The organism is Pseudoxanthomonas putridarboris, from assembly GCF_038321125.1.
Taxonomy (GTDB): Bacteria; Pseudomonadota; Gammaproteobacteria; order Xanthomonadales; family Xanthomonadaceae; genus Pseudoxanthomonas_A; species Pseudoxanthomonas_A putridarboris.
In genome coordinates this window covers 692,870-748,101 of the sequence record NZ_JBBWWT010000002.1, presented here as the reverse complement: position 1 = coordinate 748,101, position 55,232 = coordinate 692,870, and the positions used below count along the sequence as shown (strand labels likewise).

Here is a 55,232-nt window from a genome sequence, read left to right as displayed (position 1 = left end):
CCGCGACCAGCGAACTCTCCGTCGTCGGCGCCGTGATGGCGGTATCGGCCGCCGGGCTCTTGTCGCCACCCTTGAGGAACGCAGCCGTGGCCACACCGCCCACCAACAGCGCGCCAACGGCGACCAGAATCGTAGTGGTATTGCTCTTCATCGCTGCCTCCAAGTCGGGCCGTCCCCGATTCGTAACGATCATCATTGCACCACTACCAACCTGAACCAAGTACCTGCTCCGGTGGGTGGAAAACAACGGAAAATGAACGCTTCCACGAGGCCGTGGACATGCTAGCGTGACGGCCGTCAACACTGTCGAGCACGCCGTCATGCCGAACCCGATCCTGCTGCCGATCCTCAACTGGGCGCAGAAGCTGCGTTACCCCACCCTGTTCAAGATCACGGCCGCCCTGTTCCTGCTGAGCGTGGTCATCCCCGACCCGATTCCCTTCGTGGAAGAGATCCTGTTCGGCCTGGGCACCCTGCTGCTGGCCAACTGGAAGCGTCGCAAGACCGACGATACGGTGATCGAGCAGACCGATCCCCACCGGTGATGCGCGATGCTGGTCGACAGCCATTGCCACCTGGATGCCCCCGAACTGGATCATGACCGCGACGCGGTGATCGCGCGCGCGCGCGCGGCCGGCGTCGGCCGGCAGATCGTGCCGGCCGTGGACGCGGCAGGCTGGGCGAAACTGCGGGACGTGTGCGCGGTGGACGACGGGCTGTTCCCCGCCTACGGGCTGCATCCGATGTACCTGTCATCGCACCGGCCGCCGCACCTGGACGAACTGCGCGACTGGATCGTGCGCGAGCGGCCGGTGGCGGTGGGCGAATGCGGGCTGGATTACTTCGTCGAGGGACTGGATGCCGAACAGCAGCAGTTCTATTTCGACGGGCAACTGCGGCTGGCGCGCGAGTTCGACCTGCCGGTGATCGTGCACGCGCGCCGCGCGGTCGATGCGGTGATCGCCTCGTTCAAGCGCATCGGTGGGCTGCGTGGCGTGGTGCACAGCTTTTCCGGCAGCGCGGAGCAGGCGCGGCAGCTCTGGCAACTCGGTTTCATGATCGGGTTGGGCGGCCCGGTGACCTACGAACGTGCCAACCGGCTGCGTGGGCTGGTGGCGACGATGCCGCTGGACTGCCTGCTGCTGGAAACCGATGCGCCGGACCAGCCCGACAGCGGGATCCGCGGGCAACGCAACGAGCCGGCGCGGCTGGCCGTGGTGCGCGATGCCATCGCCGGACTGCGTGGCGAGCCGCCCGAAGCGATCGCCCAGGCCACCACCCGCAACGCCGAACGGTTGTTCGGCTTGCCGCCCCCGTAGGCGCGACCTTGGGCGCGATGCCCTCCGGCTGTCTGTGAGATCGCCCTGGGGCGCGATGCTTTTCAGCGTTCCATGAAGCAAGAGCATCGCGCCCCAGGGCGCTCCTACAAGATTACGATGCAGAGGATGCGGCGTCCTTCTTCGGCTTGGACAACAGTTCCAAGGCCTTGCCGACCATCGCGAACGCGAAGGCGCCGGTGATGTGCGTGGCCGCGCCCAGGCCGACGCCGCAGTCCAGTTTCAGCGCCGCATCCGCGCCCAGTTGCGGGCGCAGGCCGCAGACGCTGCCGTCGGCCTGCGGATACTTGACGTTCTCCAGCGAATACACCGCCTGTACGCCGAAATAGCGGTCGGGATTCTTGGGGAAGTTGAAATCGCTGCGCAACTTCTTGCGCACCAGCGCCAGCAATGCGTCGTGCTCGGTGCGGGACAGGTCGCGCAGGCGGATCTGGGTGGGATCGGTACGCCCGCCCGCCGAACCGGACACCACGATGGGCAGCTTGCGGCGGCGGCACCACGCGATCATCTCCACCTTGACGCGGAAGCTGTCGCACGCGTCCAGCACCAGGTCGAAGCCGCGGTCGAGCAGTTCGGCCATGTTGCCGCCGGTAAGGAACATCGGCACCGCGTCCACCTCGATCAACGGATTGATCGCGCGGCAACGCTCGGCCATGGCCTCGGCCTTGTTGCGGCCGTAGTGGCCCTCCAGCGCCGGCAACTGCCGGTTGGTGTTGGACACGCAGATGTCGTCGGCGTCGATCAGCGTCAGGTGGCCCACGCCCGAACGCGCCAGCGCCTCGACCACCCACGATCCCACGCCGCCCATGCCGACGATGGCGACACGGCTGTGCGCATGGCGCTCGACCGCGCCCCGCCCGTACAGGCGGTCGATGCCGGCGAAACGATCCCGGAGTTCTTTCTTCATCCGGCCATTGTAAACGTGGCGGAAACTGCGACGGCCGTCGTACCATCACACCGTACCATCGCGCCATCACCCCAGAAGGAGCCCGCCTCATGGCCAGCCAGCCCGCCAAGTCGTCCAACGCCTCACGCTATTTCTTCCTGTTCCTGATCGGCCTGGTGGTGGGCGCGATCTGCACGGTCATGGCTTTGCGCGCGCTGCAGGCACGCAAGGACCATTTCCCCGACAGCGTGATGCACGTGATGTCCAAGCATTCCGGGCTGCTGGCCGACAAGGTGAAGCAGAACCGCTGCGCCGCCACCGACACCGTGCCGCACGTGCGCGCACTGCGCACGATGGCCAACGACCTGGAACTGGCGTTCCCGAACCTGGCCGACGATCCGCGCTTCGGCACGCATGCCAGCCAGTTCCGCGCGCACCTCGACGCCACGCTGGGCGCGCCGCCCACCGACTGCACCGCCGCCGGTGCGGTGGTGAAGCAGGTCGGGGAAAGCTGCAAGGGCTGCCACCAGGATTTCCGCGGCTGAACTCGCGCTGACACCTCGGGCCGCGAAAGCGGCCCGATTGCCACGGCGTTCACGTGGACGGGGAGACGATGCGGCCATGCGATGTGAAGCATCGCACGCGGCCCGCATGCCGCGCCCGACAACTCAGGAGAACCGCATGAAGACCCGACTGATCGCTCTTGGCATCACCACCTGCGTCGCGTTGGCAGGCTGCGCCAGCACATCTCCTGGTTATGGCAGCGGCTACGGTGGCGGTTACAACAACCCCGCCCCGTCCAATCGCTATTGCGCCGACTGCGGCATCGTCGAACGCATCGACGTGGTGTCGGGCGGGACACCCTCGCGCACGGGCGCCGTGCTCGGTGGCATCGTGGGCGCCGTCGCCGGTCGCCAGATCTCCGACCGCACCGGTGGCAGCGAAGGCAACAAGAACGTCTCCACCGTCGCAGGCGCCGTTGCCGGCGCCGCGACCGGCAACGCGATCCAGAACCGCAACAACGGCGAGAGCTACAACCTCACCGTGCGCATGGACGATGGCCGTCGCGTGACCATCAACCAGAACGACCTGGGCGGCATCCGCGAGAACACCTACGTGCGCGTGCAGAACGGTCGCGTGGTGCTGCGCTGAGGCGCGTCGCGCCACAAGCCAGGAAATCGAAATCGCGGAGCCCGCTATCCGCGCATGCCGGCCCCGATGCCGGCCAAAGAAAAAGCCCGGTCGATGCCGGGCTTTTTCCTGTGGCGTCCGCGCGGTGGCGCGCGGGTCCGGCCTTCGGGTCAGAGCGCCTGCACGGCGTCCGCCTGCAGGCCCTTCTGGCCCTGCACGACGGTGAAGCTGACCTTCTGGCCTTCCTTCAGGCTCTTGAAGCCCTGGCTCTGGATGGCGCGGAAGTGCACGAACACGTCTTCGCCATTTTCGCGGCTGATAAAGCCGAAGCCCTTGGCATCGTTGAACCATTTCACGGTCCCGGTTTCACGATCAGACATCTACTTGCTCCTTGGAACGGGTGGTGGATACGCCTCTCGGCGGCTGGTTGCAAGGAGGACGCGAGGTACAAGCGATGTAGCGGATCATGGATCTACCCCATCAGGCCACGATTCACGGTGACCTTGGCAACGGCAGCGCCCGAACAGTAACGCGGCAATTGTGAAAATGCAAACGCTTCCCCGACCCCCTCGACGACGTCCCAACCCCTTGATTCCCTAGGAGAATTACGTGGACATCCACATGCTCTACTACGCCCTGGCCGTGCTGCTGATCCTGGTGGGCATCGCCGGCGTGATCCTGCCCGCCCTGCCCGGCCTGCCGCTGGTCTTCGCCGGCATGCTGCTGGCCGCCTGGGCGGGCGATTTCCAGCAGGTCGGCTGGGTCGCGCTGGTGGCGCTGGGATTGCTGACCCTGCTGTCGATCGCCGTGGACGTGTTCGCCACCGCGATCGGCGCGCAGCGGGTCGGGGCCAGCAAGAAAGCGCTGCTGGGCGCGGTGCTGGGCACGTTCGCGGGACTGTTCTTCATGCCCATCGGCCTGTTCGTGGGACCGTTCGCGGGGGCGCTGCTGGGCGAACTCTGGCATGGCCGCGAGCTGCGCCAGGCCGCCAAGGTGGGGCTGGCGACATGGCTGGGCATCGTGCTGGGCGTGGTGCTGAAACTGGGACTGGCGTTCGCGATGGTGGGCCTGTTCCTGTTCGCCTGGTTCCTCTGATCGCAAGTAAACGCGTGTATCTCGCTGCCTGCGGCAGAATGTCCCCCTGTACTTCTTGTGGATCGAGCTCCCTTCGCATGACGCATCGCACCCGACTGCTGCCGTTGGTAATCGGCATTACCTTGTCCATCGCCGCCCAGGCTCAGGAATACGTCCCGGCCGTGGCCACCCCGGAAGCCTGCCTGTCCATCGAAAGCGACGCCGTGCGCCTGGCCTGCTACGACGCCGCGCTGGGGCGAGACGCGCGCGATACCCGCAGGGCCGACGAGGAAGCACAGGCCGCCAAAGCCGCCAAGGCCGCCGAGGCGCAGGCGGCCGCCGAGGCGGAAAGAAACCCGGACGCGCCGCTGAGCGAGCGTGCCCGCCGGCGGCTGGGGGCCTGGTTCCGCGCGGACGATCCCGCCGACGCCGACCTGATCGCCAACGCCGGCCGCGGTTCGCTGCTGGACAGCCGTTGGGAACTGGCCAAGGACTCCAAGCTGGGCGTGTTCCAGATGCGCGGCTACAAGCCGGTCTACCTGCTGCCCGCGTTCTGGACCAGCAGCACCAACGAAACGCCCTTCTCTCCCAATCCCGACAACACGGTCACCGAGCCGCAGGACCTGCAGGACGTGGAGACCAAGTTCCAGTTCAGCTTCAAGACCAAGTTCGCCGAGAACCTGTTCGGCGACAACGGCGACCTGTGGGGCGCCTACACGCAGAGTTCGCGCTGGCAGGTCTTCAACAGCGAGGAATCGCGTCCGTTCCGCGAGACCAACTACGAACCGGAAGTGATGCTGGTCTTCCGCAACAACTACAGCCTCGGCGAATGGAAGGGCCGCATGGCCGGCGTCGGCCTCAACCACCAGTCCAACGGCCGTGGCGATCCGCTGTCGCGCAGCTGGAACCGGGTGATCGCCACCATCGGCCTGGACCGCGACAACTGGGCGCTGGTGCTGCGGCCGTGGTGGCGGGTGCCGGACGGCAACGACGACGACAACCCGGACATCGAGGATTACATCGGCCGCGGCGACGCCATGCTCACCTACACCCGCAACGGCCACATGCTGACCGTGCTGGGCCGGCACACGCTGCGCGGCGGCGACGATTCGCGCGGGGCGCTGCAGGTGGACTACGGCTTCCCGATCAACGGCACCTTCCGCGCGCACCTGCAGTTCTTCCACGGCTACGGCGAAAGCCTGATCGACTACAACCACAAGGCGACGTACCTCGGCCTGGGGATTTCGTTGCTGGATTGGTATTGAGGGAGGGTGGGTTCCTGGTTCCTGGTTCCTGGTTCCTGGTTCCTGGTTCCTGGTTCCTGGTTGTGGGTTGTGGGTTGTGGGTTGTGGGTTGTGGGTTGTGGGTTGTGGGTTGCGGGTTGCGGGTTGCGGGTTGCGGGTTGCGGGTTGCGGGTCGGCAAGGGCCTTGCAGCCTGCATTTAATGTGACAGCACGGTGCTCGCACCGATCCATCGCCTGCGGCTATGCTGCGGGCTGGCCCACCCACCCGTTCGCGCATGGCCCGTCAACGTCGCTCGTTCTTCGCCTACTCCGCCGCCCTGCTCGGGCTGCTCAGCCTGATGGCGGTGTTGTGCTTCCACTTTCCCGAGTTGCTGACCAGCAAGGAATTCCGCGCGGTCTACAACGAACAGTTCGCCCGCCACCTGTTGCTGGTGGGACTGGCCGCCGCGTTCGGCATGGGCACACTGGCCATCCTGCGCGACCGCAACAAGCGGGTGGCGCTGATCGGCGTGGGCAGCGCCACACTGGCGGTGCTGCTGGGCGGCACCAATGTGCAGTTCGACAGCATCGGCAAGACACCCTACTCGCTGGGGCTGGACTGGTTCGTGATTTCGCTGTTCTTCTCGGCGCTGGTGTTCGTGCCGCTGGAACACTACCTGGGCCAGCGCCGCATCTCGCCGCTGCGTTCGGGCTGGCGCACGGACGTGGCCTACTTCTTCATGAGCCACGTGCTGGTGCAGTTCATCCTGATCCTGGTGACCGCATCGACCTCGACCATCGCCGGGCTGGCCGCCTTCCCCGCCCTGAAGGATGCGATCCAGTCGCTGCCGGTGTGGGCGCAGTTCCTGATCGCCGTCTTCGTGGCCGATCTGGCGCAGGCGCTGCTGCACCGGGCGTACCACAACGTGCCGTGGCTGTGGCGCTTCCACGCCGTGCACCACTCCAGCCGCGAGATGGACTGGCTGGCCGGCTCGCGCATCCACTTCGTCGAGATCGTGCTGACCCGCAGCGCGGTGCTGCTGCCGCTGCTGATCCTGGGTTTCTCCGCGTCGGCGGTGAACGCGTACGTGATCCTGGTCGGCCTGCAAGCCGTATTGGCGCACGCCAACCTGGGCATCCGCTTCGGCTGGCTGGAATACCTGCTGGTGCTACCGCGCTACCACCATTGGCATCACGCGCGGCACAAGGAATATCTGGACGTCAATTACGCCATCCATCTGCCGCTGGTGGACATGCTGATGGGGACGTTCAAGCTGCCGAAGCGGCAGGAGGAATGGCCGGAGGAATACGGCGTGATGAAACTGGAGACGGTGCCGCGCGGCATCCTGCGCCAGCATCTGATGCCGTTCCAGGGCGGGAAAAAGTTCGACGATTACGTGAAGTGAAACCGGCTTCCTGTAGGAGCGACGTGAGTCGCGACCGCACGGCCGAACAGGCGGGGACGTCATTCCTCGCGATGCACATGGAGCGTGGTGGCGCGTGCTGTCACAGCCTCCTGCCATCGCCAATCCGCGGTCGCGACTCACGTCGCTCCTACAGTGACTCCGTTCGGATCAGGTCCAGTCGGTCAGGCCTTCGCGGGCGTAGACTTCCTTGAAGCTGGGCAACGCCTTCATGCGCTGCGCATGGGCATGCAACACCGGCCACGTATCGCTGGGGCGCGGCATGTTGCGCGACCAGCGCATCAGCATGGTCAGCAGGAAGTCCACGGCGGTGCGCTGCGCGCCCAGCAGGTAGGGACCGTGGCTTTCCAGGTGATCGGCCACGTACTGCCAGGCGTTCTCGATCTTCTGCCGAGCATGCCGCTGGCTGGCTTCGGTGTTCTCCGCGCCGGCGACCTCGTCGGCGTAGAACCACGCGCGGTAGGCCGGCATCAGCGTGTTGGCGCAGAACAGCATCCAGCGGTAGTACTGCGCCCGCTGCGTGGTGGCCACCGCCGGCGCCAGTTCGGCGCGCGGATGCAGGTCGGCCAGGTGCATCAGGATGGCGGCCGTCTCGGTGATCACCTGCCCGTCCATGACCAACGTGGGCACCACGCCGGCCGGATTGAGCTTCAGGTAATCGGCGGATTTCTGTTCGCGCCTGTCGAAGTCCAGTTCATGCAGTTCGTGCGGCACGCCCAGTTCGATCAGCAGCCAATGCACGACCAGGCTGGCGGTGCTGCGGGAATAGTAGAGCGTGGCGGGCATGCAGGACTCCTGGAATCGAAGCCCCTCTCCCACCGGGAGAGGGGTTGGGGTGAGGGGCGATGGAAGTCGGGATGAGTCGGGCATCTTGACTTCGTTCTCCCCTCATCCATCCTTCGGGCACCTTCTCCCGATGGGAGAATGGAGCAGCACTTACGCCACCACCACCGGGATCTTGCCGATGCGGGCCTGCCATTCCTTCGGGCCGGTCTGGTGCACCGAGGTGCCCTGCGAATCGACGGCGACGGTGACCGGCATGTCCTGCACGTCGAATTCGTAGATCGCCTCCATGCCCAGGTCGGCGAAGCCGACGACCCTGGCGGCCTTGATCGCCTTCGAGACGAGATAGGCCGCGCCGCCGACCGCCATCAGGTAGGCCGATTGGTGCTTCCTGATCGCCTCGATGGCCGCGGGGCCGCGCTCGGCCTTGCCGACCATGCCCAGCAGGCCGGTTTGCGCCAGCACCTGCTCGGTGAACTTGTCCATGCGGGTGGCGGTGGTCGGGCCGGCCGGGCCGACCACTTCGTCGCGCACCGGATCGACCGGGCCGACGTAGTAGATGAAGCGGCCCTTCAAATCGACGGGCAATGCCTCGCCCTTGTTGAGCATGTCCACCATGCGCTTGTGCGCGGCGTCGCGGCCGGTCAGAAGCTTGCCGTTGAGCAGCAGCACCTCGCCCGGTTTCCAGCCGGCGACATCCTCGCGGGTCAGCGTGTCGAGGTCGACGCGGCGGCCCTTGGAGGCGTCGTAGGTCAGCTGCGGCCAGTCCTCCAGCGACGGCGGGTCCAGCATCACCGGGCCGCTGCCGTCCAGGGTGAAGTGCGCGTGGCGGGTGGCGGCGCAGTTGGGGATCATCGCCACCGGCAGGTTGGCCGCGTGGGTGGGGTAATCCTTGACCTTGATGTCGAGCACCGTGGTCAGGCCGCCCAGGCCCTGCGCGCCGATGCCCAGCGCGTTGACCTTCTCGTACAGTTCCAGCCGCAGTTCCTCGGCGCGGTTGGACGGACCGCGCTGCTGCAGGTCGGTGATGTCGATGGGTTCCATCAACGACTCCTTGGCCAGCAGCATCGCCTTCTCGGCGGTGCCGCCGATGCCGATGCCCAGCATGCCCGGCGGGCACCAGCCGGCGCCCATGGTCGGCACGGTCTTCAGCACCCAGTCGACGATGGAGTCGGACGGGTTGAGCATGGCGAACTTGGACTTGGCCTCCGAGCCGCCGCCCTTGGCCGCGACGATCACGTCGACCTTGTCGCCCGGCACCACCTTGAAGTTGACCACGCCCGGCGTGTTGTCCTTCGTATTGGTGCGCTTGCCGGCCGGATCGGCCAGCACGCTGGCGCGCAGCTTGTTGTCCGGATGGTTGTAGGCGCGGCGCACGCCTTCGTGGACCATGTCCTCCACGCCCATGGTGGCGTCGTCCCAGCGCACGTCCATGCCGATCTCGAGGAACACGGTGACGATGCCGGTGTCCTGGCAGATCGGGCGGTGGCCCTCGGCGCACATGCGCGAATTGATCAGGATCTGGGCGATGGCGTCCTTGGCGGCCGGCGATTCCTCGCGCTCGTAGGCGGCGGCGAGGTTCCGGATGTAATCGACGGGATGGTAATAACTGATGTACTGCAGGGCGTCGGCGACGCTCTGGATGAGATCTTCCTGCTTGATCGTGCTCATAAAGGCGGGGTCACGGCTGGCTCGGGCGCTGGCGGGGGTTGCGCCGCCGATTTTACCCGAGCGGACGCGCACCGATTGCACGGAAGGCCGATCCCTGCCACTTTTCCTGTTGCCCGTTGGAGACCCCCATGCCCTCGAGTCCTCGCCTGCTGATGTGCCCTCCCCTGCATTTCGGGGTGGATTACGTGATCAATCCCTGGATGCAAGGCCGGATAGGCAGCGCCGTGCCGCTGCGCGCGCAGGCGCAGTGGGATGCGCTGCACGCGGCGTTGTCGGCGCTGGCCGACATCCAGACCGCGCGGCCCGGTCCCGGGCTGCCGGACATGCCGTTCGCCGCCAATGCCGGGCTGGTGCTGGAGGACACGTTCGTGGTCAGCCGCTTCCTGCATCCGCAGCGCCAGGGCGAGGCGCCGCTGTTCGCCGACTGGTTCCGCGAACGCGGCTGGAACGTGCGCGAACTGCCCGCCGGCATCGCCTTCGAGGGCGCCGGCGATGCGTTGCTGGACCGGGCGGCGCCGCGGCTGTGGCTCGGCCATGGCCATCGCAGCGATGCGGCGGCGGCCCCGGCGCTGGCCGACCTGCTCGACATCGAGACGATCCCGCTGCGGCTGACCGATCCGCGCTTCTACCACCTCGACACCTGCTTCTGTCCGTTGCAGGGTGGCGGCCTGCTGTACTACCCGCCGGCTTTCGACGAACCGGCGCAGGCGGCCATCGCCGCGCGGGTACCGGCCGGGCAGCGGATCGCCGTGGGCGAAGCGGACGCGCTGGACTTCGCCTGCAATGCCATCAGCATCGGCGACACCGTGGTGCTGAACCGTGCCAGCCCCGGCTTGCGGGACGCGCTGGCGCGGGCGGGCTTCAGCGTGGTGGAAATCGCACTGGACGAATTCCTGAAAGCCGGCGGCTCGGCCAAATGCCTGACCCTGCGGCTGGACGAACCGCGGCTGAGCGAAACGGTCGCCGGCTGATCGCGCGCCCGTGTCACGCCGGACCACCCTGCCCCGTCCTGGCCGCATGAACGAAGAAAACACCTTCGAAACCCACCGCCCGCGGCTGTTCGGGCTGTCCTACCGGCTGCTGGGCAGCCGCAGCGACGCCGAGGACGTGGTGCAGGACGCCTGGCTGCGCTGGCAGCAGGCCGACCACGCCAGCATCCGCGACCCGGAGGCCTGGCTGGTCACGGCCGCCACGCGGCTGGGCATCGACCGCCTGCGCGCCGCGCGCGTGCAGCGCGGGCGCTACGTCGGCCCGTGGTTGCCCGAACCGGCCGAGATCGACGAAGCACCCGGCCCCGACCACCACGCCGAGCGGGCCGAACAGGTGTCGCTGGCCTTCCTGGCCGTGCTGGAGCGGCTGGGACCGGAGGAACGCGCGGCCTACCTGCTGAAGGAAGCCTTCGATTACGAATATGCCCAGATCGCGCCGTTGCTGGGCCAGAGCGAGGCCAACTGCCGGCAGATGGTCCACCGCGCCCGCGAACGCGTGCAGGCGGCGCGACCGCGCTTCGAAGTGGAGCCCGAACGCCACCGCAAGCTGCTGGAGCGTTTCATGCACGCGGCCAGTCGCGGGGACCAGACCGCCATCACCGCGCTGCTGCGCGAGGATGCGCGGCTGGTGTCCGACGGCGGTGGCAAGGCGCTGGCGGTCATCCGCCCGCTGCTGGGGCGCGAGCGCATCGCGCGGCTGTTCTGGGCCGCGTACCGGCGGCGCGATCCGGCCATCGAGTGGCGCATGGGCATGGTCAACGGCGAACCGGCCATCCTGCGCTACCGCACTGGCAAGCTGGCGGCGGTGATGGTGGCTACCACCGATGGTGAGCGGATCGTCGAACTGTTGAACGTGGCGAATCCGGACAAACTGGGCGCGGGTGTCACGCCGGATCCCGGTCGCGCGTCCTGGTAGCGAAAGCGGCCACGGTGGCCGTTACGGAAGCGAAGCACCACCATGAAATTCCATCGCGTCAAATACCCCAAGTACGTTCCCGAAGCCTTCCGCGGCCTGCTCGCCGCCAGCCAGAGCCTTCACGACGGCAAGCTGGACAAGGCGTTGGTCGATCTGATCTTCCTGCGCGTCTCGCAGATCAACGGCTGCGCGTTCTGCCTGGACATGCACGCCACCGCGCTGCGCAAGGCCGGCATCGAACCGCGCAAGATCGACACCGTCGCCGGCTGGCGCGACAGCCGCTTCTTCGATGCCCGCGAAGGCGCCGCGCTGGCCTGGGCCGAGCAACTCACCGCCCTGCCCTCCGGCGCCCCGGCCGATGCGACCTATGAAGCCCTCAAGACGCACTTCGACGAACACGAGATCGCCGAACTGACCATGGCCGTCGCCACCATCAACGCCTGGAACCGTCTCGGCGTGGGCCTGCACCCGGTACTGCCGTAAGGTCGGCGCGGGAAGGCAGGCTCCGGCCGATGCGCCCAAGCGTGCGCATCGGCCGACGAGCCGTTGCCGCAACGCCATCGCCGCGGGGGTAGCATGTCGCCATCCGCGTCTTCGCCGAGCCCGCCATGGCCATCGCCGCCCCTCATCCGCTGGACCTGCCGCGCCAGCACCTGTTCTGGCTGTTGCACCTGGGTGGGTGGGGCGCCTATTTCAGCCAGGGCTACCTGGCCGCGATCGCCCACGGCAAGCCGTCCGGTTACTGGGTGGTGCCGCTGACCGCCGCCGTCACCGGCGCCACCGTCACCCTCGGCCTGCGGTTCCTGCTGCGGACCTTCTGGGGCCTGTCGCCGCGCCGCCTGCTGGCGGTGATGGTGCTGCCCATCCTGGCCAGCTCGGCCATCATGGACATGGTCACCCGCGAAGTGCTGGTCGAATTCTGCGAAACCTGCAAGCCGGCCAACCACATGGCCTTCGTGGCGTATTCGCTGGGCTACATCTACGTGGTGCTGGCCTGGGTGGGTATGTACTTGGGCATCAAGTACTACCGCCAGTTGCAGAACGAGACCCAGCGCGCGCTGGCCGCGCGCAGCATGGCCCACCAGGCGCAGCTGAAGATGCTGCGCTACCAGTTGAACCCGCACTTCCTGTTCAACACGCTCAACGCCATCTCCACCCTGATCCTGGACCGCGACAACGCCACCGCCAACCGCATGGTGCAGGGCCTGTCGGCGTTCCTGCGCCACTCGCTGGACAACGACCCGATGCAGCGCGTGACCCTGCGGCAGGAACTGGACGCGCTGACGCTGTACCTGGACATCGAGAAGATCCGCTTCGCCGAACGCCTGCGCATCGAGACCGGCATCGACGAGGACTGCTGGCGCGCGCTGCTGCCCAGCCTGCTGCTGCAGCCGCTGGTGGAGAACGCCATCAAGTACGCCGTGGCCAAGCAGGTGGCCGGCGGCCTGCTGCGGATCGAGGCCGAGCGCGAAGGCGCCCAGCTGATCCTGCGCGTGATCGACGACGGCCCGGGCTGCAACAGCCTGGAAGGCGACACGTTGCCGCCCGGCAAGGGCGTGGGCCTGCGCAATACGCGCGAGCGCCTCAACGTGCTGTACGGCGAGGCCGGCGGATTCTCGGTGCGCAACCGCGAGCGCGGCATCGAGGTGACGCTGCGGCTTCCCTACGAGACTTCGCAGACCTTCGGGGATTGAGCCATGGACAGCGCCCGCCACGCCGCCGCCACGCCCCGCAACGAAAGCGCGGCGCGCCTGCGGGCGCTGATCGTCGACGACGAACCCCTGGCCCGGCGCGGACTGGAAATCCGCCTGCAAGCCCATCCGGACGTGGAGATCGTCGGCCAGTACGGCGACGGCGCCTCCGCCATCGCCGGGCTGCGCGAACACCAGGCCGACCTGATGTTCCTCGACGTGCAGATGCCGGGCATGGACGGCTTCGCCACGCTGCGCGCCATTCCCGCGCGGGAAATGCCGCTGGTGGTCTTCGTCACCGCCTACGACCACTACGCCATCCGCGCCTTCGAAGCCTCCGCCACCGACTACCTACTCAAGCCGGTCGAGGAATCCCGGCTGGAACAGGCCCTGGCGCGCGTGCGCAGCGCACGCGCGCAGCGCGAGGCCAGCGGACACTGCGCGCAGCTGCTGGGCCTGCTGGGCGAACTGAGCGGCCGCCCGCCGCTGGACCTGGACGAGGCCCTGAAGCCCGATGCGCTGGAACAGCTGCGCCGCGAGGAAAAACTCGCCGTGCGCGATGGCGGCCGTACCGTGCGCGTGGACCTGCGCAGCATCCGCTGGATCGATGCCGCCGGCGACTACATGTGCATCCACACCGACGGCGATGCCCCCAACGGCAACACGCTGATCCTGCGCGCCACCATGCGCGAGATGGAGAAACAGCTGGACCCGCAGCGTTTCCCGCGCATCCACCGCTCCACCATCGTCAATGCGCAGCGCGTGGTGGAGCTTCGCCCGCACACCAACGGCGAAAGCTACCTGCGCCTGGACTGCGGCCAGGAACTCAAGCTGTCGCGCAGCTACCGCGACAAGCTGTCCGTGCTGTTGTAATCGCCACGCCCCCTGTAGGAGCGACGTGAGTCGCGACCGAAAGAAAGAAGACCCTTTCAGCCACGGATTGACGCGGATAACCGCTGACAAGACTTCAGCTTCATCCGCGGGATCCGTGTCAATCCGCGGCCAAAGCTTCTTCGTGGTCCGCGGTCGCGACTCACGTCGCTCCTACGGCGCGTAACCGGGATTCTCAGGCCTCGGTTCACCGCGCGGCGTCCACCACTCACCGCAACACATGACTATCGGACCATAAGGTCCGATCCCGCCTGCCGCATCGTGCGCTCCGCTGCCCATCTCCGCGGACCCGCCGATGAAACTCACCGACGCCTCGCTACGCAATCCCGCCGCGGTCGCGGTGGTGGTCGCCATGGTCTGCGCGTTCGGCCTGATGAGCCTGATGAAGCTGCCGCTGCAACTGTTCCCGGACATCGAGCGCCCGCAGATGTCGATCCAGACCAGTTGGCGCGCCGCCTCGCCGCAGGAAATGGAATCGGAGATCGTCGAGCCCATCGAGGCGGTGATGCAGGGCCTGCCCGGACTGGAGGAGATCGCCTCCAACGTCAACGCCGGCAACAGCTTCATCAACCTGACCTTCGCCGTCGGCAGCGACATGGACGCGATGCTGGTGGAAGTGCTGTCGCGGATGAACCGCCTGCAACCGTTGCCGCGCGACGCCACGCCGCCGGTGGTGCAGGCCGGCGCCGACAACGCCAACAACTCGCTGACCTACTTCTTCGTGCAGAAACTGCCCGGCACGCCCGGCGACATCCTCGACTATCGGCAGACGATCGAGGACCGCATCGTCCCACGCCTGACCTCGGTCAATGGCGTGGCCGGCGTGGAGATCAACGGCGGCGCGCAGGAAGAACTCACCATCACCCTGGACCTGGAACGCGCCGCCGCCCTGGGCATCACGATTCCCGACGTGGCCGCGGTCGCCGCGCGCGCCACCGACGTTTCCGGCGGCATAGTGGAAGCCGGCCGCCGCGAATACGTGCTGCGCTTCGCCGGCCGCTACACGCCCGAGGCGCTGGGCGAGCTGATCCTGGCCTGGCGCGATGGCCGGCCGGTGCGGCTGGGCGACGTGGCCGAGGTGCGGGTGAAGCGCCCGGAGCAGCGCTTCTTCGCCTACCAGAACGGCAACCCCGCCATCGGCCTGCGCATCCTGCGCGAGAGCGGGGCCAACGTGCTGGACACGCTGGACGAAGTGAAGCGGGTCGTCGCCGACGTGCGCCAGCAGGAACTGGCGCCGCTGGGCCTGGACATCGCGCAGAGCTTCGACGCCTCCGTCTTCATCAACCGCGCCATCGGCCTGCTGTCCGGCAGCCTGTTCGCCGGCGTGCTGCTGGCGGTGGGCTGCCTGTGGTGGTTCCTGCGCGACCTGCGCGCCACCGCGCTGATCGCCTGCGCCATCCCCATCTCGCTGCTGGCGACCTTCATCGTGTTGCAGCTGACCGGCCGCAGCCTCAACGTCATCTCGCTGGCGGGGCTGGCGTTCGCCGTGGGCATGGTGATGGACGCCGCGGTGGTGGTGGCCGAGAACATCGTCCGCCTGCGCGAGGAAGGCATGCCGGCCACCCGCGCCGCGCTGGAAGGCACGCGCCAGGTGGGCGGCGCGCTGGTCGCGTCCACGCTGACCACGGTGGCGGTGTTCCTGCCGGTGATCTTCATGGAGGACGTGGAAGGCCAGCTGTTCGCCGACCTGGCGCTGACCATCTCCATCGCCGTGGGCATCTCGCTGCTGGTCGCCGTCACCGTGCTGCCGGTCGCCGCGAACAGCTGGCTGCGCACGCGCCAGGACGAAGGGAAACGGCATCGTTACTGGTCGCGCGTCGGCGACTGGGCGTTGCGGACCACCCAGGGACGCCGCCGCCAGTGGGCCTGGGTCGGCGCACTGGTGCTGGCGCCCGCCCTGCTGGCCGTATTGCTGATGCCACGGATCGACTACCTGCCGCCGGTGAAACGCGCCGCCGTGGACGCCTTCTTCAACTTCCCGCCCGGCATGAGCCCGGAGCGCGTCAACCGCGAGATCGCGCCGGTGCTGCTGAAACGCATGCGCCCCTATATGGACGGCGAGAAGGGCCCGCGGCTGAGCAACTGGTACCTCAACCTGTGGCCGGGCGGCGGCACGCTGGGCGCGCGCGTCGTGGACCCGGCCGACATCGGCGAACTGGAGCGCATCGTCCGCGACGAGGTCGTGGTCGGCTTCCCGGATACGCGCGCCTTCGCCAGCGAGGGCGAACTCTTCGGCGGTTTCGGCGGTTCGGCGCGGGCCATCGCCATCCACCTGCAGCACGCCGACGGCGACGCACTGGCGCGCGCGGCGGAGACCGGCCGCAAGCTGCTGTCCGGGCGCTTCGCCGGCGCCAACGTGCAGGCCTGGCCGAACGCCGACGCCGGCACTCCCGAACTGCGCGTGAGCCCGGACGATCGCCGGCTGGCGGAGATCGGCTGGCGCCGGCCGGAACTGGGGACCGTGGTGCGCACGCTGGGCGACGGCCAATGGCTGGGCGAACACTTCGACGGCGACCGCCGGCTGGCCATCATCCTGCGCAGCAGCCGCCAGGACGATGTGGAACGGCTTGGCGCGGCGCCGCTGGCGACGCCGCAGGGCGGCGTGCTGAGCCTGGGCGAACTGGCGCGGGTGGATACCGTGCTGGCGCCCAAGCAGCTGCGCCGGATCGACCGCCGCCGCACCGTCACCCTGACCGTCGATCCGCCGGCGACGATGTCGCTGGAGGAAGCGCTGGACATCGTCGACGACGCGATCGTGCCGGCCCTGCGCGACGTGCTGCCGCCCGATGCGGCGATCCGCATTTCCGGCAGCGCCGACCGGCTGGGCGAAGTGGTGCGCGGCATGGGCATGAACTTCGCGATGGCGCTGGCGGTGCTGTTCATGCTGATGGCGGCGATGTTCCGCTCGCTGCGCGACAGCGCCTTCGTCCTGGCGACGCTGCCGATGGCGGTGCTGGGCGGCGTGGCCGGGTTGCGCGTGCTGGACCTGGCCGCCGGGCAGACGCTGGACCTGCTGTCGATGATCGGTTTCATCATGCTGATGGGCATGGTGATCAACAACGCCATCCTGCTGGTCGCGCAGGCGCGCGAGGCGCAGGCGGCCGGCATGGGCCTGGACGATGCCCTGAGGCAGGCACTGGACCAGCGCCTGCGCCCGATCCTGATCGCGGCATTGACCGGCGTGCTGGGCGCGTTGCCGATGGCGATCAATCCCGGCCCCGGCGCGGTCATCTACCGCGGGCTGGCCGCGGTTTCCGTCGGCGGCGTCGCGCTGAGCCTGCTGTTCACGGTGGTGCTGGTGCCGGCGCTGCTGCGATTGGCCGCGTCGCCTTCGCCGGCGCCCGATGCCGACCCTTCGGCGTCCGCGCCGCCGCTTCCCCACGTCCTGACCTGATGCCCCGCTTCCCACGGAGAACGACATGCGTACCCTGCACAAGAGCCTGATCGCCATCGCGCTGGCCGGCGTCCTCGCCCTCCCCCTGCTGGAACGGGACGCCGATGCCAGCGCGCCGGCGGAACCGGAAGCGGCGCCCGCCATCGTCAGCGTCGCGCCCGCCGTCAACGCCGAGTTCGCCCCGCGCCACTGGTCGCCGGGCAGCGTCATCAGCCGCCAGGACGCGCGCGTGGCCAGCGAACAGGGCGGCCGGGTGGTGGAAGTGGTGGAGGTCGGCCAGCGCGTGCGCGCCGGACAGGCGCTGGCCGTGCTGGACGACACCGCGTTGCGCCTGCGCGAACAGGAAGGCCGGGCCGACCTGGCCCGCATCCAGGCGCAACTGGACATGGCGCAGGCGCAGGAGCGCCGCTACGCCCAACTGGCGGCGCAGCAGAACATCGCCCGCGCGCAATACGACCAGTTGCGCGCCGACCGCGACATGCTGGTGCAGGAACGCGCCCGCGCGCTGGCCCAGCTCGCGCAGACCCGCCACCAGCGCACGCAGATGGTCGTGCGCGCGCCCTTCCCCGGCGTGGTCGCGGAGCGCCATGCGCAACTGGGCGAATACCTGATCACCGGCGCCTCGGTCGCGCGATTGGTGGACACCTCGACGCAGGAAGTCCGCGTACGCGCGCCGGTGGAGCTGGCCCGCCACCTGGCCGCCGGCACGTCGGTGCTGGTGCGCACCGAGGGCGACGAGCGCGCCTGGCCGGTCACCGCCCTGGTGCCGGTGGGCGATGAAGCCTCGCGCCAGCTGGAACTGCGCATCGCCATCGACGCCGCGCAACTGCCGGTGGGCAGCGCGGTGGACGTGGGCCTGCCCAGGGCCGGCGCGCGCAGCGTGGTGGCGGTACCGCGCGATGCGGTGATCCTGCGCCGCGAGGGCGACTTCGTGCTGCGCGTGGACAGCGCCGGCAAGGCCGAACGCCTGCCGGTGGAAACCGGCACGGAAGTGGATGGCCTGGTGGAAGTGCGCGGCGACGTGCGTGCCGGCGACTGCCTGATCGTGCGCGGCGGCGAACGCGTGGAACCGGGACAGGCCGTCAGCATCCAGCCGGTCCCGCTCGCCATCGCGGCGCGGTGAAACCGGCAATCCGCACGGGGCCTGGACGATGAAGCCGATATTCCTGTTGTTCCTGTTGCTCGCACTCCCCTTGCACGTGCGTGCCGGCGGCGGCGATGACGACAATTACACCACCCAGCGCCTGCTCGTCTTCAACGACCGGGGCGAAGTGCTGTTGCAGTCGAATGCGATGGGCTGGTCCACGCCCGGCCAGCGCTTCGACACGCGATTGTCGCTTCGCGCCTCGCTGGACAGCCTGGCCGGGAAGTACGGGATCAGGATCGAAAACGTGGCGCTGGCGGGCATGTTGACCTACGAGTACGGCTTCACCACCGCCCTGTCCACGCGCACGCACTACATGGCCAGGATCGCCGGCGGCGAACCGAAAGCGCCCGACGGCACGCGGGAACTGCGCTGGTTCTCCCGCGACGAAGCCATCGCCGCCATCTCGGCGGATTCGCAGAAGTCGCCACCGTCGTTCGTGCAGATGACCACCCGCATGTTGCGCGAGCCCGGAACGATCTGGGGCGGCGCCTTCCATGTCTGGCAGGAGGGAGACGCCTACCGCAGCCGCGTCGTCGAACCGATGTACCCGCTGGGCGCCACGCTGTGGACGCCGGCAGGCGCGGTGTCAGGCGATCCACGGTGAACCCACGCCGCTGCCACAGCCCATGCAGGAGCGACGTCAGTCGCGACCGTGAGGAAGAACATCCCTTCAGCCACGGATTGGTGCGGATGAACGCGGATAATACTTCTTGTCTTTAATCCGTGTGATCCGTGTCAATCCGTGGCTGAAGCTTTTTTGTGGTCCACGGTCGCGACTGACGTCGCTCCTACATGGTCCTCCGGTTCCGCATTCACCCCAAATCCGCCGCGGACAGGCACAATCCCCGCATGGCCCAGTCCTCCTCGCCTGCCGGCACGCGCCCCGCCTTCAAGCCCAACCTGCGCGAGCGCTTCGATGCGATGCGCAACCTGCCGCCCTTCCTGCGCCAGATCTGGCAGACCAGTCCCGGCCTGACCCTCGCCAGCCTGGGCCTGCGCCTGATCCGCGCGCTGCTGCCCATCGTCACCCTGTACATCGGCAAGCTGATCATCGACGAGGCGATCCGCCTGGTCGGCCTGGGCCTGGGCTTCCAGGCGCTGGGCGATGCCTGGCGCAGCGGCCAGCTCGATCCGCTGCTGTGGCTGCTGGTCATCGAGTTCGCGCTGGCGATCCTCTCCGACCTGCTCGGCCGGCTGGTGAGCTATGCCGATGCGCTGCTGTCGGAGCTGTTCACCAACGCCACCAGCGTCCGCCTGATGCAGCACGCGGCCACGCTGGACCTGGAGGACTTCGAGGATCCCGACCTGCAGGACAAGCTGGACCGCGCGCGCCGGCAGACGATGGGCCGGATGAACCTGATGAGCCAGCTGTTCGGCCAGGTGCAGGACGCCATCACCGTGGTCGGCTTCGCCGCCGGCCTGCTGGTCTACGCCCCGTGGCTGATGGTGCTGCTGGCGGTGGCGCTGATCCCCGCCTTCATCGGCGAGGCGCACTTCAATGCGGTGGGCTATTCGCTGAACTTCCAGTGGACGCCCGAGCGGCGGCAGCTGGAATACATGCGGCAGATGGGCGCCAGCGTGGAAACGGCCAAGGAGGTGAAGATCTTCAACCTCCACCATTTCCTGATCGACCGCTACCGCACCCTCGCCGACAAGTTCTTCCTGGCCAACCGCGCGCTGGCGCGGCGGCGCGCGTTCTGGGGCACGCTGCTGGCGGCGCTGGGCACGCTGGGCTACTACGTGGCGTATGCGTACATCGCCTGGCGCACGGTGCGCGGCGATTTCACCATCGGCGACCTGACCTTCCTGGCCGGCAGCTTCCGCCGCCTGCGCCAGTTGCTGGAAGGCCTGCTGGTGGGTTTTTCGCAGGTGGCCGGGCAGGCGCTGTACCTGGACGACCTGTTCTCGTTCTTCGAGATCGAACCGGAAATCACTTCGCCGGAAAATCCGATCCCGGTGCCGAAACCGATCACGCGCGGCTTCACCTTCGAGAACGTCGGCTTCCGCTATCCCGATGCCGAACGCTGGGCCGTGCGCGGGCTGGACTTCGAACTGCGCGCCGGCGAGGTGCTGGCGCTGGTCGGGGAGAACGGCGCCGGCAAGACCACGCTGGTCAAGCTGCTGGCGCGCCTGTACGACCCGGACGAAGGCCGCATCCTGCTGGACGGCCGCGACCTGCGCGACTACGACATCGACGAGCTGCGCGCCAACATCGGGGTGATCTTCCAGGATTTCGTGCGCTACCACCTGACCGCCGGCGAGAACATCGGCGTGGGCCAGATCGACGCGATGCACGATGAATCCCGCATCCGCGACGCCGCCGCGCGCGCGATGGCCGACGAGGTGATCGCCCAGTTGCCCAACGGCTACGACCAGTTGATCGGCCGCCGCTTCAAGAACGGCGTGGACCTGTCCGGCGGACAATGGCAGAAGATCGCCATCGCCCGCGCCTACATGCGCGACGCGCAGGTGATGATCCTGGACGAACCCACCGCGGCGCTGGACGCGCGTTCGGAATTCGAAGTCTTCCAACGCTTCAAGGAATTGTCGGACAATCGCACCGCGGTGCTGATCTCGCACCGCTTCTCCAGCGTGCGCATGGCGGACCGCATCCTGGTCCTGCATGAAGGACGGCTGGAGGCCAGCGGCACGCACGAACAACTGCTGGCGCAAGGCGGCCGTTATGCCGAACTGTTCGAATTGCAGGCCGCCGGCTACCGCTAGGGCCTGTTGACGCCATCGGGACATCCGCCCCACCACAGGAGACACGACGTTGCGTACCGCATCCCACAAACGCGCCCCTCGACGACTCGCCATCGCCATCCTGATCGCGCTGCCCATCGCCGCGTGCCAGTCCTCCACCAATGGCGATGCCGCCAATGACACGGCCAGCGCCACCGCGCAGGCCGCGCCCGCCAGCCAGCCTTCGCAGACCCTGCCCAGCGCGCTGGGCACGATCCGCGTGACCGAAGTGGCGCGCGGGCTGGACCATCCCTGGTCGTTGGCCTTCCTGCCGGATGGCCGCATGCTGGTCACCGAACGCCCGGGCCGGTTGCGCCATGTCGCCGCCGACGGCGCGATCTCCGCGCCGATCTCCGGCGTGCCCGAGGTGTTCGCCACCGGCCAGGGCGGCCTGCTGGACGTGGCGCTGGCGCCCGACTTCGCCGACAGCCAGCGCATCTACCTGAGCTATGCCGAACCGGGCGAGAACGGCACCGCCGGCACCGCGGTCGCCTACGGCACGCTGGCCGGCGATGCGCTGACCGACGTCAAGGTCGTCTACCGGCAGGAACCCAAGGTCGAAGGCCCCAACCACTTCGGTTCGCGGCTGGTGTTCGACGGCCAGGGCCACCTGTTCGTCAGCCAGGGCGAACGCAACCAGCGCCCGTTGTCGCAGGAACTGGACAAGCTGCAGGGCAAGCTGGTGCGCCTGAACCTGGACGGCAGCGTGCCGCAGGACAATCCCTTCGTCGGCCGGGCCGGCGCGCGTCCGGAAATCTGGAGCTACGGCCACCGCAACATGCAGGGCATGGCGCAGGACCCGCGCACCGGCAAGCTGTGGCAGAACGAGCACGGCCCGCGCGGCGGCGACGAGATCAACCTGCCGGAACCGGGCAAGAACTACGGCTGGCCCATCATCACCCACGGCATCAACTATTCCGGCCAGCCCATCCCGGAAGCCGTGGGCAAGGCGAAGGAAGGCATGGAGCAGCCCTACCACGTGTGGGAGAAATCGCCGGGCCTGTCCGGCATGGCGTTCTACACCGGCCGCCCCGGCAATCCGTGGAACGACAGCCTGTTCCAGGGTTCGCTGGCCGAACGCAACCTGATCCGCCTGACCCTGCAGGGCGACAGGATCGTCAACGAAGAACGCCTGCTCAACGAGATCGGCGAGCGCGTGCGCGACGTGCGGGTCGGCCCGGACGACAACATCTACGTGCTGACCGACGAGGACGACGGCAAGCTGTGGCGGATCGAACCGCCGCAGGCGCCGTGATGCCCATGATGCGCCGCCAGGGGAGAACCGCCATGCGCCTGCCATTGATCCTCTTCGCCCTGTGCTGCGCGGCCCATGCCCACGCGCAGTCGCCGGGCGACTACCCGCAGGCCAAGGCCCGCGCCGACGCCGACGAGGCGTCGCTGCCGGCCGCGCAGCGCGATGCGCTGCTGCAGGCGCAGACGACGGTGCTGGATGCCGCCATCACCGCCTGCGCGACGCCCAATGCCGACACCTCGCCGTTCGTGGTGGTGGTCGAGCTGGACGCGGCGGGCCGCGTCCAGCGCACCTGGCGCGAAGGCGGCACGCCGCTGGCGATCTGCGTGCAGAAGCAGATCAACGGCACGACGCTGACCACGCCGCCACGCGCGCCGTTCTTCACTTCGTTCGAGTTGACTTTCACCCGATGAGCGACGACGCGACCGACATCAACGCCCTGCTGCGCAGCCGCCTGCCGGCAGGCGTGCCGTTGCAGATCCCGCCGCCCTGCCTGCTGGACATGCAGGGCGAGTTCGTCGAGTACGTGGAGAACGTATCGTTGACGGTGCGCTTCCCGGTGCTGCCGCGCTACCAGAACCCGATCGGCCACATGCAGGGCGGTTTCATCGTCGCCGCGCTGGACAATACGCTGGGGCCGTTCTCCTACCTGATCGCTCCACCGAACGCGACCACCTCGCTCAACACCCAGTACCTGCGCCCGGTGACGCCGGAGCTGACCCACATCACCTGCCATGCGCGGTTGCTGGAACGCACCCGCAACCAGCTCTATCTGGCCGGCGAAGTACGCGACGACCAGGGCCGCGTGCTGGCGATGTGCCAGGCGGTATGCCAGATCCTGCCGTCCAGGAACGCCTGATCTCTCTTATCAGAGCGGACAGGCGAACAGGCGCCTTCCCCGTGCACGCACTTCAAAGCCCCTCTCCCACCGGGAGAGGGGTTGGGGTGAGGGGCGACGAAGCCAGCCAGCCCCGACTGTCCGCGATCCCGCAACGTGCACGATGAATGCAAAATGCACACTTCCAATGAACGTAATGCGTTCATTTCTTCGGAAGGGTCTGCTTTGCCGCCGGCATGGCGCCGCTCGCTGCGGGCAGATAGGTGCCTTCCCCGTGCACGCACCTCAAAGCCCCTCTCCCACCGGGAGAGGGGTTGGGGTGAGGGGCAACGAAGCCGCTCCTCTGTGCTGGCTTAGGGAAGATGCAAGGAGCGCGGTGAGGTTTGCTGGCCTTGCGGGTTGGTTTTTCCTGCGCGGATAGATGGCGCCGCTCGCCGCGGGGGCCCTACTTTCTTTGCTTGTGCAAAGAAAGTAGGCAAAGAAAGCACACCCCGGCGGTCCGCCCGCCGCGAAGCGGCGGGTGCGCAGTCCCGGCAGGAATTTCCGGAAGACACATCCTGTGTCATCCGGAAACGGCGCACATCCTTGTGCGCCGCCCCTGCGGGGTTTGACCTGCCGGGACTGCCGGACCTCAGGGGCCCCAAGGGCGACGCGGATACATCCGGAGCCCAGATGCTTCTGCTTTTGCTGTTGCCTTTCGGGCCCCCATTTAGGCGCGGCAAGCGGGCCGGGTAAAACCCCTTGGGGCGCCGCCCTGGATGGGCGGCGTTTTCGTATGGCACAGGGATGTGCCTTACGAAAATTCCCGGCCTGCTTGCGGACCCGGAGCGCGTAGCGCGCAGGGCGCGCCGCCTGGGGCGTGTTTCTTTGATTCTTTCTTTGCACGAGCAAAGAAAGAATGCCCCCGCGGCGAGCGGCGCCATCTGTCCGCGAAAAAACTTCGACCATAGAACCCAAGCTAAAACAGAAGCATTTGCTAAGGCTGGTCAAGTGACGCCTCGCGGCGAGCGCGCCATCGGTCAGCATCAACGGCATTCGCCACAGGCCCACGGACTATCAGACTGTAAACGCTACTCAACGAAGCTCGAACGCGTCCGCATCCAGCATCGCCGGGAAGCGTTCCCGATGCCCGGCCAGCGCCTCAGCCGAGATCGTCGTGGTCGCCACGCCCTCCTCCGCCGGCAGTTCGACCAGCGGCTGGCCGAGGAAATCGACCACCGCGCTGTCACCGGCATACTCCAGCCCGTTGCCGTCGGTGCCCACGCGGTTCACCGCCGCCACGTAGCAGAGATTCTCGATGGCGCGGGCGCGCAGCAACGTCTTCCACGGATACGCGCGCGGCGCCGGCCAGTTGGCGACGAACAGTTGCAGGTCGAAGTCCAGCTGTCCCGGGCGTTCCACGTCGTAGCGGTTGCGCGCGTAGACCGGAAAGCGCAGGTCGTAGCAGACCAGCGGATTGATGCGCCAGCCTTGCCACTCCACCGTCAGCCGCTCGTTGCCGGCGGCATAACGCTTGTGCTCGCCCGCGTAGCGGAACAGGTGACGCTTGTCGTAATGCCGCAATCCACCGTCCGGCGTGGCGAACAGCAAGCGGTTGAAGACGCCCTCGTGCGTGCGCAACTGCACGCTGCCGGTGACCGCCGCGCCCAGCAACTCGGCCTGCGTCTGGATCCAGGCGACGGTTTCGCCCTCCATGCCCTCGGCCTGGTCGATGGCGTCGTTGCTGAAGCCGCTGGTGAAGGTTTCCGGCAGGATCACCAGGTCGGTCCGCCCCGCCAGCGGCGCGATCAGGTCGCCGTAGTAATCCCGGTTGCCCGCCGGATCGTGCCAGCGCGTGGCGCCCTGGACGAGGGAAATGCGGAGGTCCTGCATGTTCTTTTCCTGCCAACGCCAAATTGGGGTGTGTTCTGCTGTAGGAGGGGCTTCAGCCCCGACCCTTCCGGCAGTCGGGGCTGAAGCCCCTCCTACAGAAGCATCAGAGCTTCTTCAACCTTTCGATCGCCGCATCCAGCGTCGCCTCGTTCTTGGCGAAGCACAGCCGCGCCAGGCGCTGGCCGACGGGCGGCGTCTCGTAGAACGGCGACAGCGGGATGGCGGTGACGCCATGCTCGACCGTCAACCACTTCACGAACTCGGTGTCCGGCAGGTCGCTGACCGCCGAGTAGTCCACCAGTTGGAAGTAGCCGCCCGGCACCGGCAGCGGCTTGAGCTTCGTGCCCAGCAACTGCTCGCGGAAGCGGTCGCGCTTCTCCTGGTAGAACGCACCCAGCTGTTCGTAGTGTTCCGGTTCGTCGCGGATCATCGCGGCGAAGGCATGCTGCGCCGGGGCGAACGTGCAGAACACGTTGTACTGGTGCACCTTGCGGAACTCCGCGGTCAATGCCGGTGGTGCGATGGCATAGCCGATCTTCCAGCCGGTGCAGTGGTAGGTCTTGCCGAAACTGGATACGACGAAGGCGCGCGCGGCCAGTTCCGGGTAGCGCAGCACCGACTCATGGCGGCGGCCGTCGAAGACGATGTGCTCGTACACCTCGTCGGAGATCAGGTAGATGCCGGTGCCTTCCAGCAACGACGACAGCGCGCGCAGGTCGCCCTCGTCCAGCATCGCGCCGGAGGGATTGTGCGGGCTGTTGATCATCAGCAGCCGGGTCTTCGGCGTGATGGCGGCGCGCACCCGGTCCCAATCCACCGCGAAGGTCCGCGGGTCCAGCGGCACGTGCACGGCGCGCGCGCCGGCCAGTTCGATGGCCGGCTCGTAGCTGTCGTAGGCCGGGTCCAGCACGATCACTTCCTCGCCCGGCCGCACCACTGCGTGGATGGCGTTGAACAGCGCCTCGGTGGCGCCGCTGGTCACGGTGATCTCGGTGTCGGCGTTCACCTCGCGGCCGTAGCAGCGCAGCGCCTTCTCGGCGATGGCCTGGCGCAGCGGGGCCACGCCGGTCATCGGCGCGTACTGGTTGTGGCCCTCGCGCATGGCGCGGTCCAGTTCGTCCACCAGCCGCTGCGGCACCGCGAAGTCCGGGAAACCCTGCCCCAGGTTGACCGCGCCGTGCTCGGCGGCCAGTTGCGACATCACGGTGAAGATGGTGGTGCCCACCTTGGGCAATTTGGTCTGGAGTTGCGACATCCGCCTGCCTGGCTCTCGAAACGGGGGACTGTGGAGTGTACGCGGTCCGCCTGACGCGCGATGATGGGGCCATGACCGGACACAGCGTTCCCGCCGACAGCGTCCCCGAAGCCGAACGCGCCCGGCTGGCCACGGCCTGGGCCGCGGCGCACTACTTCGTCACGCTGGGGCGCAAGGAATGGCTGTTCTGCACCGGACTGCCCGCGCCGGAGATCGAACGGCAGGTCATGGCGGAGCGTTATCTGTTCATCACCGCATGGAATCCGCCCCCGGGCGAATCCACGCGCGAGGCCAACGATGCCGCCCACGAACGCCTGCAACAGCGGCTGGAAGCGCTGGGCCTGTCGTTCCACCCGGCGCTGGGCTGCAACAGCCGGGGCGGCATGGTCGAGTACGGCTGGTTCGTGCTGGACGCCACGCCCGGGCAGGCCGACGCGCTGGCGCGCGAGTTCGGCCAGGGCGGCACGCTGTTCTGGCAGGCCGGGGAACCGGTGCGGCTGCGGATGATGTGGCCGCGGCCGCCGCAGGCGGACGGCGACGCCCATACCGACTGGGTGGGCTGAGCCCGCTCGCGACCCGTCTGCCGCAGGCCGGGGCACCCGGTGGTCCGCTTACAATGGGCGGCTGAGCCACAGGACACCCCAGCCTCCCCGCCGCGGGAGCGCCCGACCCGATGACCGAAGCCGTCCACACCCACCCGCCGTTGCTGGCCGCCCGCGCCCTGGCGTTCTCGCGCAACGACGAGCCCGTGTTCGGGCCGCTGGATTTCGCGGTGGACGCTGGCGAAGCGCTGCTGGTACAGGGCGGCAACGGCGTGGGCAAGACCACCCTGCTGCGCGTGCTGGCCGGCCTGCTGCGGGCCGACGCCGGCCGGATCGACATCGACGGCCGGCCGGCCGGTCCCTCGCGCCGCGCCCACGCCATGGCCTACCTGGGCCACCTGCCCGCGCTGAAGGCCGACCTGAGCACGCTGGAGAACCTGCATTTCCTGTGCGGCCTGCACGGCCGCCGCCCGCGCCAGATGCCCGGCAACGCGCTGGGCATGGTCGGCCTGGGCGGTTACGAGGATGCCCTGGCCCGCCAGTTGTCCGCCGGCCAGAAGAAGCGCCTGTCGCTGGCCCGCCTGTGGCTGTCGCCGGCCCCGCTGTGGCTGCTGGACGAGCCTTACGCCAACCTGGACCTGGACGGCATCAACCTGGTCAACCGGATGATCTCCGCGCACCTGCGCGACGGCGGCGCCGCGCTGGTGACCACCCACGGCGCCTACGCCGCCCCGCCGGTGCAGACGCGGATGCTGGTGATGGGGGGCAGGCAGGATGCGTGATCGCCCCCATGCCCCACGTTCACGACACACCGCCCCCTCCCCCGTTCACGGGGGAGGGTTGGGGTGGGGGCAAGCCAGAGCCGGTCAAGGTACCGATGCCAAGCGGCATCGAGCGATGTGGCGTGAAAGCACCCGAACGTGGAAGCGCTTCGCAGTACTCATCGTCCATGGCTTCGCTCCGCCCCCATCCCAGCCTTCCCCCGCACGCGGGGGAAGGGGCCATTTCGTGGGGGCTGATGCATGAGTACTTCCCCTTCCCTCCTTCAAGCAGCCCGCGCCCTGGTCGCCCGCGACCTGCAACTGCTGTGGCGCCGCCGTGGCGATGCCTTGCAGCCGGCGTTGTTTGCGTTGCTGGTGGTGGTGCTGTTCGCCCTGGGCCTGGGCACCTCACCGCAGGCGCTGTCGAAGGTCGCCCCGGCGGTGATGTGGGTCGCCGTGCTGCTGGCCGGCCTGCTGTCGCTGGACACGCTGTTCCGCGGCGATGCCGAGGACGGCTCGCTGGAGCAGTGGATCCTGGCGCCGGTGCCGCTGGCCTGGCTGGTGCTGGTGCGCGTGCTGACCCACTGGGCCACCACCGCGCTGCCGCTGGTCGTCGCCACCCCGCTGCTGGCCGAACTGCTGCACCTGCCGCGCGAACAGCTGCCGATGCTGCTGGCCACCCTGGCGCTGGGCACGCCGCTGCTCAGCCTGCTGGGCGCGGTGGTCGCCGCGCTGACGGTCGGCATGCGGCGCTCTGGTATCCTTGTGGCCCTGCTGGCACTGCCGCTGTACGTCCCGGTGCTGGTGTTCGGCGCCGGCGCCGTGGCCGCCAGCGCGCAAGGGCTGGATGCCTCCGGCGCCCTGCTGTGGCTGGGCGCCGGCCTGTTGCTGTCGCTGCTGCTGGCGCCCCTGGCCGCCGCCGCGGCGATCCGCATCGCCCTGAACTGAAGACCCTACGCACACGCATGAATCCCCTCGTCCGCTGGTTCCACCAACTCGGCTCGCCGCCGTACTTCGACCGCTTCGCGGCGCGCTGGACGCCGTGGTGCTACCTGGCCGCCGTGCTGCTGATGGGCGTGGGGCTGTGGCAGGCGCTGTTCGTGGTGCCGGCCGACTACCAGCAGGGCGACAGCTTCCGGATCCTCTACATCCACGTGCCCAGCGCGTGGATGAGCATGTTCGTGTTCGGCCTGATGGCCTTCTACGCGGCCATCGCGCTGGTCTGGCGGATCAAGCTGTGCGAGATCCTGGCGATGGCCTGCGCGCCGATCGGCGCGGCGTTCACCGTCATCACGCTGGCCACCGGCAGCATCTGGGGCAAGCCGATGTGGGGCACGTGGTGGGACTGGGACCCGCGCCTGACCACCGAACTGATCCTGCTGTTCCTGTACCTGGGCGTGATGGGCCTGTACGGCGCCATCGACGACCGCCGCTCGGCCGCGCGCGCGGCAGGCCTGCTGGCCATCGTCGGCGTGGCGCTGCTGCCGGTGATCCGCTACTCGGTGGTCTGGTGGAACTCGCTGCACCAGGGCCAGACCATCCGCGTGTTCGGCGAATCCAGCATGGATTCCAGCATGGTGCTGCCGCTGGTGCTGATGGTGGTCGCCACCAAGTTCTGGTTCGCCGGTTCGCTGCTGGCGCGCGCGCGCGCCGACAACCTGCGCCGCGAATCCGGCAAGGACTGGGTGGCGCGGCTGGCCGCCGGCACCGCCAAGGAGCAAGCATGAGTTACCTGGAATACGTGGTCGGAGCCTACGCCGTGTTCGCCGCCGTGCTGGCCTGGGACTTCATCGCCCCGCGCCTGCAGGTGCGCCGCGAACTGCGCGCCGCCCGCCTGCGCGCCGCGCGCGAGGCCAGCCGCACCGCGCCCACGGAGTTGGCCCGATGAACCCCACCCGTCGCCGTCGCCTGCTGTTCGTGCTGCTGGCCGTGGTGGTGGCCTCCCTCGCCACCGCGCTGATCGCCATGGCCCTGCAGCGCAACGTCGCCTACCTGTACACGCCGGCCGAAGTACTGCGCGGCGACGCCAGCGAACGCGCCCGCTTCCGCCTGGGCGGCATGGTCGAGAAGAATTCCTTCCAGCGCGAAAGCGGTTCGCTGGTGTCGCGCTTCCGCGTCACCGACGGCGATGCGCAGTTGACCGTGGTGTACGGGAAGATCCTGCCGGACCTGTTCCGCGAGGGCCAGGCGGTGGTGGCCACCGGCACGATGAAGGACGGCGTGTTCGTCGCCGAGGACGTGCTGGCCAAGCACGACGAGGCGTACATGCCGAAGGAAGTGGCCGACAAGATGGGCAAGGCGCATCAGAAGCACGATGTGCCCGATGCACCGGCGGGGTCGGCGAATTGATCGGCTCGCAAGATCGTGCATGCTCTTGCTCTTCCGGGGCCCCTGAGGCGCGGCAGTCACGGCAGGACAGACCCGAAGAGCCTGCCCCGCACTTGATACGGGGGCGCCGCGCAGGGCGCGTGGCGTTTTTGCAAGCTACATGGATGAGCCTTCCAAGAATCCCTGACGTGACCGGGGACCCGCAGCGCACAGCGCGGAGGGCGTGCCGCCGGGGAATGTTTGACCAGCCTGCGGCTGTTGAGAAGCGCTCTTTGGTTACTTTCTTTGCACAGGCAAAGTACGCCTTTCAACAGCCGCAGGCTGGTCAAGTAACTCGCGCGTTAGCGCGGCTCTCAACAGCCGAATGGCTGATCAACGCTGTTAAGCCCTTCCAACTTTCTTCGGCACCCCAGCAAAGTCACTGGGTCCCGGCTTTCGCCGGGATGACGACCTCCCTCTTTCACGGCGCCTGATCCATGTTGCCTGAACTCGGACAAATCGCGCTGATCCTGGCCCTGCTGGTCGCCGTGCTGCAGGCGCTGCTGCCATTGGCCGGTGCACAGCGCGGCAAGGCGGCGTGGATGGCGGTGGCGCGCCCTGCCGCGTATGCGCAACTGGCGCTGCTCGCCGTCGCGTTCGCCGTGCTGACCGCCGCCTTCGTCACGCAGGATTTCTCGGTCAAGTACGTGGCCGACAATTCCAACTCGCTGCTGCCCATGGTGTACCGCTACACCGCGGTGTGGGGGTCGCACGAAGGCTCGCTGCTGCTGTGGGCGCTGGTGCTGGCCGTGTGGACCGCCGCCGTGGCGCTGTTCTCGCGCGCCTTGCCGGAGACCGTCGTCGCGCGCGTGCTGGGCGTGATGGGCGTGGTGGCGATCGGGTTCCTGGCGTTCCTGATCTTCACGTCCAACCCGTTCGTCCGCCTGCTGCCCTCGCCCGGCGAAGGCCGCGACCTCAACCCGTTGTTGCAGGACCCGGGCATGATCATCCACCCGCCCCTGCTGTACGTGGGCTACGTGGGCTTCGTGGTGCCGTTCGCGTTCGCCATCGCCGCGCTGCTGGACGGCCGCGTGGACGCGCGCTGGCTGCGCTGGACGCGGCCGTGGACCAACATCGCCTGGGGCTTCCTGACCGTGGGCATCGCGCTGGGCAGTTGGTGGGCGTACTACGAACTGGGCTGGGGCGGCTGGTGGTTCTGGGACCCGGTGGAGAACGCCAGCTTCATGCCGTGGCTGGTCGGCGCGGCGCTGATCCACTCGCAGGCGGTCACCGAGAAGCGCGGCAGCTTCCGCGGCTGGACGCTGCTGCTGGCGATCACCGCATTCTCGCTGTCGCTGCTGGGTACGTTCCTGGTGCGCTCCGGCGTGCTGACCAGCGTGCATGCGTTCGCCGCCGATCCCACCCGCGGCCTGTTCGTGCTGATCTTCCTGGGCATCGTGATCGGCAGCTCGCTGCTGCTGTACGTGCTGCGCGCACCGCAACTGGCCGATGGCGATGGGGAGAAGTCGTATTTCGCCGCCAGTTCGCGCGAAACCCTGCTGCTCGCCAACAACGTGCTGCTCACCTCCGCCTGCGGCATGGTACTGCTGGGCACGCTGTATCCGCTGCTGGCCGACGCGCTGGACCTGGGCAAGATCTCGGTGGGCCCGCCGTATTTCAGCCTGTTGTTCATCGTGCTGATGGCACCGCTGGTGGCGCTGGTGCCGTTCGGGCCGCTCACGAAATGGCAGCGCGAGAACGCCGCGAAGCCGCTGGCGATGCTGTTGCCATGGGCCGGCCTGGCCGTGCTGCTGGCGGTGATCGCGTATTTCGTCGCGCCGCAGGGCAAACTGAAAGCGGCCGCCGGCATCCTCGGCGCCGCGTGGGTGGCGTTCGGCACGCTGCGCTTCGTCTGGTCGCGACTGCGCGCCAATGGCCGCTTCACGCCGGAAATGCTGGGCATGACCTTGGCGCACACCGGCATCGCGGTGTTCCTGGTCGGCGCGCTGCTGGTGGAAGCGTTGAACGTGCAGCGCGAACTGGCGGTGAAACCGGGCCAGACGGTGGAAGTGGGCCGCTACGGCTTCCATTTCCAGGGCGTGGACGAAACCCAAGGGCCCAACTACCTGTCCGACCGCGGCCATGTGCAGGTGCTGCGCAACGACCGGCCCATCGCGCTGCTGCACCCGGAGAAGCGCGCCTACGCCAGCGGCGGCCAGGTGATGACCGAGGCCGGCATCCACCCGGGCGTGCTCGGCGACGTGTACGTGGCACTGGGCGAACCGCTGGGCGATGGCGCGTGGGCGCTGCGCGTGCACATCAAACCCTTCGTACGCTGGATCTGGCTGGGCGCCGCGCTGATGGCGCTGGGCGGATTCGTCACCGCGGCGGACCGACGTTTCCGCCGTTCGGCGGTCGAAGACCGTCGCAAACCCGAGGCGCAGACCGCATGAACCACGCTTCCGAACTCCCGCCCTCCCCGCCGCGCTCGCGTGGCGCGCTGGCCTTCGCCGTGATCATCATCGGCCTGTTCTTCGTCGGCCTGATGGGGTTGTTGTACTACGGCGTCAGGCAGTCCGACCGCGCCGACCGCGAGGCGCTGCCGTCGCCGCTGATCGGCAAGCCGGCGCCCGCGTTCGACCTGCCGCTGCTGCACAACCCCGACAAGCGCGTCACCAACGCCGACCTCGCCGGCCAGCCCTATGTGATGAACGTGTGGGGCAGCTGGTGCCCGGAATGCCGCGTGGAACATCCGGTGCTGACCAAGTTCGCGCTGACCAAGCGCGTGCGCTTCATCGGCTACAACCTCAAGGACGAACGCGACGACGCGTTGCGCTGGCTGGAGCAGTTCGGCAATCCGTACCTGCTGGTCATCGCCGACATCGAAGGCCGCACCGCGATCGACTGGGGCATCTACGGCGCGCCGGAAACCTTCCTGGTCGACGGCGACGGCATCGTCCGCTGGAAGCACGTCGGCGCCATCGACGACGCCATCATCGCCAACCAGCTGATCCCGGCGCTGGAAAAGATCGAAGCCGGACGATGAACGCTCGATTCCATCACCGGATATATCTGTGGACGGGGCTTCAGCTCCGACCGGGGCAGCAGGACAAAGGCATCGGGGCTGAAGCCCCTCCTACAGGGATGCTCGGCCATCCTTCTCGGTCATCGGCAAGGCTGCACCGCATGGCCTGGCTGCTGCTCCTGGCCTGGCTGGCCTGTGAGGCCGCCTTCGCGCAGGCCAGCGATCCGACCCCGCTGCAGTTCGCCGACACCGCCGAGGAAGCCCGCTTCCACAAGCTCACCGCCGAACTGCGCTGCGTGATGTGCCAGAACCAGTCGCTGGCCGATTCCAACGCGCAGATCGCCCACGACCTGCGCCGCGAAGTGCTGGACCTGATGCGGCAGGGCAAGAACGATGCGGAAGTGAAGCAGTTCCTGGTGGACCGCTACGGCGAATTCGTGCTGTACAGGCCGGAGGTGGCGCCGGGCACCTACGCGCTGTGGTTCGGCCCGGTGCTGTTGCTGCTGGCCGGCGGCATCGTGGTGTGGCGCATCGTCGCCCGCCGTGCGCGACAGCCCGCGCCTCCCGCCGACGACGACCAGGAGTGGTGATGGCCACGTTCGCATTCCTCGCCGTGGTGTTGACCCTGGCCGTGCTGCTGGCGGTGCTGTGGCCGCTGTGGCGCGACGCGCGCGGACTGGTGCTGGGCGGCGTGGCCGCGCTGGGCATCGCCACGTTCGCGCTGTACCGCGTGGTCGGCACGCCGGCCGCATTGCAGCCCGATGCCACCGCCGCCATGCCCGCCACGCTGGACGACGCGGTGGCGCAACTGGAAGCGGAGCTGGAGAAGAATCCCGACGAACCCGAAGGCTGGCGCCTGCTGGGCAAGTCCTACGCCGCGCTGGAACGCCATGCCGACGCGCAGAAGGCCTTCGACCGTGCCGTGCAGTTGTTGCCCGGCGATGCCGACCTGCTGGTGGAAACCGCGCAGGCGCACCTGTTCAACCATCCGGAAAAGAAACTGGATGACGCCGCGGTGAAGCTGCTGGAACAGGCCCTGGAGATCAATCCCGCGCACCAGCGCGGCCGCTGGTTCACCGGCGTGGCGCAGCGCCAGAACGGCCAGCCGGCCGAGGCCGCGAAGACCTGGGAGCCATTGCTGGCGCAGGTGGACGCCAGCACCGCCACCACCCTGCGCACGCAGATCAACGAAGCGCGCGCAGAAGCCGGCCTGCCGCCGCTGGCGGATACCGCCCCGACCGACGCCGATGCCGCGCTGCTCACCGTCACCGTGGACATCGCACCCGAGTTGAAAGCGAAACTGGCCCCCGGCGACACGCTGTTCGTGTTCGCACGCCAGGTGGGCGGTCCGCCGATGCCGGTGGCCGCCAGGCGCGTGCCGGCCGGCGCCTTCCCGATGACGATCGCGCTGGGCGACGGCGACAGCCCGATGCCGACGATGAAGCTCTCGCAACTGCCGCAGGTGCAACTGGTCGCGCGCGTCTCGAAGGCCGGCGACGTGACCGCGCAGGCCGGCGACCTGGAAGCCACGCCGGTCGCCGCCGAAGTGAAGGCCGGCAACCGGTACGCGCTGACCATCGACCGCGTGGTGCCCTGAGTCCCCTGTAGGAGCGCCCTCGGGCGCGATGCTTTTGTTGAGATGCCCGCTGAAAAGCATCGCGCCCGAGGGCGCTCCTACAGGATGACCGTCTGAAATGGCGCCGCCGGGTCGGTTTGCCTACACTGGCCCGATGACCGAATTCATCCCCCCCGGCACGCGCTTCCATCCCCTGCCCTCGCCGTTCCCCATGAAGCGCGGCGGCGAACTGCACGGCGCGCGCGTGGCGTACGAAACCTGGGGCGCGTTGAACGCCGCGCGCGACAACGCGGTGCTGATCGTCACCGGCCTGTCGCCCGATGCGCATGCCGCGCGCAACGAAGGCAACGACGCCGATGGCTGGTGGGAAGCGATGCTCGGCCCCGGCAAGCCCATCGACACCGATCGCTGGTACGTCGTCTGCGTCAACTCGCTGGGCAGCTGCAAGGGTTCCACCGGTCCGGCCTCGGTCGATCCGGACACCGGTGCGCTGTACCGCCTCGACTTCCCCGAACTGTCGGTGGAAGACGGCGCCAACGCGGCGTTCGAGGTGGTGCGCGGGCTGGGCATCGAGCAACTGGCCTGCATCATCGGCAACTCGATGGGCGGCATGACCGCGCTGGCGTTCCTGCTGCTGCATCCCGGCGCGGCGTGCACGCACATCAACATCTCCGGCAGCGCGCAGGCCTTGCCGTTCTCCATCGCCATCCGTTCGCTGCAACGCGAGGCGATCCGGCTGGACCCCAACTGGAACGGCGGGAACTACGACGACGAGAGCTACCCGGAATCCGGCATGCGCATGGCGCGCAAGCTGGGCGTGATCACCTACCGCTCGGCGCTGGAATGGGATGGCCGCTTCGGCCGCGTGCGGCTGGAATCCGACCGCCCCGACGAAGACCCGTTCGGCCTGGAGTTCCAGGTGGAAAGCTACCTGGAAGGCCACGCCCGCCGCTTCGTGCGCCGCTTCGACCCCAACTGCTACCTGTACCTCAGCCGATCGATGGACTGGTTCGACCTGGCCGAGTACGCGGACGGGAAGCAGGCCGATGGAAAGCAGGCCGACGGCGACGTGATGGCCGGGCTGGCGAAGATCCGCGTGCAGCGCGCGCTCGCCATCGGTGCCAGCACCGACATCCTGTTCCCGTTGCAGCAGCAGCAGCAGATCGCCGAAGGGCTGGCGGCCGGCGGCGCGCAGGCCGAATTCCTGCCGCTGGAATCGCCGCAGGGCCATGACGCCTTCCTGGTGGATTTCGAGCGATTCGGGCCGGCGGTGGCCAACTTCCTCGCCACCCTCTAACGCTTTTCCCTGCCTTCCCCTTCTCCCCGCAGGCGGGGAGAAGGTGCCCGGAGGGCGGATGAGGGGCGAACGAAGACCGCCCTTCACCCGCCTTCGGCACCCTCTCCCCACCAGCGAGAGAGGGGAAACACGCACCGCACAAACCCTCCATGCCCGCAGCGGCTAAAATGGCCCCACACTTCCACCGGGCCTGCCCCATGTCCCTCGATTTCCCCGGTTCAGACAAGCTGGTCGCCTCGCTGGACGCCGCTGTTGTCCTGGGCGACGACCGCGCCGTCACCGACGCGCTGCGCAAGTCGCTGTGCGAACTGATCTGCGACGAAGAGGTTTCCCTGCCCGCCTGCGTCATGGAGCCCATTTCCGACCACTATGCCCGCCGCGAGCTGTACACCAGCCCGGAGCACGGCTACAGCGTCATCGCGATGACGTGGGGACCGGGCCAGGGCACCAAGATCCACGACCATTCCGGCATGTGGTGCGTGGAAGGCGTGTGGCGCGGGCGGCTGGAGATCACCCAGTACGAACTGGCCGAGCACGACGAGCAGCGGTACCGCTTCGTGCCGGCCGGCACCATTGAGGCCGGCACCGGCTCGGCCGGCAGCCTGATCCCGCCGCACGAGTACCACACCATCCGCAACCCCAGCGACAAGTCCATCGCGGTCAGCCTGCACGTGTACCAGCGCACGATGGTGCGCTGTGGCGTGTTCACGCCGGAGGACGAGGCCGGCACCGAGGGCTGGCAGCGCCGCGGCGAGCGCCTGCTGGGCACCGACAAGGTGCTCTGAGGCCTGTCCGGGCGGGGCCGCGCCCCTGCCCCTGTCGGTGGCCGGCCCCGGTCGGCTATACTCCGCCTCCGCGCCGAAGTGGCGGAATGGTAGACGCAGCGGACTCAAAATCCGCCGCCCTTAAAAGCGTGTGGGTTCGAGTCCCACCTTCGGCACCAAGCAGCGATTCCAGGAAGTCCGACGAAATCCAGGAATCAAGAAAAAGCCCCGCGCATGCGGGGCTTTTTTGTTCCATGCCGTCCGATCACACCCGATTGAATCCGGCCCTGCCTGGGAGCATGGGCACCCACCCAACCCGGGAGAGGCAATGGCGAAGGATTCCGGCAAGCTCAACGCTGTACGTGAAAAATGCCGCACCGGGTATCGGAGGCGATCGGAGGCGTCACGCCGCGGCCGCCTTTTGCGACGCTTCCAGCGCAAACCCTTCGTCGAGCCAGCCGGTGATTCCACCTGCCATCAGCTTCACCGGAAACCCAAGCTGCGCCAGCCGTACGGCCGCGCGAGCTGCGCCGTTGCAATGCGGGCCCGCGCAGTAGGTCACGAACAACGTGTCCACTGGATAGGTGCTCATGCGGGAGCCGATGATCTTTCGGTGCGGGATGTTGATCGCACCGGGGACGTGTCCCGCAGCGAAAGCATCGGGGCCGCGTACATCGACCAGGATGAAGCCGGGATCGCCGCAGCTCAGCGCATCGTGCGTATCCCAGCAATCGGTTTCGTAAGCAAACTGCGACTCGAAGTGCTCGAGCGCCAGCTTCGAGGGCGCGGCAGGAATCCGGGTGACGGCGTTCGGCATGGCGGCTCTCCGCGTGAGGGTACGGCCATTGTCTGGACCCGCCCGCCGACGGACAATTGGCTTTATTGCCATTGTTCGATCAAATAATGCCAAAGCGCAGAAAGCCTCCCGCGAAGCCCAACCCGCTGGTCGCGGCCTTGGTGTACGACGGCCTGTGCGCGTTCGAATTCGCGTGCGCAGCCGAAGTTTTCGGCCTGCCGCGACCGGAGCTGGGACCGGATTGGTACCGCTTCGAGACATGCGCTCCGCATCGACGTCCCGTGCGCGGCCAGTACGGCATGCAGATCACCGCCGACGACGGCCTGGACCGGCTGGCAAGCGCAGGTACCGTGATCATTCCGGGCTGGTCTGGCATCGATGCGCCTGTACCTGCCCGCATCCTCGAAGCGCTGCGCGATGCGCATGCCCGCGGTGCGCGCCTGCTGTCGATCTGCTCGGGTGCCTTTGTGCTGGCGGCCACCGGCCTGCTGGATGGCAAGCGTGCCACCACGCATTGGCGCTACGCCGATGCACTGCGGCAGCGCTATCCCTCGATCCTCATCGATCCGGATGTTCTTTATATCGACGAAGGCCAGCTCCTCACCTCGGCCGGCAGTGCGGCAGGACTGGACCTGTGCCTGCACCTGGTCCGTCGCGATCACGGCCCGGATGTCGCCAACCAGGTGGCGCGACGGCTGGTGATTCCACCGCATCGCGACGGCGGCCAGGCGCAGTTCGTCGAACGGCCCATCCAGAAGCGCGAGCGCGACGCCTTGTCGCCGCTCATGGACGCGATGCGCCGCCGGATGGACAAGGCCTATTCGATCGCCGAACTGGCGGGCATGGCCGCGATGAGCGAGCGCACCTTCATCCGCCGCTTCAAGGACGCCACGGGCACGACACCGGCTGATTGGCTGATCGCCCTTCGGATCGATCGCGCCCGCGAACTGCTCGAGAGCTCGGCGCATTCCATCGATTCGATCGCCGAGCAAACCGGCCTAGGCACCGCCACCACGATGCGCCACCACTTCCGCCGCAAGCTCGGCACCAGCCCGATGGCGTACCGCAGGCGTTTTGGCGGCCAGGGCGAGCGCGATTGATGGGTATCGCTTCGCTCAAGTCCTGTTGCCCAAGGCCCTTTTTTCACCAACACGATAGGTTGGGGTGGGCCCGCGAACCCCAACACCCGGATAACCGGCCTGCTGCGGTGTCGGGGTCCGCTTCGTTCACCCCACCCTATCCGCCGCGTCCGCTGCTACGCCACTTGTTGGCATACGGCAGCGCGAACATGTACGGGCCGGTGACCAGCAGCAGCACGCAGGGCGGAACCACCGAAGGCGATTCCGCCGCATGTCGCTGGCGCACTCCATCGCATCCGGCGGAATCCGCTGCGCGGGTTCCGCCCTACGGTCTTCCGCGCCGACCTGCCCACCGGCTTTGCGGCTGGCGGTGGATTCGCTGTCCGATCACGCCGCCGGCGTGGAACAGGACAGTTCATCCTCGATCTGCCGCACTTCGCATTCGATGTCCCACGCGTCGCCGTGCACTTCCAGGAAGCGCTTGGCCAGGGCGATGGCCTCGTCCAGCGAACCGGCGTTGAAGACGGCGTAGCCGCCGATCACTTCCTTGGACTCGGTGAACGGGCCGTCGGTCACCGACAGCGCGCCGTGGCGCAGGCGCACGCGTGCGCCCTGGGCGGTGGGCAGCAGGCCGGCGGTGTCCACCAGCGTGCCATTGGCCGACATCTCCTCGATCAACCGGCCCATGTCGGCCATCAGTTGCTCGCTGGGTTGCTGGCCGGTGTTCTCGTCCAGCCGGATCATCGAAAGGAACCGCATGGTCTGCCTCCTTGGGCATGGTGATCGACCATGCGACGAACGGCGGTAATGGAAATCGACAACGCGCTGGCGGCTCAGGGCAGCCAGAGTTTCTCCAGTTCGCGGAAGCCCCATTGCGCGGGCGATTCCACGCTGACCACGCGTTCGCGGTCGCCACTGGCCGCCAGGTCGATGTCGGTCACCAGGATCTGGGTGTGCGAGCGGGCCGAGTGGAAGGCGCGCACGCGCGGCGCCAGCAGGTTGCCGGGGGTCTGTTCCACCACCACCGCCAGCTTGTCGCTGGACAGGCGGACCAGCGCGCCCACCGGGTAGATGCCCAGCGCGCGGACGAAGGCCTTCAGCAGCGCCTCGTCGAAGTGGCCTTTCCAACTGGCCATGCGGCGCAGCGATTCGGCCGGGTCCCAGCCGGCCTTGTACGGGCGGTTGGAGCTGATGGCGTCGTACACGTCGCAGATGGCGCTCATGCGGGTGAGCAGCGGCAGTTCGGCACTGGGCAGCCGCTGCGGGTAGCCCTGCCCGTCCATCTTCTCGTGGTGATGGCGGGCGATGTGCAGCACCGCCGGCTGGGTGACGCCGCCCTCGCGCAGCAGGCGTTCGCCGTGCACGGGATGGCCGCGGACGATGGCGAATTCCTCGTCGGTCAGCTTGCCGGGCTTGTTCAATACCTCCACCGGCAGCATGGCCTTGCCCATGTCGTGCAGCAGGCCGCCCATGGCGGCGTCGCGCACCTGCTCGTCGGGCAGTCCAAGCTGGCGGGCCAGCATCGTCATCAGCGCGCTGACCGCGACCGAGTGCAGGTAGGTGTAGCTGTCGGCGTCCTTCAGCCGCGCCACGCTGACCAGCGCGTTGGGGTGGCGATCGACAGAGCCGGTGATTTCGTCCAGCAGCGGCAGCGCGCGGGCGGGATCCATGCCGTGGCCCAGCCGCACTTCGCGGAACATGGCCTCCACCGCGTCGCGGCCTTCCTCGCAGATGCGCTTGGCGCGCGCCAGTTCGGACACCAGACTGACACCGGTGGCGATGGGGGGTGCCCGACGACGGCCGGGGTCGCCGTCCAGGGGGGCGTCGGCGGCCGGGGCGTATTCCCCCGCATCGCCGGCGGGTGCGTCGCCGCCATCGTCATCGTCGATGTCGTCGCCGCGCGATACGTCGATGACCACCTGCTCCACCCCGCTGTCCCGCAGCTCCCTGATGCGATCGGCATCGACCAGGAACGCGGTGCGCCAGAACGGGTGCTCCAGCCAGGGCCCCAGCAGCTTGTGCACGTACATGCCCGGACGCAGCGCGGCGACGTCGATGGTCCTCAGCATGAAGGGCTCCGGTGGGCTGGGCGCCAGTATTCTCCCCGCACCGGGTGGCGACAAGCGGGGTTGCCCCGACAGGCCCGGTCCCGGGCGCGTCCCACGCTTCCCGCCGGCTCCCGGACTGGGGCAAGGCAACGGGTTCCGCCGGTATCCATCGGTGCCCGATGTTTCTCCGTTTCCGCCCCTACAGGGAACCGGCGGGCACGGTCTCCCCGGCCGAATACAGCACCTCGCCCCCGCGCATCACCCACACCACTTCGGCGAAGGCGCGCACGTCATCCGCCGGGTCCCGCGCCAGCAACACCAGGTCGGCGTCCATGCCCGGCGCGATGCGGCCGCTGCGGTCCTGGAAGCCGAAGCGTTGCGCCGGCGCGGTGGTCAGGGCCGCCAGGATCGCGCGCCAGTCCATGCCGGCGCCGGCCATCAGTTCGTATTCGCGGGTGGTGTCGGCGTCGTGGATGAACCCTACGTCGGTGCCGAACAGCACCTGTCCGCCGGCCTCGCGGAATGCGCGCAGCTGTTGCTGGCCGGTGGCCAGGAAACGGTCGATCACCTCCTGCGGAGCGTCCTCGCGCCGCAGTTCCACCTCGAACAGCTTCAGCGTGGGGATCAGTGCCATGTTGCGCGCCACCAGCCGCGATGCCAGCTCGCCGGACCAGGGGCCGTCGCCCGGCGTGGAGTGGCCCAGGATGTCCACGCCGGCCTGCCATGCGATCTCCACGCCCTGCGTGGTGCTGGGATGCGCGAACACCGGCTTGCCGTGCGCGTGCGTGGCGCCGGCGACGGCGCCCGCGATGCCGGCATCCATCGGCAGCACACCGACCTCGCCGCCGACGATGGCGCCAACGAACAACTTGCTGCCGTCGGCCCCCCGCGCCAGCTGCGCCTGGGCGCGCGCACGCGCCTCCTCGGGCGTGGCCACTTCGTCGCTGCGCGCGTCGTGGTCCGGCGGCATCAGGTCCCACACGTAGATGGGCGTGCCGTCTTTCGGATAGAACGGCGCGTCGACGGTCAGCACGCGCGGTCCGCGCACTTCGCCGGCCTCGATGCGCCTGCGCAGGGCCAGCGCATTGCCCGGCGGGCCGGCGATGTCGAACACGCTGGTGAACCCCCAGCGCGTCAGCAATGCGCCCAATCCGGCCTCCACCTCGGCCGCCGGTGCCGTGCCGGCCTTGACCAGGTCGGACGTGAGGAAGTGCACGTGGCTGTTCCAGAAACCGGCCGCCAGCGTGCGACCCCGGCCGTCGATGCGCCTGGCATCGCGTGGGACCTCGACCTCCTCGCGCGTGCCCACCGCCACGATGCGGCCATCGCGCACCACCACCAGGCCGTCGGCCAGCGGCACCGCCTCGGGCGAAACCAGCACGTGGGCGCCTTCGACCACCCAGCTTTCGGCCGCGGCCGGACCGGCCAGACCGCAGGCCGACAACACGATTGCGAGCAAATGCCTCACCCTGCCACCCTCTTCGCACGAAACCCCGGAGTCTACCCGGCCCGCTCCGCGCGCGGCGTGGAAGCGGCCCCGCGTCCCTCCGGCGCGCCTTGCGTCAACGATCCGTCATGCGCTTGCCACAGTCGCGCCGGCTTTTGCTAGGCTGCGGAACAGTGGTCCATCGACGCGCAAGCAGGTGAATGCCGTGAGTATCCCGTCCGATCTAGTGGAAAACGTTTTCACAGACACCGCCAGAACGGTCACTCCCCTGCGCCCGCGACCGCACGTGGAGCTGTGCAAGCGCGGCGAGATGCGCGCGGAGAAGTTCCTGGACGCGGCCACCGAGGTGTTCGCCGAGAAGGGCTACCAGCACGCGCGCCTGAGCGAGATCGTCGCCCGCGCCGGCGGCTCGCTGGCCACGCTGTACCGCATCTTCGGGGACAAGGAAGGGCTGGCCTGCGCCATCCTGGAACGGCGCATGGACATGCACATCCACCTGCTGCGCGACCTCAACCTGTCCGAGCTGCCGCCCGAACAGGCGCTGCGCCGGGTGGCCATCCGCATGGCGCAGGCGATGGCGCAGCCGGAATCGCAGGTGATCTACCGCATCGTGATCGGCGAGGGGCAATCCTTCCCCGCACTGCGCGACTGGTTCTTCGACCACGCGGTGGCCTCGATCCGCAGCACGCTGGCGGAATACTTCGAGCAGCAGGTGGCGGCCGGCCGCTTGCGGCTGGCATCGCCCAGGGCGGCGGCGGCGCAGTTCTACATGAGCCTGTTCGGCGACCAGATCGTGCGGCTGGCCGCGGGCAGCACCCACATGCCCGATGCGGACATGCTGGAGGCGCAGGCGCTGTCGTCGGTGGAACTTTTCCTGCAGGGCGCCCTGCCCCGCTGACCCACCCGGGCGCGGGCTTCACCCGCGCCTGACTTGCGCCATGCCAGCATGATGCCGGCACTTCCCTGGACGAGGCGGCAGGCATGGACCTGAAAAGCGGCTATCCGTACTGGGCGGTGAAGAACGGCCTGATGCAGGCGTTCCCGCAGTTGCAGGAGGACCGTCGCTGCGACGTGGCCGTGCTCGGCGGCGGCATCACCGGCGCATTGATCGCCGACGAACTGGGCAAGCACGGCCATGACGTGGTGGTGCTGGAACAGCGCGACATCGGCTGGGGCAGCACCGCCGCCAGCACCGCGCTGCTGCAGTACGAGATCGACACGCACATGTGCGACCTGGCCAAGAAATACGGCGAAGCCGACGCCGCGCTGGCCTATCTCGCCTGCGCCGATGCCATCGACAAGCTGCGCGAGGTGGCCGCTCCATGGCGCGACGTGGAGTTCGCCCGCAACCGCAGCCTGTACTACGCCAGCCGCCGCCGGCACGTGCGCGCGCTGAAGGAGGAAGGCGAACTGCGCGCGCGCCATGGCCTGCAGGTGGAATACCTGGAGCGCGATGAGCTGAGCCGCGACTATGGCCTGGACGCGCCGGGGGCGCTGCTCAGCCAACAGGCGGCGCGCGTAGACCCGTACCGGCTGGCGCACCGGCTGCTGCAACGCCTGCAGCGCGATGGCGCCGGCGTGTTCGATCGTACCCGCATCGAGACGATCGAAACCCATTCGCGTGGCGTCATCCTGCGCACCACGGACGGCCGGACCGTGCGCGCGGGCCACCTGGTGATGGCGGCCGGTTACGCCAGCCAGCACTGGCTGAAACCGCGCGTGGCGCGCAACCGCAGCAGCTATGCCTTCATCACCGATCCGGTGGCGTCCGACGCGATGGGCTTCCTGGAGGACACGCTGCTGTGGGAATCCGCACGCCCCTACCTGTACGTGCGCAGCACGGCGGATCGGAGGCTGCTGCTGGGCGGCGAGGACGATGCCGTCGACATCCCCGCGCGGCGCGATGCGCGCGTGGAGAAGAAAGCCGCCATCCTGCTGAAGCGGCTGCATGGGCTTTTCCCCGATCTCGAGCTGACGCCCGCGTTCTCGTGGGCCGGCACGTTCGCGGAAACCGAGGACGGCCTGCCGTTCTTCGGCCCGCATGCGCAATGGGGCCCGCGCGTGCACTTCGCCATGGCCTATGGCGGCAACGGCATCACCTACAGCATGCTGGGCGCGGGCCTGCTGCGCGCGCTGATCGAACGCAGGCGGCACGCGCTGTGGCCGCTGTTCTCGTTCCAGCGGCTGGAACGCTGAACGGAAGGCATCGCTTCGCATCGCGTTGACGCCACCGTCATCGAGAACTCACGCGCCGGTTCCTAGGCTGCACGCGTCATCCCGGACAGGAGGCATGCCATGCCACGCGGCGACAAATCCGCCTACACTGAAAAGCAGAAACGGCAGGCCGAACATATCGAGGAAAGCGAGATGGAGCGCGGCCGCTCGCGCGAGGAGGCCGAACGCATCGCCTGGGCCACCATCAACAAGCAGGACGGCGGCGGCAAGCAGTCCGGCTCCGGCCGCAAGAAATCGAAGTGATCCCCTGTAGGAGCGACGTCAGTCGCGACCGCACGCCCACAGTGGTCGCTGTGCAAGCCGAGCTGTTCGCTATCCAGCTTGGCTGCGGCACATTCTGTCTGCGCGCGCCGACAGACCTTCGAAGCGGGGTCGCGACTGACGTCGCTCCTACGCTGCTCCGCCCGGCCACCATCCCTTCCCCGTCATCGCGTAGCGATCGGCGGCGCGTTCGAACGGATTGCGCACGCTGACGCCGCCGCACAGCAGATACACCGGCAGGAACAGCGGCCCCAGCACCATGTACTGGTAGACATGCGCGCGTTCGTGGTCGCCCAGGCGGATGGGCGGATGCCGGCAGCGGCCGGCACGATGCTCGTAGGTGATGCATTCGGCATCCAGCGAATGGCCGGTATGCAGGATGGTGTTGCCGAAGGTGATGGCGCCGCCCGGTCCCCACGGCCAGGCATGGAACACCAGCGCGAAGTCGCGGCGGTTCCATATGGCCCTGGCGCCGAACGGCAGGCCCGCCACGCCGGCCAACAGGCCGATCAGCGAGTTGGGCAGGGCCCACGCCACGCCCAGCGCGCGCGCGATGGCGAGCCCCGCGGGGTGCATGGGGCGTGGGGCCTCAGTCCTGTTCGTTGGGTATCAGCAGCCAGAGGATCAGGTAGACCAGGATCCCGGGGAACGCCGCCGACGCGATGGAGACGATCACGTAGATCACCCGCAACAGCGTGGAGCTCCAGCCGAAGCGATGGGCGATGCCGCCGATCACGCCGGCGATCATCCGGTCGTTCAGCGACCGGGCCAAGGGCTTGGAAGCGGTGTTCATGCGTTCAACTCCCCATGGTTGTCCGACGCCAGTCTAGCGCGTCATCGCGCCGGCGTTCCTGAACCACGCAACGCATCGAGCCTGCGCCTGAACCAGTCGCCGGCCGGCTGCACCGGCTGGCCGGGGCAGCGCACCTGGTAGGCCCTGCCGCTCAGGCTGCTCGCGCTGGCGGCGCGCTCGATGAACTGTTCGGCGGTGTCCACCAGGTCCTTCTTCAGCAGATAGTCGTACTTGCGCTGCAGGTGTCTGCGCGCTTCCGCGCGGCCATGCCACGTGCCGTTGCGCTGGAACTCGCACTGCGAGTCCGACAGGCTATCCATCAACTGCTGGATTTCCTGCTTCGCCTGCGGGGATGGCGCGGCGAATGTCACGGTCGGCGCCAATAGCAGCATAAAAGCGACAACAAAGCGGAAACTCAGCTTCTTCATGGACGCGCCATCAACTTGATCTCAATCCGCCGCAGATTATCCGCCACTTGCTGAACCCTTCTCCCCGCGTACGGGGAGAAGGTGGCCGCAGGCCGGATGAGGGGCGACGGAGCCGACCTGCTGCGAGCAAACAACAAGATGCATCGAGTGAGAAGACCCGCGGGAGAGCGCCTTCGGAACGGTCAGAACAATCGACCGGAACCGGCTTCGGCCGGCCCCTCACCCGCCTTCGGCACCCTCTCCCCGCAAGCGGGGAGAGGGAAATCCCTCACGGGCCATGGTGCTACATCGACCTGCAACTCAGCCCGCGCGCTGCGCCAGCCAGTGGTGGATGGCGGTGGGCACTTCGCGCTGGGCGCGGCTGGAGACGTAGATGCCGATGTGGCCGCCCTTGAAGCTCAGCTCGGTGTAGTCCTTGGTGCCGGCCAGGTCCTTCAGCGCGCGCGAGGCGTCCGGCGGCACCAGGTGGTCCTGTTCGGCGTAGATGTTCAGCACCGGCATGTCGACGAACCCCAGGTCGACGCTTTCGCCGCCGATGCAGATGCCGCCGTTGATGAAGCCGTTGCCCTGGTAGAACTGCTTGATGAACTGGCGGAAGGCCTCGCCGGCCAGGTCGGGCGAATCGAAGATCCACTTCTCCATGCGCAGGAAATCCTCGATGGCGCGCTTGTCGTCCAGGATGTCCACCAGCCCCATGTACTTCTGCAGGTTCAGCCGGAACGGCTTCAGCATCAGGTAGCAGGCGTTCATCATGTTGGCCGGCACGTTGCCCAGCGCGTCGACGAACAGGTCCACGTCCAGTTCGCGCGTCCAGTGCGACAGCATGTTGTCCGGCGTGTGGAAGTCCACCGGCGTGACCATGGTGATCAGGTTCTTGACCTTTTCAGGGTGCAGCGCGGCATGGCACAGCGTAAACGCACCGCCCTGGCAGATGCCCAGCAGGTTGACTGCATCGCGCCCGCTGCTTTCGCGCAGGTGGTCCACCGCGCCGTCGATGAAGCGGTTGATGTAGTCGTCCAGTTCCAGGAATCGGTCGGAGCGGTCCGGGTAGCCCCAGTCGACGATGTAGACGTCCTCGCCCTGCGCCAGCAGGCCCTTCACCAGCGAGCGGTCGTGCTGCAGGTCCACCATGTACGGCCGGTTGACCAGTGCGTAGACGATCAGCAGCGGGATTCTGGCGGTGGGCGCCTTGTCGCCGATGAAGCGGTACAGCACGGTCTTGCCGTCGCGCCAGACCTCCTGCTTGTGGGTGGCGCCGTAGTGCACCTCCTCCACGTCCGGCAGCGTGCGCAGGCCGGCGGACAGCTTCTGCGCCATCGCGGTGGCTTCCAGCGCCAGCGCGTCCGGGGTGAAGTTCAGCGGTCCGTTCACTTGCGGCTACCTCGCCTGGCTTTCTTCTTCTGCTTGGGGGGCTCGGAAGGCATCGCGGCGCGTGCGGCATTGCGCGCCACCCAGTCCTTCATCGACACCACCGCCGCGGAGGGCCGTACCGCGGCCTGTGTAGCCGGCTTGCTCGTCTTTGGCGCGGGCTTGCGGACCGCTGCCTTCTTCGGCTTCGCCGGGCCCGTTTTGGCGGACTTGGCTTTCACGGGCGGCGCTTTCTTCGCGGCCGTCTTCTTTGCCGCCGGCGTTCTCGTGGAAGCGGATGCCGCTTTCTTCGCCTGGCGGGCCACCGGCGCGGCCGCCGCGCGCGAGGCACGAGCGGGTGCGGGCTTCGCCTTCACGGTGCGTTTCCTGCGGGCGCTGCGCGATGTCTTGCGCGCCACGGTTTTCTTCGCCGCGGCCTGCGGGCGCTGGGCAGCGCGGCGCGGCGTGGCGGTCACGGCCGGCTCTTCCACGGTTTCTGCCGTGGGCGCGGCGGCCTCAGGCACCGGCGGCTGGCGTGGCGCGGCCGTGCGCGGCGCCGACGATTGCCTGGCCTTGCGCAGGGCGCGCTCCAGTTCGACGATCTTGCGGTGGGCCGAATCGACCTCGGTGCGCGTCGGCATGCCGAACAGCGCGCAGACCTGCTCCACTTCGCGCTGCACGGACAGCCGCAGGCGCATCTGCGCGTTGGCCAGCGCGCCGTACACCTTGCGGAAATCGGCCGACAACGCGATCTCGGCATACGCCTCTTCCGCCGCGTCGACCCACAGGTCGAACAGCGCGCGGGCGCTGTCCAACTGCTGGCCCGGCGCGCTGTGCGCGGCCAGCTTCTGTTCGAACAGCTCGAAGGCCTGCTGCGCCACCTTCAGCATCAGGCGGTCGTATTCGCCGACCTGGTGCTGGTAGTCCTGCTGCGCCTGCGCCAGTTGCTGCCAGCGCTCTTGCTGCTCGCGCGACAGGCCGAACGTGGGCAGGTGCATCCAGCGCGCGTTCTCGCGCTGCATCGCGTCGATGTAGGGGCGCGCCTGTTCCATCCAGCCGTCCAGGCCGTGCGCGCCGCTGCCCTGCATGGCGCGGAAGATGTCGGCGAAGGGGTTGTGCGCGGGCTGCGGGTCCGCCATGCCCAGCGCCTCGCGCCAGGCCCGGGTGATGTCGGCGGGGCCGTGGTCGCGGCCGGCGAACTGCGCGGCCACCTGCTGCATCTGCCCGAACCAGTCGCCGGCCTGCCGCTGGAAGCGGCCCAGCACGTCCTGCACCTGGCCGGTGCCCCCGGGCATCAGCTGCGACCACCAGTCCACCGCCTGCTGCCAGCCGGGCGTCGGCGTGGGTGCGGCACCGCCCGCCTGCCGCAGGGCGTCGCCCCAGAGACTCCAGTATTGCCTGGCCACCGACTCGAAGTCGCCCGGCCACTGTGGTGCAAAGTTCGCCATGTGCCCTCCCTTCCCGACCGATTCTAGCCGTGCCGGGAGCGCCGTGCATGACACCGCACTGTTCCGGCGATGGTCAGGGCTTGGGAACGCGCAGGGTCTTGCTGACCATCAGCGTGCCGGACACGGCGAACATCAGCACCAGCGGGTGCAGCAGCCACGGCCCGATCTTCACCGCGCCAAGCCAGAGACCGGCGCCGATATGCCCGCCATTGACGGCGATGGCCAGCACGATGACCAGCACCAGGCTGGTGGGGATCGGCGTGCCTTCGAAATACTTCACCTTGTCGCCATCGCCCGAAAGCGACTCGGCGGTGACGTTGTAGCGCGCCAGCCGGCTGACCCCGCAGGCGACGAAATACGACAGCACCAGCCAGTCCCAGCCGCCCTGCATGCCGCAGGCATAGGCCAGCGCCGCCGGGGCGACGCCGAAGGAGATCACGTCGGCCAGCGAATCCAGTTCCCGTCCCAGCACCGAGGACTGGTTGCGCCAGCGCGCCACCCGGCCGTCCAGCGCGTCGAAGATGAAGGCCAGCGGGATCAGCGCCATGCCGATCATCAGGTCGCGCACGCCGCCCTCCTGCAGGAAGCGCATGGCCGCGAAGATGGCGCCGGTACCGCAGAACGCATTGCCCAGCGTGAACCAGTCGGCCAGCTGGAAATCGCGGAGCATGGAGAAATGTCGGGACATGGCGGTCGCGGGATCCGATGGCCCTACAGGGTAAGCCCATCCAGGTGAAGCCGTCGCGTCCCCGTCTCCGTACCTGTAGGAGCGGCTTCAGCCGCGACCGCGGACCAGGAACGGAAGGCGATGGTCGCCGTCCTCGCGCGCTGCGGCGCGTTCGTCATCGCATGCCGCCAAACGCCGTCGCGGCTGAAGCCGCTCCTGCATAAAGCCTGCGGGCTAGCGCGGTATCGCCAATTGGCTGGCCTCCACATTGCCGGCACCACGCGGGCGCGCATCGATCAAGGCATTGGCCGGCAGCACGCGAGTGCCGTCCAGCACGGCGTCCACCTGGTCCAGCGCCGCATAGACGTACGGCAGCAATGGCACGTAGCGCGCGCCGTAGGCCGGCAGCGCCAGGAAGCCATCGAAATGCTGCGCGTTGCGCACCTGCCAGTAGCGCAGGTCGGGGTTGGCGATGCGCGCCTGTTCGACATACGGCGCGCTGGAGAACGCCGGCGGCACCAGCCCGTCGTCCAGCCCATGGATCACCACCACCGGGCGCCGCGTGCGCGGGAAACCGGCGGCGGTCTCCGCAATACCGGTTTGCACCCGGCGCGCGTCCTCGTTGTCGCCGTCGTTCAGCGCACGCAGGCATTGCAGGCCCGGCAGGGTGAAGTCCGGCGGCGCCAGCTTCGTGTCCACGATGCCCACGCCCGCGCCGGGCGGAATACCGCTGCCGTCGGCCCACCAGGCGGCGCGCTCGGCGTCGCTGGCCGCGCGCGCACTGAAGTCGGCGTTCTGCGCGGAGAAGGCGAAGCCGCAGGGATGCTCGCCCACGCCGTAGCGGCCATAGGCCGAGGCATAGGTCACCGCCACCGCGCGCCACAGGTCGAAACCGACGCTCAGGGCGCCGGCGGTCAGTGCGGCGTCGGTCCAGCCGTTGTCGCGCAGCTGTCGGTAGGCGGATTCGGCCTGTGCCGGGGTCGTGTCGCCCTCCACCAGCCCTGCCGCTTTCAGGGTCGCGCAGCGCGCGGCCCACAGCGGTTCCACCTGCGCGCGCAGCGGCGGCTGCGGCAGCGACTCCGCCGGCAGGTGCAGCAGCGCGCAGGGCATCAGCAGGGCGGCTTCGGTGGTGTAGTCGTACAGCGAACGCGCGCCCGGCGCATCCACGGCGAGGATGTTGGGTTCGCCCGCGACCACCGCATCCAGCCAGCCGCCCTCCTCCTCGCTGGCGCGCAGCACCGCGCCGCCGCCGTTGGAGATGCCCACCGCGATGATGCGCGTGTTGTCGAAGCGGAACGGCGCCGCCTGCGGAAACGCCTGGTCCAGCGCCGACAGCGCGAACTCCGCCGCCTGCTTCACGTGCCGGCCCCAGTCGGCCTCCGGGTTGTCCCTGGAATGGGCGTGCTTGACCGCCACCCCGCTGGCGCCGACGGGCGCATCCGGCGCGAAGGCCAGTCCGCCATCGTCCAGCGTGGCCAGCGTGCCGTCCTCGCGCGCGGCCTGCTGCGTGTCCAGGTCGAAGTAATCGGTGCCCGCGCCCTTGTCGGTGTAGGCCACCGCGCAGCCCTTCGGCAGCGCCCAGGGGCCGGCCACGGCGATGGCGCCATAGACGCCGCGCGAACCGGAGGACGCGGCGACCACCACGCAGCGCCTGGCGGCGTCGAAGGCGTCCGGCACCTGCACCAGCACGCGGTGGGGCTGCGTCGCGCCGGGCACCTTCGCCAGTGCGGAGTATTCGCGCCCCGGCACGCCGGCGACGCTGCCGTAGGCCTGCCCGTAGGCGCCGGTGGGGGAAAGATCGGCGATGCCGCGCCAGTTGTTCCAGATGGCGCGGCGGCGCAGTTCGGCGGAAGTGGGGTTGGCCGCGTCGGCGAACGCCGGCGGCGCCATCGCGCGCAATCCCTCCAGCCCCAGCCCCGCGGTCAGCAGGTCGTCGGTTCCGCGATGTTCGGTGACGCGCTGGGGTTCGATCATCGGGGCCGATGCCGTGGGACGGGGAGCGGAGGTCGTGCCGCAGGCAACCAGTGCCGACGCCAGCAGCAAGGCACAGGGAAGTCGTGTCGTCGCGTTCATGCCAGGAGGCAGTCCAGGGTTCCGGTCGATGCCACGAAGCTACCCCGTGCGGGAAGCCCCGTCATCGTACTTTGGTACCACGAAGCCGTCGCGGGGTCCTGCTACCCTGAGCCGGAGAATCGCAGGAGTTTCCCCCATGCAGACCCATACCCTCCTCATCACCGGCGCGGCCAGCGGCATCGGCGCCGGCATCGCCGCGCAACTGGCCGAAGCCGGCCGGCACGTCATCGTCAGCGACCTGAACCTGGACGCCGCCAAAGCGGTGGCCGCCCGGATCCGTACCGAAGGCGGTTCGGCCGAGGCCGTGGCGCTGGACGTCACCTCTCAGGACAGCGTGGATGCGGCGCTGGCGGCCATCTCCCGTCCGGTGGACGTGCTGGTCAACAATGCCGGCCTGCAGCACGTCGCGCCGCTGGAGGACTTCCCCATCGACAAGTGGGACTTCCTGGTGCAGGTGATGCTGGTGGGCGTGGCACGCCTGACCCGCGCCGTGCTGCCCGGCATGCGCGAACGCGGCTTCGGCCGCATCGTCAACATCGGCAGCATCCACGCATTGGTCGCCAGCCCGTACAAGAGCGCCTACGTGGCGGCCAAGCACGGCCTGGTCGGCTTCTCCAAGGTCGTCGCGCTGGAGACCGCCGACACCGACATCACCATCAACACCGTCTGCCCCAGCTACGTGAAGACGCCGCTGGTGGACAAGCAGATCGCCGACCAGGCGCGCACGCGCGGCATCTCCGAGGCCGACGTGGTCAGCCAGGTGATGCTGAAGCCGATGCCGAAGGGCGTCTTCATCGGCCTGGACGAACTGGCCGGCATCACCGCCTTCCTCACCTCGCCCGCCGCCCGCAACATCACCGGGCAGACCATCGTGGTGGATGGCGGCTGGACGGTGCAGTGAGGCGACGGGATTGGGGAGTCGGGATTGGGGATTCGCAGAAGCGTCCCCAATCCTCCTCCCGCACACCGAATCCCTACCCTAATCCCTAATCCCTAATCCCTAATCCCGGCTCCACCCCATGCCCACCCTGCTGATCGCCGACGATCACCCGCTGTTCCGCGCCGCACTGCGCGGTGCGGCGGCGGATGCCGTGGCGCAGTTGTCGGTGCTGGAGGCCGAATCGCTGGACGGGGTGCTGGCCGCGCTGGAAGCGCACGACGACATCGACCTGGTGCTGCTGGACCTGCACATGCCCGGCAACCACGGGCTGGCCGGGCTGGCCGCGGTGCGCGCGCAGTACCCGGCGGTGGCGGTGATCGTGGTGTCGGCCAACGACGACCCGCGCGTCGTGCGGCGCGCGCTGGACCATGGCGCGGCGGGTTACCTGCCCAAGAGTTCCGGACTGGACGAACTGCGCGACGCCATCCGCAGCGTGCTGGCCTGCGAGCAATGGCTGCCCGCCTCGCTGCGCGGCGCCGTGTTGCGCGCGCAATCCTCCGAGCACGACACCGAACTGGCCGCGCGCCTGGCCAGCCTGTCGCCGCAGCAGTTCCGCGTGCTGACATTGGTGGCGCAAGGCCTGTTGAACAAGCAGATCGCCGACCGCCTGGATGTGCAGGAACGCACGGTGAAGGCGCATCTCTCGGCCATCTTCGACCGCCTGGGCGTGCGCAACCGCACGCAGGCCGGCGTGGTGCTGCGCGAACTGGAACTGTCCGATCCCGCGCGCCAGATCGAGGGCGGCCCCTAGCGCCACGCCCCTGTAGGAGCGGCTTCAGCCGCGACCGCACCCCGATGGCAGTGGCGTGGCGCACGATGACGAACGTGCCGCAGCGCGCCCGGATGGCAAACAATTCCTTCCGATGCGCGCCCGAATGCGCGGTCGCGGCTGAAGCCGCTCCTACAGAGGCAATCGGGCGTGGAACCATGGCGGTCTTCCGGGCCGTCATGCGCTGGTCAAACTTTCGCCACACATCTTGACGTCCTTGTGCCACGGGACCTGCAAGCGGTTATCCACATGTTCGTCGACGGATCATCCACACGGGATGTGGACAACGCGGAAACCGGACCGCCATCCACTGGTCATTTTTTCGCCACAGATCTTGACAGGCTTGCCGCGCAAGGCGTCCGCGCGGTTATCCACATGCTTTCCAACCCGCTCTCCACACCCGATGTGGACAAGGTTGACCGTGGAACGCAGCGTCGATGCATGTGGGAGCGACGTGAGTCGCGACGGCGAGCCAGGATTCGTCGGACATGTCACTTGGAACGGATCACCGCCCCTCGCCCGCCAGCCCGTCGCGACTCACGTCGCTCCCACAGAGGGGCGCATCAGATGCGCGAATAGTTCCAGGACACCATCCTGCCGTCGCGGTACGGCATCACGCCGTGGAAGCTGCGCGGGTCGTCGTCGAACACCAGCGGCAGGAAGTGGCGGTCGCCGTCCCACAGCGGCAGTTCCAGGATCTTGTCCACCGGCACCCATTCCAGCGTGCCTTCGGGATTGCTTTCGTAAGGCGTGCCGCTGTACGCGGTGACGACGAACAGGAAGCCCAGCCAGTCCTCGCCCTGCTTGCCGAAGCCGGGCCAGCTGATCGTGCCGCGCAGTGTCATCTCGTCGCAGTCGATGCCGGCTTCCTCGTGGATCTCGCGGCGCATGCCGGCCACCACATCCTCGTCGCGCTCGATCTTGCCGCCCAGTCCGTTGTACTTGCCCAGATGGTGGTCTTCGGGCCGTGCATTGCGATGGATCAGCAGCACCTTGCTGCGATCGGGCGACAGCACATAACCCAGAGTGGCGACGATGGGGGTATACGGCATCGGAAGAGTCCACGGGAAAGACCGGTATTTTAACGTGCCCCATGCAACGTCGTAGGGTGCGCCCTGGCGCACCGCATCGTGGATCGCCGCACACGGGGCGCATACCCATGCCCTCTCAAATGATGATTCCCCGGGGGCAATCGGTTGACATGGGGTCGGTGACGCAATCCATCGCAAGCATTCCGTTCCCCTGCGCATCCTGCGCGATCCTTGCGACGGGACGATCGCGGCATGGTGCGCCGGGGCGCACCCTACGGAATGAGGGGAGTGGCGCGCGCGGCCAGCAGGCGGTCCAGCACGGACTTCAACGCCAGCGGCCGCACAGGCTTGGCCAGCAGCGGAAGATCGGCCTCACGCACGGCACGACGAACGGCCTCGGTCTGGTCGGCGCTGAGGATCAGGCAGGGCCTGGCGCCGAAACGCTCGCGCAGGCGCGACGACAGCGCCACGCCGGTATCGCCGTCGTCCAGATGGTAATCGAACAGCCACAGGTCGGCGACACGCGCCGACAGCGCCCGTTCCGCCGCCACGCCATCGGCGGCGGTGGACACGTCGCATCCCCAGCCCCGCAACACCTGCTCCAACGCCCTCAAGGCGGCAGGATCGTTGTCCACGGCCAGCACGTGCCGCCCGGCGATCCCCGGCTTTCCGCCGATGGAGGGCGCCGCCGGCGACGGCGCGGCCACGCGGCGCAGTTGCACCGCGAATGCCGCGCCCTGGCCCACGCGGCTACGCAGCGACAGCGGCGCATCGAGCAGTCCGGCGATGCGGTCGGCGATGGACAGCCCCAATCCCAGCCCCTGCCCCGCCACGTCCTCGCCACGGCGGAATTCCTCGAAGATCGCCCGCTGGTCCGCTTCGGCGATGCCCGGCCCGGTATCCAGCACTTCCACGCGCAGGCGGTCCGTGCCCGCCCGGCGCACCCCCAGCAGCACGCCGCCGCGCGTGGTGTAGCGCACCGCGTTGGCCAGGAAGTTCTGCAGGATCCGCCGCAGCAGTTGCGGATCGGTGTGCACCCACGCGCGCGAAGGCACGTGGTGGAAAACCAGGCCGTGCTCGTG

General features: G+C 68.4%; 57 protein-coding genes, 1 tRNA gene and 1 pseudogene (2 of these 59 running past the window's edge). 38 read left to right on the top strand and 21 right to left on the bottom strand.

Annotation, left to right across the window (positions count from 1 at the left end):
* Window positions 1-151 carry the 5' end (the start) of a glycine zipper 2TM domain-containing protein gene (locus tag AAD027_RS07345; protein ID WP_341725354.1) on the bottom strand. Its footprint begins 668 nt before the window's first position, so the window shows 151 of its 819 coding nt (coding positions 1-151); it begins with the start codon at window positions 149-151; the stop codon falls past the left edge of the window.
* A 169-nt stretch (window positions 152-320) separates the two neighbouring features.
* On the opposite strand from AAD027_RS07345, the gene AAD027_RS07340 reads away from it, so the two are divergent.
* Together AAD027_RS07340 and AAD027_RS07335 are read left to right on the top strand one after the other, a co-directional pair.
* Window positions 321-545 (top strand): DUF6116 family protein, encoded by a 225-nt coding sequence (locus AAD027_RS07340; protein WP_341725353.1) that lies wholly within the window; start codon window positions 321-323, stop codon window positions 543-545.
* A gap of 6 nt (window positions 546-551) precedes the next feature.
* The gene (locus tag AAD027_RS07335; RefSeq protein WP_341725352.1) at window positions 552-1,319 is read left to right on the top strand and encodes a TatD family hydrolase; all 768 of its coding nucleotides are present in this window, start codon (window positions 552-554) and stop codon (window positions 1,317-1,319) included.
* Window positions 1,320-1,431: 112 nt separating this feature from the next.
* On the opposite strand, the gene AAD027_RS07330 is transcribed toward AAD027_RS07335, so the two are convergent.
* Entirely contained in the window at window positions 1,432-2,244 is an 813-nt protein-coding gene (locus AAD027_RS07330; RefSeq protein WP_341725351.1) for a tRNA threonylcarbamoyladenosine dehydratase, read from the bottom strand.
* 89 nt (window positions 2,245-2,333) lie between these two features.
* On the opposite strand from AAD027_RS07330, the gene AAD027_RS07325 reads away from it, so the two are divergent.
* Both AAD027_RS07325 and AAD027_RS07320 read left to right on the top strand, forming a co-directional pair.
* Entirely contained in the window at window positions 2,334-2,768 is a 435-nt protein-coding gene (locus AAD027_RS07325; protein WP_341725350.1) for a hypothetical protein, read from the top strand.
* Between the two features lie 136 nt (window positions 2,769-2,904).
* On the top strand, window positions 2,905-3,375 hold the full coding sequence (locus AAD027_RS07320; protein WP_341725349.1) for a glycine zipper 2TM domain-containing protein: 471 nt from the start codon (window positions 2,905-2,907) through the stop codon (window positions 3,373-3,375).
* Window positions 3,376-3,524: 149 nt separating this feature from the next.
* Here AAD027_RS07320 and AAD027_RS07315 read toward each other — a convergent pair whose 3' ends face one another.
* A complete protein-coding gene (locus AAD027_RS07315; RefSeq protein ID WP_267792250.1) occupies window positions 3,525-3,734 on the bottom strand; it encodes a cold-shock protein in 210 nt (69 codons plus the stop codon).
* 229 nt (window positions 3,735-3,963) lie between these two features.
* Between AAD027_RS07315 and AAD027_RS07310 the strand changes: the two genes are divergently transcribed.
* The 3 genes from AAD027_RS07310 (at window position 3,964) to AAD027_RS07300 (ending at window position 7,057) form a co-directional block, all read left to right on the top strand.
* Window positions 3,964-4,449 (top strand): DUF456 domain-containing protein, encoded by a 486-nt coding sequence (locus tag AAD027_RS07310; protein WP_341725348.1) that lies wholly within the window; start codon window positions 3,964-3,966, stop codon window positions 4,447-4,449.
* 77 nt (window positions 4,450-4,526) lie between these two features.
* Complete coding sequence (locus tag AAD027_RS07305; RefSeq protein ID WP_341725347.1) at window positions 4,527-5,693, top strand: phospholipase A; 1,167 nt, start codon at window positions 4,527-4,529, stop codon at window positions 5,691-5,693.
* Between the two features lie 254 nt (window positions 5,694-5,947).
* Window positions 5,948-7,057 carry a sterol desaturase family protein gene (locus AAD027_RS07300; RefSeq protein WP_341725346.1) on the top strand — a complete coding sequence of 370 codons (1,110 nt, stop codon included), beginning with the start codon at window positions 5,948-5,950 and terminating at the stop codon, window positions 7,055-7,057.
* Between the two features lie 168 nt (window positions 7,058-7,225).
* On the opposite strand, the gene AAD027_RS07295 is transcribed toward AAD027_RS07300, so the two are convergent.
* A complete protein-coding gene (locus AAD027_RS07295; protein ID WP_341725345.1) occupies window positions 7,226-7,861 on the bottom strand; it encodes a glutathione S-transferase family protein in 636 nt (211 codons plus the stop codon).
* Between the two features lie 150 nt (window positions 7,862-8,011).
* Window positions 8,012-9,529: a fumarate hydratase gene (locus AAD027_RS07290; protein WP_341725344.1), complete on the bottom strand. Its 1,518-nt coding sequence runs from the start codon at window positions 9,527-9,529 to the stop codon at window positions 8,012-8,014.
* A gap of 128 nt (window positions 9,530-9,657) precedes the next feature.
* Here AAD027_RS07290 and AAD027_RS07285 point away from each other — a divergent pair, with 128 nt between their 5' ends.
* The 12 genes from AAD027_RS07285 (at window position 9,658) to AAD027_RS07230 (ending at window position 23,410) form a co-directional block, all read left to right on the top strand.
* Window positions 9,658-10,500 carry a dimethylarginine dimethylaminohydrolase family protein gene (locus AAD027_RS07285; RefSeq protein WP_341725343.1) on the top strand — a complete coding sequence of 281 codons (843 nt, stop codon included), beginning with the start codon at window positions 9,658-9,660 and terminating at the stop codon, window positions 10,498-10,500.
* A 46-nt stretch (window positions 10,501-10,546) separates the two neighbouring features.
* Window positions 10,547-11,434, top strand: coding sequence for an RNA polymerase sigma-70 factor (locus tag AAD027_RS07280; RefSeq protein WP_341725342.1), 888 nt, complete (start codon window positions 10,547-10,549; stop codon window positions 11,432-11,434).
* Window positions 11,435-11,476: 42 nt separating this feature from the next.
* A complete protein-coding gene (locus tag AAD027_RS07275; RefSeq protein ID WP_341725341.1) occupies window positions 11,477-11,917 on the top strand; it encodes a carboxymuconolactone decarboxylase family protein in 441 nt (146 codons plus the stop codon).
* Window positions 11,918-12,042: 125 nt separating this feature from the next.
* Window positions 12,043-13,128, top strand: coding sequence for a sensor histidine kinase (locus tag AAD027_RS07270; protein ID WP_341725340.1), 1,086 nt, complete (start codon window positions 12,043-12,045; stop codon window positions 13,126-13,128).
* Between the two features lie 3 nt (window positions 13,129-13,131).
* Window positions 13,132-13,998 (top strand): LytR/AlgR family response regulator transcription factor, encoded by an 867-nt coding sequence (locus AAD027_RS07265; RefSeq protein ID WP_341725339.1) that lies wholly within the window; start codon window positions 13,132-13,134, stop codon window positions 13,996-13,998.
* Window positions 13,999-14,311: 313 nt separating this feature from the next.
* Entirely contained in the window at window positions 14,312-17,410 is a 3,099-nt protein-coding gene (locus tag AAD027_RS07260) for an efflux RND transporter permease subunit (protein ID WP_341725338.1), read from the top strand.
* A 25-nt stretch (window positions 17,411-17,435) separates the two neighbouring features.
* The gene (locus AAD027_RS07255; protein WP_341725337.1) at window positions 17,436-18,533 is read left to right on the top strand and encodes an efflux RND transporter periplasmic adaptor subunit; all 1,098 of its coding nucleotides are present in this window, start codon (window positions 17,436-17,438) and stop codon (window positions 18,531-18,533) included.
* Between the two features lie 28 nt (window positions 18,534-18,561).
* Window positions 18,562-19,161 carry an NUDIX hydrolase gene (locus AAD027_RS07250; RefSeq protein WP_341725336.1) on the top strand — a complete coding sequence of 200 codons (600 nt, stop codon included), beginning with the start codon at window positions 18,562-18,564 and terminating at the stop codon, window positions 19,159-19,161.
* A 245-nt stretch (window positions 19,162-19,406) separates the two neighbouring features.
* Window positions 19,407-21,281 carry an ABC transporter ATP-binding protein gene (locus tag AAD027_RS07245; RefSeq protein WP_341725335.1) on the top strand — a complete coding sequence of 625 codons (1,875 nt, stop codon included), beginning with the start codon at window positions 19,407-19,409 and terminating at the stop codon, window positions 21,279-21,281.
* Window positions 21,282-21,330: 49 nt separating this feature from the next.
* Window positions 21,331-22,554: a PQQ-dependent sugar dehydrogenase gene (locus tag AAD027_RS07240; protein ID WP_341725334.1), complete on the top strand. Its 1,224-nt coding sequence runs from the start codon at window positions 21,331-21,333 to the stop codon at window positions 22,552-22,554.
* A 32-nt stretch (window positions 22,555-22,586) separates the two neighbouring features.
* Entirely contained in the window at window positions 22,587-22,964 is a 378-nt protein-coding gene (locus AAD027_RS07235; protein WP_341725333.1) for a hypothetical protein, read from the top strand.
* Window positions 22,961-23,410, top strand: coding sequence for a PaaI family thioesterase (locus AAD027_RS07230; protein WP_341725332.1), 450 nt, complete (start codon window positions 22,961-22,963; stop codon window positions 23,408-23,410). The genes AAD027_RS07235 and AAD027_RS07230 overlap by 4 nt, the downstream gene beginning before the upstream one ends.
* A gap of 1,053 nt (window positions 23,411-24,463) precedes the next feature.
* Here the strand turns inward: AAD027_RS07230 and AAD027_RS07225 are convergent.
* Window positions 24,464-25,261 carry an amidohydrolase gene (locus AAD027_RS07225; RefSeq protein ID WP_341725331.1) on the bottom strand — a complete coding sequence of 266 codons (798 nt, stop codon included), beginning with the start codon at window positions 25,259-25,261 and terminating at the stop codon, window positions 24,464-24,466.
* 103 nt (window positions 25,262-25,364) lie between these two features.
* On the bottom strand, window positions 25,365-26,516 hold the full coding sequence (locus tag AAD027_RS07220) for a pyridoxal phosphate-dependent aminotransferase (protein WP_341725330.1): 1,152 nt from the start codon (window positions 26,514-26,516) through the stop codon (window positions 25,365-25,367).
* A 71-nt stretch (window positions 26,517-26,587) separates the two neighbouring features.
* Here AAD027_RS07220 and AAD027_RS07215 point away from each other — a divergent pair, with 71 nt between their 5' ends.
* From AAD027_RS07215 to AAD027_RS07155, 13 genes are all read left to right on the top strand, one after another.
* The gene (locus tag AAD027_RS07215; RefSeq protein ID WP_341725329.1) at window positions 26,588-27,079 is read left to right on the top strand and encodes a DUF3293 domain-containing protein; all 492 of its coding nucleotides are present in this window, start codon (window positions 26,588-26,590) and stop codon (window positions 27,077-27,079) included.
* A gap of 110 nt (window positions 27,080-27,189) precedes the next feature.
* Entirely contained in the window at window positions 27,190-27,840 is a 651-nt protein-coding gene (gene ccmA, locus AAD027_RS07210; protein WP_341725328.1) for a heme ABC exporter ATP-binding protein CcmA, read from the top strand.
* Window positions 27,841-28,080: 240 nt separating this feature from the next.
* A complete protein-coding gene (ccmB, locus tag AAD027_RS07205; RefSeq protein WP_341725327.1) occupies window positions 28,081-28,767 on the top strand; it encodes a heme exporter protein CcmB in 687 nt (228 codons plus the stop codon).
* A gap of 17 nt (window positions 28,768-28,784) precedes the next feature.
* Window positions 28,785-29,546 (top strand): heme ABC transporter permease, encoded by a 762-nt coding sequence (locus AAD027_RS07200; RefSeq protein WP_341725326.1) that lies wholly within the window; start codon window positions 28,785-28,787, stop codon window positions 29,544-29,546.
* The gene (ccmD, locus tag AAD027_RS07195) at window positions 29,543-29,707 is read left to right on the top strand and encodes a heme exporter protein CcmD (protein ID WP_341725325.1); all 165 of its coding nucleotides are present in this window, start codon (window positions 29,543-29,545) and stop codon (window positions 29,705-29,707) included. The genes AAD027_RS07200 and ccmD overlap by 4 nt, the downstream gene beginning before the upstream one ends.
* Complete coding sequence (gene ccmE, locus AAD027_RS07190) at window positions 29,704-30,168, top strand: cytochrome c maturation protein CcmE (protein WP_341725324.1); 465 nt, start codon at window positions 29,704-29,706, stop codon at window positions 30,166-30,168. Before ccmD ends, ccmE begins: the two co-directional genes overlap by 4 nt.
* 455 nt (window positions 30,169-30,623) lie before the next feature.
* Window positions 30,624-32,579 (top strand): heme lyase CcmF/NrfE family subunit, encoded by a 1,956-nt coding sequence (locus AAD027_RS07185; RefSeq protein WP_341725323.1) that lies wholly within the window; start codon window positions 30,624-30,626, stop codon window positions 32,577-32,579.
* Window positions 32,576-33,172, top strand: coding sequence for a DsbE family thiol:disulfide interchange protein (locus AAD027_RS07180; protein ID WP_341725322.1), 597 nt, complete (start codon window positions 32,576-32,578; stop codon window positions 33,170-33,172). Before AAD027_RS07185 ends, AAD027_RS07180 begins: the two co-directional genes overlap by 4 nt.
* Before the next feature lie 140 nt (window positions 33,173-33,312).
* Window positions 33,313-33,741, top strand: a complete 429-nt coding sequence (locus AAD027_RS07175; RefSeq protein WP_341725321.1) for a cytochrome c-type biogenesis protein — start codon at window positions 33,313-33,315, stop codon at window positions 33,739-33,741.
* Window positions 33,741-34,748, top strand: a complete 1,008-nt coding sequence (locus AAD027_RS07170; protein ID WP_341725320.1) for a tetratricopeptide repeat protein — start codon at window positions 33,741-33,743, stop codon at window positions 34,746-34,748. The genes AAD027_RS07175 and AAD027_RS07170 overlap by 1 nt, the downstream gene beginning before the upstream one ends.
* Window positions 34,749-34,881: 133 nt before the next feature.
* Entirely contained in the window at window positions 34,882-36,024 is a 1,143-nt protein-coding gene (metX, locus tag AAD027_RS07165) for a homoserine O-acetyltransferase MetX (RefSeq protein WP_341725319.1), read from the top strand.
* A gap of 197 nt (window positions 36,025-36,221) precedes the next feature.
* On the top strand, window positions 36,222-36,809 hold the full coding sequence (locus AAD027_RS07160) for a cysteine dioxygenase family protein (RefSeq protein ID WP_341725318.1): 588 nt from the start codon (window positions 36,222-36,224) through the stop codon (window positions 36,807-36,809).
* 72 nt (window positions 36,810-36,881) lie between these two features.
* Window positions 36,882-36,967 (top strand) — tRNA-Leu (locus AAD027_RS07155).
* A 224-nt stretch (window positions 36,968-37,191) separates the two neighbouring features.
* Here the strand turns inward: AAD027_RS07155 and AAD027_RS07150 are convergent.
* On the bottom strand, window positions 37,192-37,605 hold the full coding sequence (locus AAD027_RS07150) for a rhodanese-like domain-containing protein (RefSeq protein ID WP_341725317.1): 414 nt from the start codon (window positions 37,603-37,605) through the stop codon (window positions 37,192-37,194).
* Between the two features lie 65 nt (window positions 37,606-37,670).
* Between AAD027_RS07150 and ftrA the strand changes: the two genes are divergently transcribed.
* Window positions 37,671-38,684 carry a transcriptional regulator FtrA gene (gene ftrA, locus AAD027_RS07145; RefSeq protein ID WP_341725316.1) on the top strand — a complete coding sequence of 338 codons (1,014 nt, stop codon included), beginning with the start codon at window positions 37,671-37,673 and terminating at the stop codon, window positions 38,682-38,684.
* Window positions 38,685-38,820: 136 nt separating this feature from the next.
* Here the strand turns inward: ftrA and AAD027_RS07140 are convergent, their stop codons facing one another.
* From AAD027_RS07140 to AAD027_RS07125, 4 genes are all read right to left on the bottom strand, one after another.
* Window positions 38,821-38,949: a hypothetical protein gene (locus AAD027_RS07140; RefSeq protein WP_341725315.1), complete on the bottom strand. Its 129-nt coding sequence runs from the start codon at window positions 38,947-38,949 to the stop codon at window positions 38,821-38,823.
* Between the two features lie 101 nt (window positions 38,950-39,050).
* Complete coding sequence (locus tag AAD027_RS07135; RefSeq protein WP_341725314.1) at window positions 39,051-39,422, bottom strand: YciI family protein; 372 nt, start codon at window positions 39,420-39,422, stop codon at window positions 39,051-39,053.
* A gap of 74 nt (window positions 39,423-39,496) precedes the next feature.
* Window positions 39,497-40,732, bottom strand: a complete 1,236-nt coding sequence (locus tag AAD027_RS07130) for an HD-GYP domain-containing protein (protein WP_341725313.1) — start codon at window positions 40,730-40,732, stop codon at window positions 39,497-39,499.
* A gap of 178 nt (window positions 40,733-40,910) precedes the next feature.
* Window positions 40,911-42,170, bottom strand: a complete 1,260-nt coding sequence (locus AAD027_RS07125; protein WP_341725312.1) for an amidohydrolase family protein — start codon at window positions 42,168-42,170, stop codon at window positions 40,911-40,913.
* Window positions 42,171-42,363: 193 nt separating this feature from the next.
* Here AAD027_RS07125 and AAD027_RS07120 point away from each other — a divergent pair, with 193 nt between their 5' ends.
* The 3 genes and pseudogenes from AAD027_RS07120 to AAD027_RS07110 form a co-directional block, all read left to right on the top strand.
* Window positions 42,364-43,056: a TetR/AcrR family transcriptional regulator gene (locus tag AAD027_RS07120; RefSeq protein ID WP_341725311.1), complete on the top strand. Its 693-nt coding sequence runs from the start codon at window positions 42,364-42,366 to the stop codon at window positions 43,054-43,056.
* Between the two features lie 83 nt (window positions 43,057-43,139).
* Window positions 43,140-44,354 carry an NAD(P)/FAD-dependent oxidoreductase gene (locus tag AAD027_RS07115; protein WP_341725310.1) on the top strand — a complete coding sequence of 405 codons (1,215 nt, stop codon included), beginning with the start codon at window positions 43,140-43,142 and terminating at the stop codon, window positions 44,352-44,354.
* A gap of 99 nt (window positions 44,355-44,453) precedes the next feature.
* Window positions 44,454-44,633: pseudogene (locus AAD027_RS07110) on the top strand (hypothetical protein); the annotation flags it as partial.
* Window positions 44,634-44,783: 150 nt separating this feature from the next.
* Here the strand turns inward: AAD027_RS07110 and AAD027_RS07105 are convergent.
* The 7 genes from AAD027_RS07105 to AAD027_RS07075 form a co-directional block, all read right to left on the bottom strand.
* Window positions 44,784-45,230 (bottom strand): hypothetical protein, encoded by a 447-nt coding sequence (locus AAD027_RS07105; protein ID WP_341725309.1) that lies wholly within the window; start codon window positions 45,228-45,230, stop codon window positions 44,784-44,786.
* 13 nt (window positions 45,231-45,243) lie between these two features.
* Window positions 45,244-45,447 (bottom strand): PspC domain-containing protein, encoded by a 204-nt coding sequence (locus AAD027_RS07100; RefSeq protein WP_341725308.1) that lies wholly within the window; start codon window positions 45,445-45,447, stop codon window positions 45,244-45,246.
* Between the two features lie 41 nt (window positions 45,448-45,488).
* Window positions 45,489-45,875: a YfeK family protein gene (locus tag AAD027_RS07095; protein ID WP_341725307.1), complete on the bottom strand. Its 387-nt coding sequence runs from the start codon at window positions 45,873-45,875 to the stop codon at window positions 45,489-45,491.
* 300 nt (window positions 45,876-46,175) lie between these two features.
* Entirely contained in the window at window positions 46,176-47,246 is a 1,071-nt protein-coding gene (locus AAD027_RS07090; protein WP_341725306.1) for a class III poly(R)-hydroxyalkanoic acid synthase subunit PhaC, read from the bottom strand.
* On the bottom strand, window positions 47,243-48,670 hold the full coding sequence (gene phaE / locus AAD027_RS07085; RefSeq protein ID WP_341725305.1) for a class III poly(R)-hydroxyalkanoic acid synthase subunit PhaE: 1,428 nt from the start codon (window positions 48,668-48,670) through the stop codon (window positions 47,243-47,245). The genes AAD027_RS07090 and phaE overlap by 4 nt, the downstream gene beginning before the upstream one ends.
* Before the next feature lie 73 nt (window positions 48,671-48,743).
* Window positions 48,744-49,358: a CDP-diacylglycerol--serine O-phosphatidyltransferase gene (gene pssA / locus AAD027_RS07080; protein WP_341725304.1), complete on the bottom strand. Its 615-nt coding sequence runs from the start codon at window positions 49,356-49,358 to the stop codon at window positions 48,744-48,746.
* A gap of 213 nt (window positions 49,359-49,571) precedes the next feature.
* Window positions 49,572-51,410 carry a 3-hydroxybutyrate oligomer hydrolase family protein gene (locus AAD027_RS07075; RefSeq protein ID WP_425605407.1) on the bottom strand — a complete coding sequence of 613 codons (1,839 nt, stop codon included), beginning with the start codon at window positions 51,408-51,410 and terminating at the stop codon, window positions 49,572-49,574.
* A 136-nt stretch (window positions 51,411-51,546) separates the two neighbouring features.
* Between AAD027_RS07075 and AAD027_RS07070 the strand changes: the two genes are divergently transcribed.
* Both AAD027_RS07070 and AAD027_RS07065 read left to right on the top strand, forming a co-directional pair.
* Entirely contained in the window at window positions 51,547-52,311 is a 765-nt protein-coding gene (locus tag AAD027_RS07070; protein WP_341725302.1) for a 3-hydroxybutyrate dehydrogenase, read from the top strand.
* A 118-nt stretch (window positions 52,312-52,429) separates the two neighbouring features.
* Window positions 52,430-53,101, top strand: a complete 672-nt coding sequence (locus AAD027_RS07065; protein WP_341725301.1) for a response regulator — start codon at window positions 52,430-52,432, stop codon at window positions 53,099-53,101.
* A 581-nt stretch (window positions 53,102-53,682) separates the two neighbouring features.
* Here the strand turns inward: AAD027_RS07065 and AAD027_RS07060 are convergent.
* Window positions 53,683-54,171, bottom strand: a complete 489-nt coding sequence (locus tag AAD027_RS07060) for an NUDIX hydrolase (protein WP_341725300.1) — start codon at window positions 54,169-54,171, stop codon at window positions 53,683-53,685.
* Window positions 54,172-54,422: 251 nt separating this feature from the next.
* Window positions 54,423-55,232: the 3' end of a hybrid sensor histidine kinase/response regulator gene (locus AAD027_RS07055; protein WP_341725299.1), read on the bottom strand. It continues 2,535 nt past the right edge of the window; only the last 810 of its 3,345 coding nucleotides appear in the window; the start codon falls outside the window, past its right edge; its stop codon occupies window positions 54,423-54,425.

Excerpts from the sequence above, each read along its gene's own strand:
- AAD027_RS07340 (WP_341725353.1), top strand. The coding sequence starts at position 321 with ATGCCGAACCCGATCCTGCTGCCGATCCTCAACTGGGCGCAGAAGCTG.
- AAD027_RS07335 (WP_341725352.1), top strand. The coding sequence starts at position 552 with ATGCTGGTCGACAGCCATTGCCACCTGGATGCCCCCGAACTGGATCAT.
- AAD027_RS07330 (WP_341725351.1), bottom strand. The coding sequence starts at position 2,244 with ATGAAGAAAGAACTCCGGGATCGTTTCGCCGGCATCGACCGCCTGTAC.
- AAD027_RS07325 (WP_341725350.1), top strand. The coding sequence starts at position 2,334 with ATGGCCAGCCAGCCCGCCAAGTCGTCCAACGCCTCACGCTATTTCTTC.
- AAD027_RS07320 (WP_341725349.1), top strand. The coding sequence starts at position 2,905 with ATGAAGACCCGACTGATCGCTCTTGGCATCACCACCTGCGTCGCGTTG.
- AAD027_RS07315 (WP_267792250.1), bottom strand. The coding sequence starts at position 3,734 with ATGTCTGATCGTGAAACCGGGACCGTGAAATGGTTCAACGATGCCAAG.
- AAD027_RS07305 (WP_341725347.1), top strand. The coding sequence starts at position 4,527 with ATGACGCATCGCACCCGACTGCTGCCGTTGGTAATCGGCATTACCTTG.
- AAD027_RS07300 (WP_341725346.1), top strand. The coding sequence starts at position 5,948 with ATGGCCCGTCAACGTCGCTCGTTCTTCGCCTACTCCGCCGCCCTGCTC.
- AAD027_RS07295 (WP_341725345.1), bottom strand. The coding sequence starts at position 7,861 with ATGCCCGCCACGCTCTACTATTCCCGCAGCACCGCCAGCCTGGTCGTG.
- AAD027_RS07290 (WP_341725344.1), bottom strand. The coding sequence starts at position 9,529 with ATGAGCACGATCAAGCAGGAAGATCTCATCCAGAGCGTCGCCGACGCC.
- AAD027_RS07285 (WP_341725343.1), top strand. The coding sequence starts at position 9,658 with ATGCCCTCGAGTCCTCGCCTGCTGATGTGCCCTCCCCTGCATTTCGGG.
- AAD027_RS07280 (WP_341725342.1), top strand. The coding sequence starts at position 10,547 with ATGAACGAAGAAAACACCTTCGAAACCCACCGCCCGCGGCTGTTCGGG.
- AAD027_RS07275 (WP_341725341.1), top strand. The coding sequence starts at position 11,477 with ATGAAATTCCATCGCGTCAAATACCCCAAGTACGTTCCCGAAGCCTTC.
- AAD027_RS07270 (WP_341725340.1), top strand. The coding sequence starts at position 12,043 with ATGGCCATCGCCGCCCCTCATCCGCTGGACCTGCCGCGCCAGCACCTG.
- AAD027_RS07265 (WP_341725339.1), top strand. The coding sequence starts at position 13,132 with ATGGACAGCGCCCGCCACGCCGCCGCCACGCCCCGCAACGAAAGCGCG.
- AAD027_RS07260 (WP_341725338.1), top strand. The coding sequence starts at position 14,312 with ATGAAACTCACCGACGCCTCGCTACGCAATCCCGCCGCGGTCGCGGTG.
- AAD027_RS07255 (WP_341725337.1), top strand. The coding sequence starts at position 17,436 with ATGCGTACCCTGCACAAGAGCCTGATCGCCATCGCGCTGGCCGGCGTC.
- AAD027_RS07250 (WP_341725336.1), top strand. The coding sequence starts at position 18,562 with ATGAAGCCGATATTCCTGTTGTTCCTGTTGCTCGCACTCCCCTTGCAC.
- AAD027_RS07245 (WP_341725335.1), top strand. The coding sequence starts at position 19,407 with ATGGCCCAGTCCTCCTCGCCTGCCGGCACGCGCCCCGCCTTCAAGCCC.
- AAD027_RS07235 (WP_341725333.1), top strand. The coding sequence starts at position 22,587 with ATGCGCCTGCCATTGATCCTCTTCGCCCTGTGCTGCGCGGCCCATGCC.
- AAD027_RS07230 (WP_341725332.1), top strand. The coding sequence starts at position 22,961 with ATGAGCGACGACGCGACCGACATCAACGCCCTGCTGCGCAGCCGCCTG.
- AAD027_RS07225 (WP_341725331.1), bottom strand. The coding sequence starts at position 25,261 with ATGCAGGACCTCCGCATTTCCCTCGTCCAGGGCGCCACGCGCTGGCAC.
- AAD027_RS07220 (WP_341725330.1), bottom strand. The coding sequence starts at position 26,516 with ATGTCGCAACTCCAGACCAAATTGCCCAAGGTGGGCACCACCATCTTC.
- AAD027_RS07215 (WP_341725329.1), top strand. The coding sequence starts at position 26,588 with ATGACCGGACACAGCGTTCCCGCCGACAGCGTCCCCGAAGCCGAACGC.
- ccmA (WP_341725328.1), top strand. The coding sequence starts at position 27,190 with ATGACCGAAGCCGTCCACACCCACCCGCCGTTGCTGGCCGCCCGCGCC.
- ccmB (WP_341725327.1), top strand. The coding sequence starts at position 28,081 with ATGAGTACTTCCCCTTCCCTCCTTCAAGCAGCCCGCGCCCTGGTCGCC.
- AAD027_RS07200 (WP_341725326.1), top strand. The coding sequence starts at position 28,785 with ATGAATCCCCTCGTCCGCTGGTTCCACCAACTCGGCTCGCCGCCGTAC.
- ccmD (WP_341725325.1), top strand. The coding sequence starts at position 29,543 with ATGAGTTACCTGGAATACGTGGTCGGAGCCTACGCCGTGTTCGCCGCC.
- ccmE (WP_341725324.1), top strand. The coding sequence starts at position 29,704 with ATGAACCCCACCCGTCGCCGTCGCCTGCTGTTCGTGCTGCTGGCCGTG.
- AAD027_RS07185 (WP_341725323.1), top strand. The coding sequence starts at position 30,624 with ATGTTGCCTGAACTCGGACAAATCGCGCTGATCCTGGCCCTGCTGGTC.
- AAD027_RS07180 (WP_341725322.1), top strand. The coding sequence starts at position 32,576 with ATGAACCACGCTTCCGAACTCCCGCCCTCCCCGCCGCGCTCGCGTGGC.
- AAD027_RS07175 (WP_341725321.1), top strand. The coding sequence starts at position 33,313 with ATGGCCTGGCTGCTGCTCCTGGCCTGGCTGGCCTGTGAGGCCGCCTTC.
- AAD027_RS07170 (WP_341725320.1), top strand. The coding sequence starts at position 33,741 with ATGGCCACGTTCGCATTCCTCGCCGTGGTGTTGACCCTGGCCGTGCTG.
- metX (WP_341725319.1), top strand. The coding sequence starts at position 34,882 with ATGACCGAATTCATCCCCCCCGGCACGCGCTTCCATCCCCTGCCCTCG.
- AAD027_RS07160 (WP_341725318.1), top strand. The coding sequence starts at position 36,222 with ATGTCCCTCGATTTCCCCGGTTCAGACAAGCTGGTCGCCTCGCTGGAC.
- AAD027_RS07150 (WP_341725317.1), bottom strand. The coding sequence starts at position 37,605 with ATGCCGAACGCCGTCACCCGGATTCCTGCCGCGCCCTCGAAGCTGGCG.
- AAD027_RS07135 (WP_341725314.1), bottom strand. The coding sequence starts at position 39,422 with ATGCGGTTCCTTTCGATGATCCGGCTGGACGAGAACACCGGCCAGCAA.
- AAD027_RS07130 (WP_341725313.1), bottom strand. The coding sequence starts at position 40,732 with ATGCTGAGGACCATCGACGTCGCCGCGCTGCGTCCGGGCATGTACGTG.
- AAD027_RS07115 (WP_341725310.1), top strand. The coding sequence starts at position 43,140 with ATGGACCTGAAAAGCGGCTATCCGTACTGGGCGGTGAAGAACGGCCTG.
- AAD027_RS07105 (WP_341725309.1), bottom strand. The coding sequence starts at position 45,230 with ATGCACCCCGCGGGGCTCGCCATCGCGCGCGCGCTGGGCGTGGCGTGG.
- AAD027_RS07100 (WP_341725308.1), bottom strand. The coding sequence starts at position 45,447 with ATGAACACCGCTTCCAAGCCCTTGGCCCGGTCGCTGAACGACCGGATG.
- AAD027_RS07095 (WP_341725307.1), bottom strand. The coding sequence starts at position 45,875 with ATGAAGAAGCTGAGTTTCCGCTTTGTTGTCGCTTTTATGCTGCTATTG.
- phaE (WP_341725305.1), bottom strand. The coding sequence starts at position 48,670 with ATGGCGAACTTTGCACCACAGTGGCCGGGCGACTTCGAGTCGGTGGCC.
- pssA (WP_341725304.1), bottom strand. The coding sequence starts at position 49,358 with ATGTCCCGACATTTCTCCATGCTCCGCGATTTCCAGCTGGCCGACTGG.
- AAD027_RS07075 (WP_425605407.1), bottom strand. The coding sequence starts at position 51,410 with ATGAACGCGACGACACGACTTCCCTGTGCCTTGCTGCTGGCGTCGGCA.
- AAD027_RS07070 (WP_341725302.1), top strand. The coding sequence starts at position 51,547 with ATGCAGACCCATACCCTCCTCATCACCGGCGCGGCCAGCGGCATCGGC.
- AAD027_RS07065 (WP_341725301.1), top strand. The coding sequence starts at position 52,430 with ATGCCCACCCTGCTGATCGCCGACGATCACCCGCTGTTCCGCGCCGCA.
- AAD027_RS07060 (WP_341725300.1), bottom strand. The coding sequence starts at position 54,171 with ATGCCGTATACCCCCATCGTCGCCACTCTGGGTTATGTGCTGTCGCCC.